The following is a 56,313-nucleotide window of genomic DNA, read 5'->3' on the forward strand; positions in this document are numbered from 1 at the left end:
GTGGCTTCGTCCAGGATCAACAGGCGCGGGTTGGTCATCAGCGCACGGCCGATGGACAGCATCTGCTGCTCGCCGCCGGACAGCTGCTGCCCGCCGTGCGAGAGCCGCTCCGACAACCGAGGGAAGGTGGCCATCACGCGGTCGAAGGTCCAGGCGCGGGAGCCGTCCAGGCCCGCGCGCTGGCTCATGACCAGGTTCTCGCGCACCGACAGGTTGGGGAAGATGCCGCGCCCCTCGGGCACGTAGCCAATGCCCAGGCGCGCCATCTTTTCGGGGGGCCAGCCGGTGACGGTGCGGCCGTCCATCTGCACCTGGCCTTCGGGCGGGCGCAGGTAGCCCATCAGGGAGCGGATGAGCGTGGTCTTGCCCATGCCGTTGCGCCCCAGCAGGCCCACCGACGTGGCGGCGGGCACCTGCGCATCCACGCCGCGCAGCACATGGCTGTCGCCATAGCGGGCGTGCAGCCCGACCACATTCAGCATGGTGCGTTCCTTGTCATGGGGGTGGTCATCACATCAATGCCCTTCTCCGAGGTAGGCGGTGCGCACCTCGGGGTTGTTGCGGATCTCTGCCGGGCTGCCGCTGGCGATGACCGTGCCGTTGACCATGACGGTGATGCGGTCGGCGATGCGGAACACGGCGTCCATGTCGTGCTCGACCAGCAGGATCGCGTGGTGCGGTTTCAGGTCGGCCAGCAGCGCCAGCATGCGCTCGGTCTCCTCCGCACCCATGCCGGCCAGCGGCTCGTCCAGCAGCAGCACGCGCGGCCGGGTGGCGATGCACATGGCCACCTCGAGCTGGCGCTTGGCGCCGTGGCTCAGCGCACCGGCGGTGCGCCGTGCGTCTGCCGCAAGCCCGGCCGCCTGCAGCGCCGCCGCGGCGGTGGCATTGCTGTCGGCACAGTGGCGCGCCGCCTGCCACAAGGCCCAGGGCCGGGGCGTGGCGGCCTGCGCGGCCAGGCGGCAGTTCTCGTGCACGGTGAACTCCGGGAAGATCGTGGTGCGCTGGTAGCTGCGCCCGACGCCCGCCAGCGCGCGGCGCGCCTGCGACTGGTGGGTGATGTCCTGCCCGCCCAGGGTGATGCGCCCCTCGGACGCTTCGATCTCGCCCGACAGCATGTTGATCAGGGTGGACTTGCCCGCGCCATTGGTGCCGATCACCGCGTGGACCTCGCCCTGGCGCAGGTCGAGCGTGACGGCATTCACCGCCACCAGCCCGCCGAACCGGCGCGTGAGGCCTTGCACGGACAGCAGGGGTGGTGCGCTCATGGCTTGCCCCCTTTTCCGATGGGTGGCCCCAAACGCTGCGCCAGGCCCACCAGCCCCTGCGGCAGCACCGCGACGAACACGATGATGGTCAGGCCCAGGGTGAGCTGCCAGTGGTCTGCCAACGGCCCCATGAGGGCGTGGGTGGACAGCAGCTCCTTGAGCAGCGTGAACACCACCGCCCCGATCACCGCGCCGCGCAGATGCCCCATGCCCCCGAGAATGACCGTGAGCAGCACGTCGCCCGAGGTGTGCCAGGACAGCAGCTCCGGGTTCACCACGCCATCGCGCACGGCCAGCAGGGAGCCCGCGAGCCCCGCCAGCGCCCCTGCCATCACGAAGGCCGCCAGCTTGTAGCCATAGGTGGCGAACCCCGCGGCGCGCATGCGCTGCTCGTTCACCCGGATGCCCGCCAGCGCCGCGCCAAAGCGCGATCTGCGCACCAGCGCCAGCAGGCCGTAGGTGCCCGCCAATGCCGCCAGCACCAGGTAAAAAAGAGCGTGGCGCGACTCCAGGCTGAGGCCGCCAAGCGTGGGCCGCACGTCCAGGTAGATGCCGTCGCTGCCGCCGCCCACCTTGGTGTCGTGGAACACGAAGAACGCCATCTGCGCAAAGGCCAGGGTGACCATGATGAAGTACACCCCGCGGGTGCGCAGGCTCAGGGCGCCCACGCACAGCGCGTACAGCGCAGCCGCCCCCATGGCGCCCAGCATCAGCACGATGAGGTTGCCGCCCTCCGCCCCCGAGCCCAGCACGGTGGCATAGGCGCCGATGCCGTAGAAGGCCGCATGCCCCAGGCTCACCAGCCCCGTCATGCCCACCAGCAGTTCCAGGCTGAGCGCGAAGATCGACAGGATCATGACCTTGACCAGCAGGTCGGCCCAGTAGGGGCCCAGCAGCGGCCCGGCGATGGCGGCGGCCATGGCCACGGCGGCGGGCAGCAGTGCGCGCATGCGCCAGCCGCCGCGCGGCGCAGTGGCGGTGTCCGCAGGCGCGGCGGCGGTGGTGGGGTGCACGGCGCTCATGCCTTGCGCCCCATCAGGCCTTCCGGCCGCCAGATCAGGATGCCGGCCATCAGCAGGTACACGCCGATGCCGCTGATTTCCGCGAAGAACACCTTGCCGAAGGTATCGACAAACCCCACCAGCAGCGACGCCACCAGCGCCCCGGTGATGGAGCCGATGCCCCCGATGACCACCACCACGAAGCAGATGATGAGCACGCTGGCACCCATGTTGGGGTACACCGAGGACATGGGCGCGGCGATCATCCCGGCCAGCGCCGCCAGCGCCACGCCCGCCGCGAAGACGATGCGGTACAGCCGCCGGATGTCGATGCCCAGGCCGCGCACCATGTCGCGGTTGCTGGCGCCAGCGCGCACCATCATGCCCAGGCGGGTGCGGTTGACCACCCAGTACAGCCCCACGGCCAGCACGATGCAGGCCGCCGACGCGAAAAGGCGGTACCACGGGTAGCTCATGAGTTCGCCCAGCGCGAAGCTGCCATCGAGCCACGCAGGCGCCTTGACGCCGTGCACGTCGTTGCCCACCAGCAGCGAGCGCAGTTCCTCGAACACGAGGATGAGCCCGTAGGTCATCAGCACCTGCTGCAGGTGGTCGCGCTGGTACAGGTAGCTGAAGAACGCCCACTCCAGCAGGTAGCCCAGCACCGCCGCCAGCGCGATGCCCGCGAGCAGCATGACGAGGAACTGGTCGCCGAACAGCGGCGACAGCGCGAACGCCATGTAGGCGCCGATCATGTAGAAGCTGCCGTGCGCGAGATTGATCACGCCCATGATGCCGAAGATCAGCGTCAGCCCGGATGCCACCAGAAACAGCAGCAGCCCGTACTGGACCGAGTTCAGGCACTGGACCAGGAAGGTGCCGATGTCCATGGAAGGTGTGTCCTGTGTTGACGGAGACGGTCAGCCAGCCGTTTACAGCTTGCAGCCGCGCGCGGGGTCGGCCAGCGCCTTGGCGGCCACGCCGACGACCTTGTTCTCCTTGCCGTCCACCTTGCGCAGGTAGATGTCCTGCACGGGGTTGTGGGCGCGGCTCATGGTGAAGGGGCCGCGCGGGCTGTCGATGGTGGCTTTCTGCACGGCGGCGGCGAAATCGGCCTTCTTCGCGATGTCGCCCTTCACGGCCTTCAGGCCCGTGGCCAGGATCTGGGCGGCGTCGTAGCCCTGCACCGCGTACACGTCGGGCTGCAGCTTGAAGGACTTTGCGTAGGCGGTGCGGAACGCGTTGTCGCGCGGGGTATTCAGGCCGTCGGCGTAGTGCAGGGTGGTGAGCAGGCCCTGCGCGGCATCGCCCTGCGCCTCCAGCGTGCCGTCGGTCAGAAAGCCCGAGCCGTACAGCGGCGTGACCTTGTTCAGCCCGGCGGCCGCGTAGTCCTTGACGAACTTGACCGCGCCGCCGCCCGCGAAGAATGCGAACACCACGTCGGGCTTGGTGGCCGCGATCTCGGTGAGCAGCGCCTGGAACTCCACGTTCGGGAACGGCACGGTGAGCTGCTTGACGACCTTGCCGCCTTCCTTTTCAAAGCCTTCCTTGAAGGCCTCGGTCATCTCGTCGCCGGCGGCGTACTTCCAGGTGATGGTGACGGCGGTCTTTTTCTTCTCCTGCTTCGCGGCCACGGTGCCCATGCCGTAGGACGACTGCCAGTTGGAGAACGACGAACGGAAGATGTTCTGCGCGCACAGCGCGCCCGTGACCGCGTCCGCACCCGCGTTGGGCACGATGAGCAGGGTGCCGCTTTGCTTGGCGGCTCGCGCCATCGCCGTGGCGACGCCCGAATGCACGGTGCCGACGATCACGTCCACGCCGTCGCGCTTGATGAGCTTGTTGACGTTGTCGGTGGCCTTGGCAGGGTCCGATTCATCATCGACCTTGAAGAACTCGATCTCGCGGCCCGCGAGCTTGCCGCCCTGCTCGGCCACGTGCAGCCGAAAGCCGTTCTCGATGGCAACGCCCAGCGCGCTGAAGGTGCCGCTGAACGGCAGCATGAGACCCACCTTGAGCTTGTCGGTGGTCTGGGCCGTGCCTGCGGTGGCGCCGCAGGCCAGTGCCAGCGCTGCGAATGCCGTGCGTGCGTAGCGAGATGTCATGGTTGCCTCCTGGATGTTGTCGTGATGAACGCCACCGTCTCGGCGATCACGTCGCCGGGCCGGTCACGGTGGGGGGAATGCGCGCAGGCGGGCAGCTCCAGCAGGCGGGTGCCCGGCACGCGCTCGGCAATGCCGCGGATCTGCGCCAGCGTTCCGTATTCGTCGTCAAGGCCCTGCACGGCCAGCACGGGGGCGCGCACGGCGGTGATGTCCGCTTCGATGTTCCACGCGCGAAATGCGGGGTCGAGCCAGATGCGGTTCCAGCCCCAGAAGGCCGAGTCCACGTCGTCGTGGTAGCGGCCAAGCTTGCTTCGAAGGTCGGTGGTTTCATAGGCCGTGCGCGCCAGCTCGATGTTGGCGATGGTCACGTCCTCGACGAAGATGTGCGGCGCCAGCATCACCAGGCCCGCCACGCGCTCCGGAAAGCGCGCGGCGTACAGCAGCGCGATGGAGGCGCCGTCGCTGTGGCCGAACAGCCAGGGCGCTTCGCTCACGCCCAGCGCCTGCAGCAGCGCGGGCAACACCTCCTCGGCCTGCCGGTGCATGAAGTCCACGCCCCAGCGTTCATCGGCCGCGCGCGGCGTGGAACGGCCGTAGCCGGGGCGGGAGAACACCAGGCCCCGAAAGCCGCCGTCCGCGCACAGCCGCTGCGGGAAGTCCTTCCACATCGCCAGCGAGCCCAGCCCTTCGTGCAGAAAGACCACGAGCGGCGCCTGCGTGCGCTCGGGCGCTATCCACTGGTACTCGACCTGCACGGCCTGCCCCCGCCAGGAGATACTGGCCAGAGACGCCGCGTCGCCGGAGCTGGCCGTGGCGCTCATGCCCGGGCCTCCTGCTCGCGCAGGCGAAAGCGCTGGATCTTGCCGGTGGCGGTCTTGGGCAGCTCGGGCACGAACTCGATGAAGCGCGGGTACTTGTAGGGCGCCAGGCGGTCCTTGACGAAGGCCTTGAGCTCCTCTTCCGTCGCGCCCTGGCCGTCCTTGAGCACGACGAAGGCCTTGGTCTTGGTCAGGCCGTCGCCATCCTGCTTGCCGATCACGGCCACCTCCAGCACGGCGGCGTGCTGCATCAGCGTGGCCTCGACCTCGAAGGGCGACACGTAGATGCCGCTGACCTTGAGCATGTCGTCGCTGCGCCCGGCGTAGGTGTAGTAGCCGTCCGCATCGCGCACGTACTTGTCGCCGCTCTTGGTCCAGCCGCCCTGGAAGGTGTCGCGCGTCTTGTCGTGGTTGTTCCAGTACATCAGCGCGGCGCTGGGGCCCTGGATGTAGAGGTCGCCCACCTCGCCGTCCGCCACGGGGCGGCCGTCCTCGCCGCGCAGCTCGACCTCGTAGCCCGGCACGGGCTTGCCCGTGGTGCCGTAGCGGATGTCGCCCGGGCGGTTGGACAAGAAGATGTGCAGCATCTCGGTGGAGCCGATGCCGTCGATGATGTCGCAGCCGAAATGCGCCTTGAAGCGCTGGGCGATCTCGGCGGGCAGCGCCTCGCCGGCGGACGAGCACATGCGCAGCGCCACCTGGGCGCGCGCCGGCAGCCGGGGCGATGCGAGCATGCCCGCAAAGCCGGTGGGCGCACCGAAGAACACGGTGGGCCGGTGGTCCACCCAGCGCTGAAAGGTGGCATCGGGCGTGGGCCGCTCGGCCATCAGCACCACCGTGGCGCCCACCGACAGCGGGAACGTCAGCGCATTGCCCAGCCCGTAGGCGAAGTAGAGCTTGGCCGCCGAGAAACACACATCGTCGCGCGTGAGGCCCAGCACGGGCTTGCCGTACAGCTCGGCCGTCCACCAGAGGTTGCCGTGGGTATGCACCGTGCCCTTGGGCTTGCCGGTGGAGCCCGACGAATACAGCCAGAAGCCCGGGTCGTCGGGCCCGGTGGCTGCGGGCGCTGGCAGGCGCTGGGCGCTGGCAATGGCCTCGTCCAGGCCCACGGCGCCGGCTGGGAGTGCCTGCGTGGGCTGCGACACCCACAGCGCCGACACCTCATGGCCACCGCGCGCCATCGCGTCTTGCAGGACGGGCAGCAGCGCGCCCGAGACCAGCACGGCCTGCGCGCGGCTGTGGCCCAGCATGTAGGCGTAGTCGTCCGCCGTGAGCAGCGTGTTCACCGCCACGGGCACCACGCCGGCGTACAGGCAGCCCAGAAAGCACACGGGCCAGTCGCTGGTGTCGTGCATGAGCATCAGCACCCGCTCTTCGCGCCGCAGGCCGGCATCCACCAGCACACCGGCCAGGCGCCGGGCGCGGTCCTGCAGGTCGCCGTAGCTCAGCATGCCGCGGTCGTCGATGTAGGCCGTGCGCTGCGCGTGGTCGCGGTTCAGGTCGAACAGGTGCTGTGCAAAGTTGAAACGCTCTGGCAGGGTGGTCATGGCGATGTCTCCGTGGTTCGCTGGCGTTTTTCTGGTGGTGCGTGCTTGCTGGCGGCTGCTGTGGTCTGCGCCTGGGCGGTCAGAGGCCGAGCGCGGCCAGCACACCGGGGCTGGCCTGCACGGCGCTGCGCTGGTGGTAGAAGCCCAGCGCCCGCAGGCCTCCCAGCTCCGCCCCGCCGCCCGCACGCCCCGGGCCGCCGTGCAGCGACATGGGCATCACGTTGCCGTGGCCGGTGTGGGCCTGGGCGACGTCGGGCGTCACCACGTGCACGCGGCCATGGCTGGCTGCGAGCTGCACGGCGGCATGCCCCAGCGCGGCCTCGTCGGCCCCGTACAGCGATGCCACCAGCGACCCCTGGCCGCGCTGCGCGAGCGCCACAGCGTGGTCCACATCGCGGTAGGGCACCAGCGTGGCCACGGGGCCGAACACCTCGACCTCGTGCACCACGGCCGCCGCATCGGCGTCGTGCACACCCAGCAGCACCGGGCCGATGCAGGCGGCCACGGCGGGGTCGGCATCCACCAGCGGCTGGTGGCGGCCGTCGTGCAGGATGTCGGCGTGGGCGCACAGCTGCGCAAGCCCTTCGCGCACGGCGTGCAGCTGGGCGGTGCTGACGAGCGAGCCCATGCGCACGCCGTCGTTGCGGGGGTTGCCCACCGTCACGCCCGCGAGCTTGGCGCCGATGGCCTCGGCCGCAGCGCCGTACACGCCTGCCGGCACCAGGATGCGGCGGATGGCGGTGCATTTCTGGCCCGACTTGACGGTCATCTCGCGCACCACTTCGCGCACCAGCAGGTTGAAGGCGTCGCTGCCGGGCGCCGCATCGGGCAGCAGCAAGGCGCTGTTGAGGCTGTCGGCCTCGATGTTGGCGCGCACCGAGCGCCCGGCCACCGCAGGGTGCGCGCGGATGATGCCGGCCGTGTCCGCCGAGCCGGTGAACGAGACCACATCGAACGGCCCGAGCTGGTCCATGAGCCCGGCCGAGCTGCCTGCGATGACCGACAGCGCGCCCGCCGGCAGCACGCCCGCATCGACCACATCGCGCACCATGCGCTGCGTGAGCCAGGCCGTGGACGTGGCGGGCTTGACGATCACCGGCACGCCGGAGAGCAGCGCGGGCGCCGCCTTCTCCCACAGGCCCCAGCCCGGGAAGTTGAAGGCATTGATGAACAACGCCACGCCGCGCGTGGGCACCTGCAGGTGCTGCGACAGGAACACGGGCTCCTTGCCGAGCCTGGCGGCATCGCCATCGCGCAGCACGCGCACGTCGCCCAGCGCGTCGCCCCATTTGGCGTACTGGCCCAGCGTGAAGATGCCGCCGTCGATGTCCACGGCGGAGTCGTTCTTCACCGTGCCGGCGTTGGCCGTGGCGATCTCGTAGTAGGCGTCGCGGTGGGTTTGCAGAACCTTGACCACGGCGCCCAGGAGAGCGGCACGCTGCCGGTAGGTCAACGCACGCAAGGCCGAGCCGCCCTGCTCGCGGGCGAACCGGAAGGCCTCGGGCAGGTCGAGCCCGGTGGCATCCACGCGCACCAGGTCATGGCCCAGCACCGGGTCCTTGAGCACGGCGCCCGGGCCGTGGCCGGTCTGCCAGCGTCCGGCGGCGTAGTTGGGGAGCAGTTCGGTCATACAGATAGAGAGATAGGCAGAAAAAAAAGCGGGTTATCGGTCATCAGCGCGCGGCGCACGAAATGGGCATGGTCCCGGCCAGCGTCGCCGTGCAAGGGCCGCCATGCCGCGCAGGCAGCGCTCCGCTTGCGTGCACCGGGGGCGTCCCCCTCCCAGATTGCGGAGCAATATGAGAGAGGCGGAAGGCGCGAAGCGACTCAGGGGGTGTTTCACTTGCTGAACTGGATTTGCCCTTCGGGCAGCAGGTAGAGCACCAGCGAGCGGCCCTGCGCCACGGTGGGGCGGTGGGCACTGCCGGGCGGGTACACGCACCAGCCGGCGGGATGCCCGTCGAAGGTGGCGTCGCCCTCCAGCGGCATGATCAGGTCGATCTCGCCCAGCGGATGGGTGTGGTGCGGGCCGGCGATGTCCTGCATGTCCACCACATCCACCGAGAAGCGGTGCAGCGCGTCGTCTGCCTTGAAGACGCGGCCGTAGCGGATGCCGCCGCCCTCGCGCTCGCAGAGCCAGCCCTGCGCCACGCCGGCCAGGCACCCCGCCTTGAGCTGCTGGTAGGCCGCGCTGGCGGGCCCGTGGGTCTGGTTGAGCCAGGCCTGCAGGTCGCCGTCCAGGGCACGGCCCGCGATCTGGCCCGTCAATGCGGACAGGGCTTCATGAAATGCTGCTTTATCGGACATGGCGACTCGTGGGTGGCTGGGACAATGGAGTGCAGCGTGCACAAGGCTTGATATGTGTTCTTGTGGGACGGAGCAATGTGCAGTATCTTGCCTGCACACGAACAATAGTTAATGCTTGATGCAGTGTCAAGCACTATAGTGCATGTATGGTGTTTTCCCCTAGCGGCGGCCGAACGCCTTCAAAAGCGTTTGAAGCCCGGGGCACGCACCGCAAAATGCCACGCCGCAGCCGACGTGAACGAGGATGGACATGAACGAACAAGAAGACACAGTCACCCTGCCACCTTTCGCTGGCGGCGGCACGGCTGCGCCCACCGAAGAGGCCCGCAACCCCCTGCTCGCCGCCCTCGGCGAACGCGTTCGCAACCTGCGGGCGCAGCGCGGGCTCACGCGCAAGGCGGTGGCCATGGCGGCCGATGTGTCGGAGCGGCACCTTGCCAACCTGGAGTACGGCACGGGCAACGCGTCCATCCTGGTGCTGCAGCAGGTGGCGGGCGCGCTGCATTGCTCGCTGGCCGAGCTGGTGGGCGACTTCACCACCCGTTCCCCCGAATGGCTGCTGATCCGCGAACTGCTGGAGCACCGCAGCGAACCCGAGCTGCGCCGCGCGCGGCTGGCGCTGCATGAGCTGCTGAGCAGCGGCGCGAGCGACACGGCGCGCCACCGGCGCATCGCGCTCGTGGGGCTGCGGGGCGCGGGCAAGTCCACGCTGGGGCCTTTGCTGGCACGCGACCTGGACGTGCCGTTCATCGAGCTGAGCCGCGAGATCGAAACCCTGGCGGGCTGCAGCGTGCGCGAGATCCACGACCTGTACGGCACCACCGCCTACCGCCGCTACGAGCGCCGCGCGCTCGAAGAGATCGTGCAGATCCACAGCGAGGTGGTGATCGCCACCCCCGGCGGCATCGTCTCGGACCCCGCCACCTTCAACGAACTGCTCGCGCACTGCACCACCGTGTGGCTGCGCGCCGCCCCCGAGGAGCACATGGGCCGCGTGCTGGCCCAGGGCGACATGCGCCCCATGGCCGCGAGCAAGGAAGCCATGGACGACCTGCGCCGCATCCTGGAAGGCCGGGCCGCCTTCTATTCCAAGGCGGACCTGACCATCGACACCTCGGGGCAGAACCTCGAGGAAAGCCTGCGGCAGCTGCGCGCCGGGGTGCGCAAGCTGATGGCCCACCCGCCGCACTGACACCCCGGCGCCCCCGCGCGCCATAAATCCAGCAAAAAACCGCGGCATGCATTGACTCGCTCGCAAACATGCATCATGATGCACATCAGTCGATTGATTTATGCATTATTATTCCTGTTCGCAGTTTTTGACGGAGACGCCCCATGACCGCCCAGACCACCGCACCCTCCCGCGTTGACTACCGCACCGATCCCACGCAGTACCGCCACTGGAAACTGGCGGTCGAGGGTCCGTTGGCCCGCCTGTCGCTCGACATCGCCGAAGACGGCGGCATCCGCCCCGGCTACAAGCTCAAGCTCAACAGCTACGACCTGGGCGTGGACATCGAGCTCAACGACGCGCTCAACCGCGTGCGCTTCGAGCACCCGGGCGTGCGCACCGTCATCGTCACCAGCGGCAAGGACCGCATCTTCTGCTCCGGCGCCAACATCTTCATGCTGGGCGTCTCCAGCCACGCCTGGAAGGTGAACTTCTGCAAGTTCACCAACGAGACGCGCAACGGCATCGAGGATTCGTCGAAGCACTCCGGCCTGAAGTTCCTCGCCGCGGTCAACGGTGCCTGCGCGGGCGGCGGCTACGAACTGGCCCTGGCGTGCGACGAGATCCTGCTGGTGGACGACCGCTCTTCCTCGGTGTCGCTGCCCGAAGTGCCGTTGCTGGGCGTCCTGCCCGGCACCGGGGGCCTGACCCGCGTGACCGACAAGCGCCATGTGCGCCACGACCTGGCAGACATCTTCTGCACCAGCGTCGAAGGCGTGCGCGGCCAGCGCGCGGTGGACTGGCGCCTGGTGGATGCGGTGGCCAAACCTGCCCAGTTCGCCGCCGCCGTGCAGGCGCGCGCCACCGAGCTGGCCGTCGGCAGCGACCGCCCGGTCGGCGCCCAGGGCGTGGCCCTGACCCGCCTGGAGCGCGAGGACGGCGCGGACAGCCTGCGCTATTCGCATGTCGAGGTGCAGATCGACCGCGCCAGGCGCACGGCCACCCTCACGCTGAAGGCGCCCACCGGCGCACAGCCCGCCGACATCGCGGCCATCGAGGCCACTGGGGCCGCCTGGTGGCCGCTGGCCCTGGCGCGCGAGCTCGACGACGCCATCCTCAACCTGCGCACCAACGAGCTCGACATCGGCACCTGGCTGCTCAAGACCGAGGGCGACGCGCAGGCCGTGCTCGCATCGGACGCCCTGATGCTCGCCCACAAGGACCACTGGCTGGTGCGCGAGACCATCGGCGCGCTACGCCGCACGCTGGCGCGGCTGGACGTGTCGTCGCGCAGCCTGTTTGCGCTGGTCGAGGCGGGCTCCTGCTTTGCCGGCACCTTGGCCGAGCTGGCCTTTGCCGCCGACCGCAGCTACATGCTCGCGCTGCCCGACGATGCCGCGCGCGCACCGAAGCTCGTGCTCAACGAATTCAACTTCGGCTTCTTCCCCATGGTGAACGACCAGAGCCGCCTGCAGCGCCGCTTCTACGAAGAGGCCGCGCCGCTGGACGCCGCCCGCGCCGCCGCCGGCCAGCCGCTCGATGCCGACGAGGCACTGAAGCTCGGCCTCGTCACCGCCGCGCCCGACGACATCGACTGGGACGACGAGATCCGCATCGCCGTCGAGGAGCGCGCCGCCATGTCGCCCGATGCGCTGACCGGGCTGGAGGCCAACCTGCGCTTTGCCAGCAAGGAGAACATGGCCACGCGCATCTTCGGCCGGCTCACGGCCTGGCAGAACTGGATCTTCAACCGCCCCAACGCCGTCGGCGAGAAGGGCGCGCTCAAGGTCTACGGCACCGGCGAGAAAGCCGGCTTCGACTTGAACCGCGTTTGAACTGGCAGCCTGAACAACCCAAGGAACAACGATGAGCACGATCAACTACAGCGAGAAGATCCCCAACAACGTCAACCTCGGCGAAGACCGCACGCTGCAGCGCGCGCTCGAAGGCTGGCAGCCCAACTTCATCAACTGGTGGGACGACGTGGGCCCCGAAGGCTCGACCAACCACGAGGTCTACCTGCGCACGGCCGTGAGCGTCGACCCGCAGGGCTGGGCCCAGTTCGGCCACGTGAAGATGCGCGACTACCGCTGGGGCATCTTCCTGAACCCCGGCGACGCCAACCGCGAAATCCACTTCGGCGACCACAAGGGCGAGAAGGCCTGGCAGGACGTGCCCGGCGAGCACCGCGCCAACCTGCGCCGCATCATCGTGACGCAGGGCGACACCGAGCCCGCCTCGGTCGAGCAGCAGCGTCACCTGGGCCTCACGGCGCCGAGCATGTACGACCTGCGCAACCTGTTCCAGATCAACGTGGAAGAGGGCCGCCACCTGTGGGCCATGGTCTACCTGCTGCACAAGCACTTCGGCCGCGACGGCCGCGAGGAGGCCGAGGCGCTCTTGCAGCGCACCTCGGGCGACCAGGACAACCCGCGCATCCTGGGCGCCTTCAACGAGAAGACGCCCGACTGGCTGGCGTTCTTCATGTTCACCTACTTCACCGACCGCGACGGCAAGTTCCAGCTGGCCGCGCTGGCCGAGAGCGCCTTCGATCCGCTCGCGCGCACCACCAAGTTCATGCTGACCGAGGAAGCGCACCACATGTTCGTGGGCGAGAGCGGCGTGTCGCGCGTGCTCGCGCGCACCGCGCAGGTCATGAACGAGCTCAAGACGGACGACCCGCAGAAGGTGCGCGCGGCCGGCGCCATCGACCTGGGCACGATCCAGCGCTACCTGAACTTCCACTACAGCGTGACCATCGACCTGTTCGGCGCCGACCAGTCGAGCAACGCCGCCATCTTCTACAGCTCGGGCCTGAAGGGCCGCTATGAGGAAGGCAAGCGGGGCGACGACCACGTGCTCAAGGGCCAGACCTACAAGGTGCTGGAAGTGAAGGACGGCCAGCTCGTCGAGAAGGACGTGCCGATGCTCAACGCGCTCAACGAAGTGCTGCGCGACGACTTCATCAAGGACTCGGTGGCCGGCGTCGGCCGCTGGAACAAGGTGCTCGAGAAGGCCGGCATTCCGACCCGCCTGACTGTGCCGCACAAGGCCTTCAACCGCCAGATCGGCGCGCTCGCCGGCATCAAGATGTCGCCCGAGGGCCGCGTGGTGAACGACATGGAATGGGCCGCCAAGCGAGATGAATGGCTGCCGAGCGCCGAAGACTTCGCTTTCGTGGCATCGTTGATGGGCCGCGTGGTCGAGCCGGGCAAGTTCGCGGGCTGGATCTCGCCGCCGGTGATGGGCATCAACCGCCAGCCGGTGGATTTCGAGTACGTGCGTTTCGGTTGATGGGTATTGGTATTGCTCCTTCCCCTTCCGGGGGAAGGCTGGGATGGGGGCAGCAGCGCGACCACGACAAGCGCCGCGGGCCCCCACCCAACCCTCCCCCGAAAGGGGAGGGCTTTCAGGAGAGAACAACATGGACATGGCCGTTGAAGCCGGAGTCATCAAGCAGCACCTGATCGACCCCGAGATCTGCATCCGCTGCAACACCTGCGAGGCCACCTGCCCCGTCAACGCGATCACGCACGACGACAACAACTACGTCGTGCGGGCCGACGTCTGCAATGGCTGCATGGCCTGCATCTCGCCGTGCCCCACGGGTTCGATCGACAACTGGCGCACCATGCCGGTGGCGCGCGCGTACACGATCGAAGAACAGCTCACCTGGGAGGCGCTGCCGCCAGAACTGGCGCCCGATGTGCTGGCCGCCGAAGGCGCAGCGCCCTCGGCCATGGACACCGCACTGGCGCCTGCACCGGCCGCGCCCGTGGAGCCCGGCACGCAGGCCTTCCGTTCCGCCCAGTACGGCGCCACCGTGCCGCCCTGGTCGGCCGCGCACCCCTACACCAACCTGTTCCCGCCCAAGAGCCCCACCACGGCAACGGTGGTGGGCAACTTCAACTGCACCGAAGCAGGCTTTGAAAGCGAGACGCACCACGTCGTGCTCGACTTCGGCAGCATGCCGTTCCCGGTGCTGGAGGGGCAGTCCATCGGCATCGTCCCGCCGGGCACCGACGTGCTGGGCAAGGCGCACCATGCGCGCCAATACTCCATCGCCAGCCCGCGCAACGGCGAGCGGCCCGGCTACAACAACCTGGCGCTCACCGTGAAGCGCGTGACCACCGACCACGACGGCAACGCCGTGCGCGGCGTGGCCTCCAACTACGTGTGCGACCTGAAGGTGGGCGACACGGTGCAGGTGGTGGGGCCGTTCGGCAGCTCGTTCCTGATGCCCAACCACCCCCATTCGCACATCGTGATGATCTGCACCGGCACGGGCAGCGCGCCCATGCGCGCGATGACCGAATGGCGCCGCCGCCTGCGCAGCAGCGGCAAGTTCGAGGGCGGCAAGCTGCTGCTGTTCTTCGGCGCGCGCACCCAGCAGGAGCTGCCCTACTTCGGCCCTCTGCAAAGCCTGCCCAAGGACTTCATCGACATCAACCTCGCGTTCTCGCGCACGGCCGGGCAGCCCCGGCGCTACGTACAGGACCTGATGCGCGAGCGCGCCGCCGACCTGGCCGCGCTGCTGCGCGACGGGAACACCCACTTCTACGTCTGCGGCCTCAAGAGCATGGAAGAAGGCGTGGTGATGGCGCTGCGCGACATCGCCCGCGACAGCGGCCTGGAGTGGGAACAGGTGGGCGCAGTGCTCCAGCGCGAAGGGCGGCTGCACCTGGAAACCTATTGACGGCAGGCCTGGCGCAGTCCCCTGCGGAGCGGGGGCCGCCGCCGAGTTTTCATTGAAAACGGGCTTCAGCGCTTGATAAACAAGCGCCATAAGCTATATATTTAATAGCAATCCATCTATTGTCGGCGCTCCGCACGCCCCTAGGCCCGCTGGCCGCACTCGCCCCCTGCGGCCGTGCAGCGGCCGCTCGGCCCCGCGCCAGCCGCGTCCCCGCCACCCGCTCGCCTGCGCGCTGCCAGATGCGCGGGGCCTGACGCCGCCGCATGGAAAAAAACCGACCCGCCTATAGGACGGAACCTACAGAAATCGCTGCCGCAGATTTTCAAAATGAATTCACACACGGCCTTCGTGTGCATTTTTTTTGATCATCAGGAGATATTCCATGCCCAACAACAACCCCCAAGGCCACAACCAATACACCGACGACAGCGACTCCCAGCGCAAGAGTTCGGGCAACCGCCAGGCGGAGCAGAGCACCGGCGCTTCCGGCAGCCGCCAGCAGGGGCAGAACGAGCGCCCGGGCTCCGGCGGCAACCAGGGAAGCCGCGAGCAGCAAGGCGATTCTTCCCGCCGCTCTTCCCAGAACCAGCGCTGAGCCGGCCTTGTAGGCACCGGCAGGCATTTCCTCGCAACCCTGGCTGACCAGCCAGCAACCATGAACGGACCAACACACCAGGAGAATTGAAAATGGGTTATCGAGACAGTGATGACAGCGGCTTTTCCCGCCATGGCATGGGTCGGGACCACGACGAAGGGCGGTATGCCGAACGCGCCCACCGCGGCAGCATGGACCGCGATGACCAGCGCCCGGGCTACGCCCCCGAGCTGGATGACCGGTACGGCCAGTACGGCATGGTGCGCAACGACTACCGTGGCAACGCTGGCCTGGGCCTGCCGCCGCGCGAGGGCCGTGACCGTTTTTCCTCGCCGGACCGGTTCCAGGGAGGCGGCGGCTACCGCAACGATGGCCGGGAGATGTACCACCCGCCGAACAGCCGCTTCGACAGCGACTACCGGGACTACCAGGACCAGGACCGCGCGGGCTATGCCCGAGGGGGTGGGCGCTGGGGCAGCGACGATGAGCTGCGCGGGCCCTCCCAGGGCCGCCAGGGTCACCACGACCCCGACTACCAGCAATGGCGGCAGGAACAGCTGCGCCTGCTGGACGAGGACTACCAGTCGTGGCGCAAGGAGCGCTACGAGAAGTTTTCCGACGACTTCAATACCTGGCGCACTTCGCGCAACCAGCAGTCCCCCTCCAAGAGCCAGGCCGGTGCCACGGGCAGCAGCAGCACCAGCAATCCCGGCGCCACATCCGGCAAATCCAAGGACGCAGGCTGACGGCGGCGCCGCTCCTTGAGGAAGGCCGGCGGGCGCACGTTCGCCGGTGACCCGGCCCGTGGCGCGGCGCCCCTGCCTCTCCCTGGCCGCCCCTCCCCCGCGCGGGAGTGGGCGGCTTATTCCTGCCCGCGTGGAACGGGTCGGGCTTCCCCTGGCGTTCCCGGCTGGCGCGCTCCGCGCCACAGTTGCTCATTCGTCCTACAACAGGCCCGGCGGTCCAAAAATACGATGGCGGCATCCCCCTGGCGATGGCGCCGCCGGCCCCTCTCGCCGTTTCCGAGAGCAAAGGAATCCGCATGACCGCCTTGTCCGCATACGGTGACGCTCTCCGCCCCTCGCCCTCCAGATCATCCGCCCAGACAGAAATCGTCATGCCGTTCACGCAGGGCATCAAGGGGCACTCGAGCGTGCACGAACACGTGACGCGCGAGCAGATCGCCCGCCATGTCGCCGCGCTCAAGGGCTGCCCCTTCATGGAAGAGGTGCCCCAGCCCTTGTGGACCCGCCGCACCTACCTCGTGCCCAGCGACACCCTCGTGGCGTCCACGGCGCAGCGCCTGGGCCTGTTGGGAGAAGACGACCTGTTCGGCGGCGTGGTGCCCCATGCCTTCGTCGCCACCAAGGCCATCACCCATCCCCTGGTGTCGGCCACGGCCGCGGCCCCGCAAGGCTGGAGCGAGGCGTTTTCCCGCCGGGTCGGTGCCGCCGTGCTGCCGGGCTACACCGCGTTCTCCAGCCGGGATGCGCAGGAGGCCGGTGAACAACTGCTGGCGCTGGGTCCCGTGCGGGTCAAGCCCGTGGGCGAGACCGGAGGGCGTGGCCAGACGGTGGTGCCCGACGCCCGCGCGCTCTCCGCCTGCCTGGCGGCATTGGGCAAGGCGGCCCTGGTCGAGCAGGGCATCGTGCTGGAGCACAACCTCTCCCAGGTGGACACGCTGAGCGTGGGCCAGGTGCGCGTGGCGGGCATCCTGGCCTCGTACCACGGCAGGCAGCGCCTCACGCAGAACAACACCGGCGCGATGGCCTACGGCGGCTCCGACCTGACCGTGGTGCGGGGCGATTTCCACGCGCTCCTGTCCACGCTCCCGCCCGGCCCCGTCCGCAAGGCGGTCGATCAGGCCCTGGCATACGACGCCGCGGTGCGGGAGTGCTTTCCGGGGTTTTTCGCCTCGCGCATCAATTACGACGTCGCGCAGGGCATCGCGGCCGACGGCCGGTGGTGCTCGGGGGTGCTGGAGCAATCCTGGAGGATCGGCGGCGCCACCGGCGCCGAAGTGGCCGCGCTCGAAGCCTTTCACGCCGACCGCTCCCTGCGCTCGGTGCAGGCCAGCTGCGTGGAGACGTATGGCCGCTTCGAGCCCCTTCCGGCAGCGGCGACGGAATACTTCCGGGGAGAGGATCCCGAAGTGGGCCTGCTGACCAAATACGCCCTGGTGCATCGCGATGGCCACGCGGCATAGGGCGATCCAGATTCCCTCGGGGGACCGCACGATCGCAGGCACGCTGGTCGCGCCCGACACCGTGGTGCCGGGCGTCATGCTGGTGCACGGCTGGGACGGCAGCCAGGAGCAGTATCTTGCGCGCGCCCATGCCATCGCCGCCCTGGGGTGCATCTGCCTGACCTTCGACCTGCGGGGCCATGCCAGCGACAAGGCCCACCGCGACACGGTCACCCGGGAAGACAACCTCAACGACATGCTCGCCGCCTACGACCTTCTCACGGGCCACCCCGCGGTGGACGCCAACTCCGTGGCGGTGGTGGGCAGCAGCTACGGCGGCTACCTGGCCACCGTTCTCAGCGCGCTGCGGCCCCTGCGGTGGATGGCGCTGCGCGCTCCCGCGCTCTACAAGGACGAGGACTGGCTGGTGTCCAAGCAGAACCTCGACCGTCAGGAGATATCCCGCTACCGCGCCATGAAACTCGCCTCCGACAGCAACCGCGCCCTGGCGGCCAGCGCGGTCTTCGAAGGGGATGTGCTGCTGGTCGAATCCGAACTCGACCACATCGTCCCGCACCCGGTCATCGAGAACTACCGCGCCGCGTTCCTGCGCACCCACTCCATGACCTACCGGGTGATCAAGCAGGCAGACCACAGCCTGTCCAAACCCGAATGGAGCGAGGCCTACACCGCGATGCTGGTGACCTGGATGTCGGAAATGCTGGGGCTGGCCAAGAACGGACAGCCCTCCGGCAAGAAGTGACGTAGGCCGGCGGGCGCCGGAGGCGCCACGCCACCCGCCGGGCCTTCGCCGCATCCATCCGATGGGCACAGTCAAAACTGTCCGACACGGCCGCCGCGCGCGCGGAGGGCTAATGGAGCTTCTTCCCTGCCGCCCTGGAGAACACCATGTCCAAGACACACCGCTCCGGTTCCGATCCCCACCTCAAGCCCCGCGAACTCAAGCGCATGCGCCAGTGGGAAGCCATGGCCCGGCCCCGCCAGGTGCCGCTGCGGTTTCCCGAGCCCGAGCCCCCGCTATGGAAGCCGCTGGGCTGACCGCGATTGCACACCACGCGCCGGCCCGACGCCGCCCGTTTCCCATCCACCGCATGTGAAGAAGCCTTGCCATGACGCCATCATCCAAGACAGCCCCGTCCACCCCGGCCGCACGGGCCACGGCCACGGCCGCGAAGCAAAAGAAGATCCAGGCAGCGCAGGACCGCCGCGACGAGCGCGCCCGCCCGGCCAAGGCAGCGCCCGCTTCGGCCCGGGGCAAGGCCCCCGCGCCCGGCCCCGGGCGCTCGGAACCCGCCCCCCCGCTGCCGGCCCAGCACCTTGCCAAACCCGGCAGCGAGGCCGAGATGCAGCTCAAGCCGAGGTTCGAGGCACCCCACTACCGGGGCAGCGGCAAGCTCACGGGGTTCTCCACCCTCATTACCGGGGGCGACTCCGGGATAGGCCGTGCGGTGGCGGTGCTGTTTGCCCGCGAGGGCGCGGATGTCGCCATCGCCTACCTGGCCGAACACGAGGATGCCCAGCGGACGCGCGAGCTGGTGGAGGCCGAGGGCGGCCGGTGCATCCTGATACCCGGCGACGTCAAGGACGCGGCATTCTGCGCCGGCGCCGTGCGGCAGGTGGTCAAGGCGTTTGGCAAACTCAACGTGCTGGTCAACAACGCCGCGTTCCAGGAGCACGCGGACTCCCTCGAAGCGCTGACGGCGGAGCGTTTCGACGAGACGTTCCAGACCAACATCTATGGCTACTTCTACATGGCCAAGGCAGCCCTGCCCCACTTGCACCGGGGCGATTCGATCATCAACACCGGCTCGGTCACCGGCCTGCGCGGCAGCAAGGAACTGCTGGACTATTCCGCCACCAAAGGCGCCATCCATGCCTTCACCAAGGCCCTGGCCCACAACCTGGCCGAGCGGGGCATCCGCGTGAACGCGGTGGCCCCGGGGCCCGTGTGGACGCCCCTCAACCCCGCGGACAAGGCGCCCAGGGACATTGCCAGGTTTGGCGAAAAGACGCACATGGGCCGCCCTGCACAGCCCGAGGAGATTTCTCCCGCCTATGTGTTCCTGGCGGCCCCCTGCTGCTCCAGCTACATCACCGGCACCGTGCTGCCCATCACGGGCAACGCGGGAGACGGCGCGTGAAGAAAGCGGCGTGCGGCATCACGCCAGATCCTGGCTGACCCGTGGTTCGATCTCGGCCCACTCCCCGTCGGTGAACAGGCGCGAGCGGGTGTGGAACGCCTTGCCCGTGCTGCCTTCCAGCGAAAACGTGCCGCCGTGCCCGTCGATCACATCCAGGATGAGCTGCGTGTGTTTCCAGTACTCGTACTGGGATTTGCCGATGTAGAACGGCGCGCCGCCCACATCGCCCAGCAGCACATCGCTGGCTCCAATCGTGAGATCGGTGGGCAGATAGCAGTTGGCCGCACTGTTGTCGCAGCAGCCACCCGACTGGTGGAACAACACGCTGCCATGCTGCGCCTGCAGCTGCGCGATCAGCGCCAGGGCTGCCTCGGTGGCAATGACTCTCTCGACCATGGTGATCTCCTGATGTGCCGACAAAAAACGCTGCTGTGCTGAAAGTAATTTCGCAGCAGCGTCACGGTGGTTCACAGAGCGTCGATGGCCAGGCGCGTCGTCGCAGGCAGCGGCAGCGCCAGGGCAAGACGGCGCAACGACGCCAGCGGCGCCCTGTGGGCCACAACCCACCAAATCAGAAGAAGCCGAGTTTGTTTTCTGAGTAGCTCACCAGCAGGTTCTTGGTCTGCTGGTAGTGGTCGAGCATCATCTTGTGCGTCTCGCGCCCAATGCCCGATTCCTTGTAGCCGCCAAACGCCGCGTGCGCCGGGTACGCGTGGTAGCAGTTGGTCCACACGCGCCCGGCCTTGATCGCGCGGCCCATGCGGTAGGCCACGTTGCCGTTGCGGCTCCACACGCCGGCGCCCAGGCCGTACAGCGTGTCGTTGGCAATCGCCAGGGCCTCGGCCTCGTCCTTGAAGGTGGTCACGGCCAGCACGGGGCCGAAGATTTCTTCCTGGAAGATGCGCATCTTGTTGTGGCCCTTGAACAGCGTGGGCTGCACGTAGTAGCCGCCTTCCAGGTCGCCGCCCAGGTGGGCCTGGCCGCCGCCGGCCAGCACTTCGGCGCCTTCCTGCTTGCCCAGGTCCAGGTACGACAGGATCTTGGTGAGCTGCTCCTTGCTGGCCTGCGCGCCCATCATGCTGTCGGTATCGAGCGGGTTGGCGTGCTGGATGGCGGCCACGCGCTTCAAGACGCGTTCCATGAACTTGTCGTAGATCGACTCCTGGATCAGCGCGCGGCTGGGGCAGGTGCAGACCTCGCCCTGGTTGAACGCGAACAGCACCAGGCCCTCGATGGCCTTGTCCAGGAAGGCATCGTCCTTGTCCATCACGTCCGCGAAGAAGATGTTGGGGCTCTTGCCGCCCAGCTCCAGCGTGGCGGGGATCAGGTTGTTGGCGGCGGCCTGCGCGATCACGCGGCCCGTGCTGGTGGAGCCGGTGAAGGCGATTTTTGCGATGCGCTTGCTCGTGGCCAGCGGCATGCCCGCCTCGCGGCCATAGCCGTTCACGATGTTGAGCACGCCGGGCGGCAGCAGGTCGGCGATCAGTTCGGCCAGGATCAGGATGGAGATGGGCGTGGACTCGGCGGGCTTGAGCACCACGCAGTTGCCCGCACCAATCGCAGGCGCCAGCTTCCAGGCGGCCATCAGGATCGGGAAGTTCCACGGAATGATCTGGCCCACCACACCGAGCGGCTCCTGGATGTGGTACGCCACGGTGTTCTCGTCGATGTTGGACAGCGCGCCTTCCTGCGCCCGCACGCAGCCCGCGAAGTAGCGGAAATGGTCCACGGTGAGCGGGATGTCGGCGTTCAGCGTTTCGCGGATGGCCTTGCCGTTGTCCACGGTTTCGGCATAGGCCAGCAACTCCAGGTTCTGCTCGATGCGGTCGGCAATTTTCAGCAGGATGTTGCCGCGCGTGGCGGCGTCGGTCTTGCCCCAGGCGTCGGCGGCGGCGTGGGCGGCGTCCAGCGCCAGTTCAATGTCTTCGGCAGTGGAGCGGGCGGCCTGGGTGTAGACCTTGCCGTTCACGGGCGAGATGACATCGAAATACTGGCCCTTGACCGGGGCCACAAATTTGCCGCCGATGAAGTTGTTGTACTGGGCTTGGTAGGCGATCTTGGCGCCAGCGGCGCCGGGGGCTGCGTAAACGGTCATGTTGTCTGTCTCCGGTGGATTTGTGGACATCTGCTCGGCACAGCGCGCCGCCAGATAGAGGACATGACTCAAAACCCGTGCCAACCCAGCCAATCTTCCAAGTGGTTGATTTTTATGGCTTTGTTTGCGCGTTCGCAAGAAAGCACAACCCATAGGCCGTTAAGGTGTCCGCTCCAGAACGCGACACCTGTCACGAAATGGAACAGTTGAAGCAGCCCCGCGGCCATCGCTATTGCCCTGGCCTCTGGCCACCGCCATACTGGCTTTCAAACAGGGCGCGTTCATGACGCCCGGGCAGGAGACAAACACCATGCGATCCACTTCCACATCTGTGGCACTGCGGCAGGCCCGCCAGCACCTGCTGGAATCAGGCCAATGCCCCAGCGGGCTTGTGGACGAGCGCCTGGCGCGGTCGTGGCAGCGCAGCATGGACAGCGGCCTGCGGCCGACCGGGCGGCTGGGCAGCCCCGACAACCTGGAACAGCAAGCCCTGCGGCAGCTGCGCGGCCACCACCAGGAGTTGCTGGCGCATTCGCGCCCCGTCATGGAGTACCTGTTCGAGCAGGTGCGCGACAGCCAGAGCGTGGTGGTGCTGGCCAGCCCCTGCGGAACGCTGGTGGACACCTGTGGCGACGCCTACTTCCTGGGCAAGGCCGAACGGGTGGCGCTCACCAGCGGCGCCTCGTGGCACGAAAAGCAGCGCGGCACCAACGCCATCGGCACCGCGCTGGCCGAAATGGCGCCCGTGGAAGTGCATGGCGCGGAGCATTTCCTGGAGCGCAACGGTTTCCTGACCTGCGCGGCGGCCCCCATCCTGTCCGCCACGGGGCAGCTGCTGGGCATTCTGGACATCTCCAGCGAGCACAGCCGGGGCAACCCGCACACGCTGGGGCTGGTGAGCACCGCCGCCCACATGATCGAAAACCGGCTGCTCGTGTCCGCAAGCCAGCGCCACATCCGCCTGCACCTGCACCCCCACCCGGAGGGCATTGGCACCGTGGCCGAAGGCATCGCGCTGGTGTCGGAAGATGGCTGGGTGGTCGGCGGCAACCGCAGCGCGCTGGCGCTGCTGCGCCTTTCCATCGCGCAGCTGGGCTGCGTCTCGCTGGACCAGATCCTCCATCCAGGCCTAGAGGATCTGTTGTCCCGCCACCAGCGCCGCCCCGACGCGCCGCTTTCCCTGCGCAGGCACGATGGCTCCCAGCTCTTCGGGCAATTGGTGCCCGACAAGCGCACCGTGCGCCCCCTCGCCCCCGCCGCGCCCTCCAGCGCTCCCCCGGATGCCCTGGCGCGCCTGGACACCGGCGATGCGCGCTGGCGCATGGCTGCAGCCAAGACACGGCGCATCCTCGACAAGCCCATCCCCCTGCTGCTGCAGGGCGAATCGGGCGTGGGCAAGGAATGGTTCGCGCGGGGCGCGCACCAGAGCGGACCGCGCCGCGACGGCCCCTTCATCGCCATCAACTGCGCGGCCATGCCGGAGGCGCTGATCGAGTCGGAGCTGTTCGGCTACGCACCCGGCACGTTCACCGGCGGGCGCCGCGAAGGACGCCTGGGCCTGCTGCGCGAGGCCCAGGGCGGCACGCTGTTCCTCGACGAGATCGGCGACATGCCGGCGGCCCTGCAGACGCGGTTGCTCCGGGTGCTGCAGGAGCGGCAGGTGGTCCCCCTGGGCAGCGGCCACCCGGTGGCCGTGGACTTCGCCCTCATCTGCGCCTCCAACCGCAAGCTGCGCGAGGAGGCGGAGCAGGGGCGCTTTCGCGCCGACCTGTACTACCGGATCAATGGCCTCGCGGTCGAGCTTCCACCCTTGCGTGAACGCACCGATTTCGACGCGCTGAGCGCGAGGATGCTGGAGGACATCGAGCCCTCCCGCGCCCTGCGGCTGGCGCCGTCGCTGATGGCGATGCTGGAACAGTACCCCTGGCCCGGCAATCTGCGGCAATGCGCCAGCGTGCTGCGGACCACCTGCGCGATGCTGGAGCCGCACGAGGAGGTGCTCGAATGGCACCACCTGCCGGACGACTTCCAGGACGAACTCCGGCGGGCCGACCGGTTCTGCGCGCCAAAGGAAGCCCCGCACCCGCCGCAGAACCTGGACGAACTGTCTCAATCCGCCATTCAGCAGGCCCTGGAGAGCTGCCGTGGCAACGTGAGCCACGCGGCACGCACCCTGGGCATCAGCCGCCAGACGCTCTACCGCAAGCTGGCAACGCGCAGGGAGAGGCTCGCCCACCCGCCCGGATGACCAGGCCCCTGCCGCGCCACGGCGCTGGCGCTGCCGCCGCCCGCTCGGGGATCGCGGGGCCTTACGGTTGCCGGTCTCCCTTGGCGTATTCCTTGAGCGCATCGATGGCCTCTTCGCGCGTGGCCCAGGAGGCATCGCGGACCGGCACATTGTGTCCGTCTATCAGAAGGCTCTGCACCGTGTAGCGCCCCTGCGGCGTCCTGCAGAGCACCGCGGAGTAGGAGCTTGCATCCGCCGTGCCAAAAACGTTCTCTTCCTCGATTTCACCGGGCATGGAAACCTCCTCATCCGTTCGCCACGTTGGACCTTTGATTGTCGGCAGCGGAGTCCGCCAACGGTGTAGGCCAATGGCCCCTTGCGCCTTCTTCGGAGGCCGCGGCGCGCCGCTTTCCTACAGACATCGAAGGGCCGCCGCGAAACGATCGAATCCAACGGCCCCGCGGCGCATCCCGCGCTGCGCGATGCCCCGTTAGAAAGTGCGTACATGGCTACCAGCAACCGGGTGCTCTGGAAGGGCGCCATCTCCTTCGGCCTTGTCCATATTCCCGTGGGCCTGCACACCGCCACCACGGAGCAAGGCATTGACTTCGATTGGCTGGACAAGCGGTCGATGGACCCCGTGGGCTACAAGCGGATCAACAAGCGCACCGGCAAGGAAATCGACAAGGCCCACATCGTCAAGGGCGTCGAGTACGAGAACGGGCAGTACGTTGTTCTTTCCCCGGAGGAAATCGAAGGCGCCTTCCCGCGCACCACCCAGACCATCGAGATCGAGCGCTTTGTGAACGCCCAGGAAATCCCGTTCGTCTACCTGGAGCGCCCGTACTACGTGAGCCCCATCAACAAGGGGCACAAGGTGTATGCCCTGCTGCGCGAAGCCCTCGCCAGGACCGGGAAGATCGCGCTGGCAAAGGTCGTGATCCAGACCAAGCAGCACCTGGCGCTGCTGGCGCCCTCGGGACCCGCGCTCGTCCTCAACCTGCTCAGATGGGGCGACGAGGTCAAGGGTTTCGAGGGACTGGATCTTCCCGCCCTGGGCGCCACCGCCATCAAGCCCAGCGAGATGAAGATGGCGACGCAGCTCATCGCCGAAATGACCGGCCACTGGAAGCCGGAAGATTTCAAGGACGAATTCCGCCAGCAGGTCATGGACCTGGTGGCCGCCAAGGTCCAGCAGGGCGATACCCGCACGGTCACGCAGCCCGCGCAGGCCGCCACGGGCAGCGCGGAAATCATCGACCTCACGGAGCTGCTGCAGCGCAGCCTCAAGCCCGGAAACCGCCGCCCTGCCGCCAGGCCGGCGGCCAAGGAGGGCGGCACGGCGCCGCGCAAAACCGCGCGCAAGCGTGCCGCGGCCAAGGCGCCTTCCGCGCAGCGCAAGAAGGCGGCCTGATGAAGCGCGCGGACGCGGCACACGCACCACAGGCCCCGGCGACGCGATCGCCCCGCGCCAGGAAACGCGCCAGATCGCCACAGCCCGGACCGCGCATCTCCCACGGCGAGCGCGTGATCGATCCGTCCACGGGGTTCACCAAGATGGACATGGTGCGGTACTACGCCAAGGTCGGCCCCTTGATGCTGCAGCACCTGAAAGCACGGCCCGTGGCCCTGGTGAGGGCTCCCGGGGGCGTGCCGGGAGAACTCTTCTTTCAGAAGCACCAGGAGGCCGAGGCGCTGCCCGGCATGCGGAGCCTGGACCCGGCGCTGGACGAGGGGCATGCGCCCTTGCTGGAAGTGGTCTCCCCACAGGGCTTGCGCAGCGGGTCGCAGATGAACGTCATTGAATACCACACCTGGAACGCGCTGAAAGACAGGATGGAGCGCCCCGACCGGCTGACCTTCGACCTGGACCCGGGCGAAGGCGTGGCATGGGCGGATGTGCGTGAAGGCACGCGGCTGCTGCGCGTGCTGCTGCAGGGACTGGGGCTTCCCGCCTTTTTGAAAACCAGTGGGGGCAAGGGCCTTCACGTGGTGGTTCCGCTCAAGCGCCTGCGCGACTGGGACACGGTCAAGGATTTTTCCAGGGCCATCGTGCTGCACCTGGCCGAGACGATCCCGCAGCGCTTCGTGGCCAAGAGCGGTCCGCGCAACCGGGTGGGCAGGATCTTTGTGGACTACCTGCGCAACGGCCGCGGTGCGACGACCGTGAGCGCATGGTCGGCACGCGCACGGCCGGGAATGGGCGTTTCCGTGCCCGTCGGTTGGGAAGAACTGGATGCGCTGACCAGCGCCGCCCACTGGAACGTCCGGAACATCGACGCGAGGCTTGGCGTGGGCAATGGCCCCTGGCAGGCCTACGAAGAGGCCGCGGTGAGTTTGACACCCGCGATGAAAGCGCTCGGATTCCGGCCCGGCTGACGTTTGCCCGCGCTCCCGGCGCCGGCACGGGGCGCGCACAGGATCAATCGGGCACGGCGGCCGGGCTCAGGCCAGCATCAAGGCCGGGCCGTGCTGGCCCGAGGCTTCCAGCTGCAGCGCGGAACTGGACAACTTGAACGTCGCGACCGTTTCGACCAGCCTTCGGGACTGGATGCTCAGGCTGGAGGCGGCCGCGGACATTTCCTCCACGAGCGCCGCATTTTGCTGGGTGGCCTGGTCCATCTGATTGACGGCCACGTTGACCTGGCTCACGCCCTGGCTCTGCTCGGTTCCGGCCGCGCTGATCTGCGCCACCGTCTCGGTCACCCGCTCGATGGACGAAACCACTTCCTTCATCGTCTGCCCCGCGGCGCCCACCAGCACGGTCCCGGCCTCCACGCGCTCCACGCTGGTGGCGATGAGGGCCTTGATCTCCTTGGCCGCCGCCGCGGAGCGTGCTGCCAGGCTGCGCACTTCCGAGGCCACGACCGCGAATCCACGCCCCTGCTCGCCAGCCCGGGCGGCCTCCACGGCGGCATTGAGGGCGAGGATATTGGTCTGGAAGGCGATGCCGTCGATGACGCCGATGATTTCGGAGATCTTCTTGGAGCTTTCATTGATGCCGCTCATGGTGTCCACCACCCTGGACACGACGTCGCCCCCCTGCTTCGCGACCGTGGAGGCGCTTTGCGCGAGCACGTTCGCCTGCAGCGCATTCTGCGCATTCGTCTGCACGGTGGAATTGAGTTCCTCCATGGCCGCCGCCGTCTCCTCCAGGGCGCTCGCCTGGTGCTCCGTCCTGGTGGACAGGTCGCCATTGCCCGTGGATATCTGCGCACTGGCCGCCGCCACGGTCTCCGAGCCGCTGCGGACCTGGCTGACGATCCGGGTCAGCGAGTCCTGCATCACGGCCAGCGCCGCGAGCAGGGGACTGAATTCATCACGCGAGCCGTCCGTGACCGGGGTGGTCAGGTCGCCGTCCCTCACGCGATTGGCCACGGCCTGCGACGCGGCCACCCTGCGCCGCAAGGTGGCGCCGATGTGCCAGGAGAACAGCAGCAGCCCGATCGCCACCGCCGCCACGGCACTGACCAGCGCGCGAAGGGTCAGCTTCACGTCCCGTTCGATTTCGGCGAGGCTGGCTTTCAGCAGCCCGGCCTGGTGCTCCTTTTCCTTGGCGAGGACGGCAAGCACCGCATTGCGCGTGGGGATCGTGGAGGCCACCAGATAGTCAAACGCCGGCTCCTTCTTTCCCTCCTGGATCAACTGAAGGTTCTGCTCGGCCACGTTCCAGAACGCCTGCAGCCCTTTGGACAGCTCGGCGTTCAGAGTCCTCTCGGCGGCGGTGTCCGCGGCCTGCACGAAGCTGGCGAGGTCCGTGTCGATCAAGCGCTTCTTGTCGGCGATGTCCGCCAGCGTGGCCGCCAGCTCTTGCGGCGTGCGCACCAGCATCGCATGGCGCATCTGGAGCGAAGACCGCGTGACGTTCAGCTCCATCGCGCTGGCCTGGAGCTGGCGCGGCACCTCTTTGCCGGCCACGAGTTCTGTCTGGCGCGTGACCTCCCCCAGGTAGAGCCAGGCCAGGAGCACGATCCCCGCGAGCCCCGCGATCAGGAGGAAGGAAATGGCATGAAGGCGTCTGGCGATGCTCATGGTCTCACCTCTTTGGACGGCGGCGCTGCAAGCGCGGGCGGATCTGCAAGCAATTGCAGCAATGGCGACAATTTGCAACCTAGCCGCGGTACGGCGGATTGAACGCGCTTATGGGACGGGGGTCAAGAGGATCCACCCGCTGCCGCCGGCGACGGACCGGGAGGGGTTGTCGGGCTATGCTGGAGACATGAACCAGCGCAAGACCTTGGTGATCGTCTATCACTCCATGACGGATGGCACGCGCCAGATGGCCGAGGCTGCGCGCGAGGGCGCAGCCTCCGATGCGGCGGTCGCGGTGCGGCTGCTGCACGCCGCGCAGGCGGGGCCCGCGGACGTGCTGGCCGCGGACGGGCTGATTTTCGCCACGCCCGAGAACCTGGCAGCCATCAGCGGACAGCTCAAGGATTTCTTCGACCGCAGCTATTACGCCGTGCTCGACCACGTCAACGGCCGGCCCTATGCCAGCCTGGTCTGCGCGGGCAGCGACGGACACAACGCGGCAAGGCAAATAGAGCGCATCGCCACCGGCTGGCGCCTGCGGCCCATCGGGGATCCCCTCATCGTTTGCACCCATGCCCAGACCCCCGAGGCCATCCTCGCCGTCAAGCACATCGGCGATGAAGATCTGCTGCGCTGCCGCACCCTGGGCGAAGCGATGGCTACGGGGCTGGCGCTGGGTGTGTTCTAGAAGAACGAACGGAGCCCACCTTCCCGGAACAATCGGGTTTAATGACGCTTTGCACGAGACCGCAAATGACCCCCCTCCTGATCGTGGCTGTGTTGGCATCCTCGGCGGCCGCGGCCGAGGCGCCCTCATGGCTCACCGTGGTGGGAGACCCCGCCAATGCCTTCGTGGACACGCTGGAGGTGGATGCCACCAGCGCCATCGCATTTGAATCCATGCGCCTCGTCAAGCTCAGGGTGAACCGCGCCAGGCCACGCACGGGCTTTGATGATCAGCCCTACCACTCCTACTACTCCACGGCCGTGGTGGACTGTACCGGGCTGAAGGCGTGGCACCGCTCCATCGCCCTGTTCAGCAAGCCGCTGTGGCACGGAAAGATGCGCCTGGTGGAGTATGCCGAGAGCGACGGCCGCAACCTGGCCTTCGCGGAGATGGAGCCCAACCCCAGGGACCGACTGATCAAGGCCGCCTGCGCCATCGCGCTGCAGAGCCCCTGAAACCCTGGAGTTTTCTGCCGCGCCGACCCCGATCGCCGCAATGCCGCCGACCGGCATCAAAGGCACGTCCCACCGGGTTGGCCCCCTGGGAAACCCGCCGGTTGTAGGCGGACCGTGATGGCGGCCACCCCTGCATTCGGCAAGGCCGAAATCCAGGCGGCCGCGTTGAAGCCGAGCGCCACCGCCCTGGTGCTTGTCGATTTCATCAATCCGATGCGGTTTCCCGGCGCGAACGCCTTGCTGCGCGGCGCCCTGGAGGCGGCGCATGCCACCGCGCGGCTCAAGCGCCGGCTCTCGGCCCAGGGGGCGGTGGCCATCTATGCCAACGACAACTACGGGATCTGGAGGTCTGACTTCAAGGATCTGGTGAAGGCATGCCAGGCCTTGCCTGGTGCGCGGGGCGAGATCGCCACCCTTCTGGCGCCGGGCGATGGCGACCTGACGGTCCTGAAACCCCTGCATTCCGCTTTTCACTCGACGCCGCTGGACCATCTGCTCAGGCAGATGCAAACGCAGCAATTGATCGTTGTCGGCCTGGCGGCGGACATGTGCGTGCACCTGACGGCGATGGATGCCTACATGCGGGGGTTCAAGGTATGGGTGCCCGCCAATTGCACGGCGGCCGAGCACGAACCGCACAAGCAGGCCGCGCTGCACCAGATGTCGCGGGTTCTCAAATGCTCCATCCGCAAGGCATGACGTTCTTCGCGGCCGTGCTCGCCCTGAGCGGCTACGAGGGCCACCAGAACACCACCTGTAGGACACGCCCAGCCGGCAAGCCGGCATTCCTCTGACGCCCGCTTCGCGGGGCGCTCGGATAGTCTAGCGATCAACCGCGCCCCGGAAGGATGTCGATGCCGGTCGGTTTCACGGGTGCAGATCGAGACGGGTAAGCCTATGGACGTTTTTCAGCTGGGCGGTGCGTGGTGGGAGATGCCATTGCGGGCCGCCATCATCTATGCGGTGCTTCTCCTGCTGGTACGGATTTCAGGCAAGCGGACGGTGGGCCAGTTCACCCCCTTCGATCTTCTGGTGGTGATGCTGCTGAGCGAGTCGGTGTCCGCAGGTCTGAACGGTGACGAGAAGTCCGTCACGGCAGGACTGCTTTCCGCAACGACGCTGATTGCGCTGAATGTCGCCGTCGCGGTCATCACCTCCCGCAGCGAACGGGTTCAGCAGTGGGTGGAAGGCCGTCCGGTCCTGATCGGCAGCAACGGGGAAATCTTCACGGATGTGCTGCGCAAGCACCATGTACGCTGCGCGACGCGCAGCGTGCGCTGCGTGAAGCGGACTGCGACCCGAAAGACATGCAATTTGCGTTTCTTGAAGCAGACGGGCACATCAGCATCCTGCAGAAATCCGGGAAGAATGCGTGAGGCAACCGCACCGGCGGGAGCTACCCACGCACCTTGCATGCCGCAGAGATCATTCCCTTGTAAGGCTCTCCCGGCACATCCTTGAACAGCACGGGGGCCTTGCCTTCGGCGTACTCCTCGCGGCCCACGGCGTCGCCCTTCCAGGCCGGCAGCCCATAGTAGGTGAGCCACACATACCACGCCGTTCGGGAAGGGCAATGGACCACCACCCTGGCATAGTACGAGCGGTACTTCTGCCCCTTGAAGGAAGTCCGGGTCCTGTCTCTTGAAACGCGCAGATCGAGTACCACGCGGTGGTCCAGGCCCACGGGCTCGGGGCGCACCTCGATCAGGTTCTTTTCACCCTCCTGGCGGTCGCCATGCAACGTGAACCAGACGTCCTCGGCCTGCGCCGGAGACGACATGGCGGCTATGCACAGGAAAGTGGCGCAGATCATTGGGAGAACCCCGCTCTGGGACAAGGCCGTGTGGGAGGGTGGCAGGCAAGAGGCCCCCGCGCGCCCTCAATGGCGCCAATGCGGACTCGGCAGCAGTTTATCGGTGCTTGCCGCCACGTGGAGACCACCCACAAAAAAAGGCCCCGATGGGGCCCGTTGTACTGCCTTGCGCTGCGGTGAAAACACTTCCCATGGCAGCGGCACCCGCGAAGTGCCGCCACCATGGAAAGGCCCGCAACTGCGTCAATTCAATTACATGGCGCTGAATTCGCCGTGAGGGATCTGGCCGGTGCGCACGGCTTCGGCTGCCTGGGCGCGCACGGCGCTGCGGTCGGCCGTGGATTGGTAGGTCACCACGCGGGAGCCTGCTGGCTCCATGTTGTGGGTGCGAGCTTCGACAACGGCTTCCGCCTTCACTTCGGCACGGGTGCGGTTCGTATCGAACTGCAGGGCGAACTGCGAGGAGTCGGCTTCGTCGGCGTGGGCGCCAAAAGAGGCGAAAGCGGCAACAGCGGCGATGGAGAGAAAACGGGCGGTGGTGTTCATGATAGAAATCCTTAAAGAAAAGCGTCTCAAAAAAAGCCGGAACAAAGCGCGAAGAGCCATGCTCACGACTGCTTCAAACCGGGTTCGGTGAGTCGCCTTGCGGGTTCGGCTCATCGATGGGTTGAACTGTACGCCGGTGGCGCGCACAGAAAAACCATCTGGTCGCGAACTAACCGTTCCAGTATCGGAAACAATCTCCGGGAACCAAATCCAAGGCCGGGTTTCCGGCCGCACCGGTGAAGGCTACCCAGCCTCGGCGTCCTTCGGACGGCCCTCCTTCGCCGCGTGCGCCACCAGATCAAGCGGCCCGCAGCTGGCTCTTGCGCTCGATGATCCGCGACACGAGTCCGTACTCGACCGCTTCCTCGGCCGACAGCCACCGGTCCCGCTCGATGTCCGCCAGCACCACGTCCAGCGGCTTGCCGGTTTCCCGCGCGATCGTGCGCGCGATGCGCTCCCGGGCCTTGACGATCTCGCGGGCCTGGATGGCGATGTCGCTGGCCGGCCCGCCGGAGCCGCCGCTGGGCTGGTGGATCAGAAAGCGTGTGTTGGGCAGGCAGTAGCGCCGCTCGCGTGGGGCCGCCAGGTACAGATGGGTGGCCGCGCTGCCGACCCAGCCAGTGCCGATCATGTTCACCGGTGCTGCGATGAAGCGCACCATGTCGTGGATGGCGTCGCCCGATTCCAGGTGTCCGCCGGGCGAGCTCACCAGCACGTCGATGGGTTCGGCGCTGTCGGCGTCCAATGCGATAAGCCGGCGCGCCACGTCGGCGGCCACCAGGTCGGTGACGGTGCCGAAGATCAGCAGGGTGCGCGACTTGAACGCCTTTTCCTCCAGATAGGAAGTGCGCGGCTCGGTGGCGCTGGGCGTCGTGGCGGTGTCTGGGGTGTTCATGGGCGGGATTCCTCGGGGTGGTGGAACTGCCTTGACGAACGAAGCGCGGATTTCGTGACACGCGGGCCCCGGCAAGGCTGTGGCAAGATTTGCAGATGCATGACGAACGCCAGCCGGCCCTGATCGACGCTGACCGCCGCCGCCTGGTGCGCGCGGCCTCCCGCCTGCTGGGCCCCTCGGATGCCGAGGACGCCGTGCAGGACGCCTATGTCCGCGCGCTGGAGGCCGACGCGCTGGAACTCAACGCGGCCCAGGCCTGGCTGCTCACCGTGGTGCGCAATCTGGCCATCGACCGACTGCGCCGGCGCCACTGGATGCAGCAATGGCTGGCGCAAGCTGTCGCCAGCCACCCCGTGCATGCGTCACCATCGGCCGAGATGGATGCGGCGCTGGCGGAGGATGCCTCCCGCGCGCTGCGCCTGCTCGCCGCCCACCTGGCGCCAGCGGACGGGGCCGTGGTGCTGCTGCACGAAGTGTTCGAGCTCGGCCATGCCGAGATCGCCCAGGCCAGTGGCCGGTCCGAAGCCGCCAGCCGGCAACAGCTGCGGCGGGCACTGTTGCGGCTGCGGCGCGCGGGCAGCGGGTTGGAGCCTCGGCCATCGCCCGAACGCGAATCGAGCGAAGAGGTGGTTTTCCGCATGTTCCTGCAATCGCTCCGGCTGCGTGATCCGCAAATACTGTGGGCGATGCTCGGCCAGCCGCCAGTCAGTGCGTCTGCGCGGGCATGCGTGGCCGCCGCCGAAGCCATCTCCGCGCCGGCCGCGACCTCCTGTGGCGTGGTGCAGATGGGCGGGCAGCTTGGCCTGGTGCTCACGCTGGACGGCGTCAGGCTGTGTGTGCTGCCGCTGGGCGTGCAGACTGAGCACGAGCCGGAAACCGTGGCGCTCTAGCGGCCGCCGCCAGGGCCCGCCCCCTCCAGGCCCGCGCGCACGATGGCCAGGTTCAGGGCCACAGGCGGCACCTGGCCCGGGTAGCCCGGGACATCCGCGCTATCTGGCAAGAAGCATGGGGCCTTTGGCCGCCAAAGGGGTGCACCTTGCGTACACTGGGCCCATGACCGCCACCTTCCCTCGAACCGCCGCCGCCCTGACCGCACCGCTTCGCGCGGCGGCAAGGAAGGCGCACCGTCAGCCAGCGCCAGCACATTCCTGAGCCCGGCGGCACCTTTTCCCCCTTTCAGCGCAGACATCCACCGCCGGGCACCCGCCTTGCGCGGTAGCGGCCGCCTTTTGCCCACAGGGCAACGGCCGGACTCGATGGAGTGCTTTTCATGCATACAGTGGATCACGGCGGGCGCACGCTCACCGAACCTGATTTCCCTCGCCGGTCGCAGCTGAGAGTCCCGCAGCTTCCCGCATTCCTTGCGGACCTGCCCCACACCGCAGAGATCGTCCGCTCCCGCGCCCTGCATGCCGAGGTGGCCGCCACACATGGCGAAACGCGCGCAGCCACGGCCGCGAGCGTCCGCCACCCGCCCGAGGCCTGGGGCGACTACGCCAGGTAGCCCCGCGGCAAGCAGCCACCGCGGCCCGCGGTGCGCCAGATGCACGTCCCCTCGCCGATCTCCATGCCCGCCCCGGTCTCGCCGCGCATTGGCGCCGCCGGCCGGCGCCGCTCTTTCAGAAAGCAGTTTTCCCCATGATCCCTCGCTCCATCCTTGCCGTCACCGATTTCTCCCAGCAGGGAGGCCACGCACTGGCCCGGGCTGCGCTGTGCTGCGCCGAGCACGGTGCGACGCTGAAAATCTCCTACCTTGCCGACCCCGGCGAGGAGCCGCCTTCGGACACGGACGTGCGGCTGGCACATCACGCGGTGCAGCTGGGGCAGCGCCACGACATCGCGGTGCAGGCGGCAACGCAGGCCGCAGGCGATGCCGAACAGGTCGCACGCTGGGCGGCTGGCGCCGATCTGGTCGTGTGGGGCACGGCACCCGTGCGAGGCCTGCGCGCCTGGTTCACCACCCATCCGGCCCTCAGGATGCTGCGCGCTTGCCCACGCCCCATCATCGTCGTGCGCAATCCGGCCCACCAGCCGTACCAGGGTCTGATGGTGGCCGTGGACTTCTCGCGGATGTCTCACGGCCTGGTCGACCTGGGCCTTGCGCTCCAACCCTCGGCACGGGTCGAGCTCTTTCACGCCATCAGCACCGCCGACGAAGGAAAGCTGCGGTATGCCGAAGTGTCGGAGCGCGCCATCCAGCTCTACCGCGAACAGTGCCGGCGCTCCGCGCAGGACAGGATGGTCACATTGACGGATTCGCATGATGCACGGCGCAATCGGCTGTCGTCCTCCATCGGGCGGGGAGACCCCGTTCGCCAGATTCTGGTGCAGCAGCAGCACAGCGCGGCGGACCTTGTCGTCGTCGGCAAACACCCGGCTTCGATGGTGTCCGACCTCCTGTTCGAGAGCGTTGCACAACGCCTGCTCCGGGAGGCACGCGTGGACGTGCTGGTGGTGCCACACGGCTTTCGACCCGCGTCCCGCACCTCTGCCGTGGAGCGGCTCGCGCCCGACCTTCCCGTGCGCCGCGTCAGGGCGGGCGCCCCACTGCGGCCGCACGCACCCGGCGCGTCGCCTCGACGCCAGAGCCCCTGACACGCCCGCCCAGAGGCGGGTCTCCACCAGGCAAGGAATGCTGTGGCCGGTCACCTGAGACGGCGGGGACGCAAGGGGCGCCCCCCGCCCCCAACGATGCACGGTGGATGAACACCCACAGTTCGCTCCAGGGCGAACCGTGCTCTCGCGCCAGCGGGCAGCATCGGTGGTCCTGCGGTCTTCACCGCGCCCGCCACTCTTGTCCGCATGCCTTCCACCCGCCGCCCCGTCTTCTATGGCGACACCGTAGTCCGCGCAGCCTTCGTCATTGCACTGCTGGGATGGGGCGCGGGCTTCTACGGCCCGCCAGTCTTCCTGCACGCGGTCATGGCGCGCACCGGCTGGTCCCTGTCCCTGGTGTCTGCTGCGGTCACCTTTCACTTCCTGGTGGGTGCAGGGGTCGTGATCTGCCTGCCAGGATGGCATCGCCGTTTCGGCATTCCCGCGACGACACAGGGGGGCGCCGTCGTGCTCGCGCTCGGAGTCGCTGGATGGGCCGCCGCGGCACAGCCCTGGCAGCTTTTTGTCGCGGCGGCATTGACCGGCGGTGGGTGGGTTCCCCTGGGGGCAGCAGGCATCAACGCGATCATCTCGCCCTGGTTCGTGGCGCGGCGGCCGCTCGCGCTGGGCAAGGCATACAACGGCGCGAGCGTGGGGGGCATGGTGTTCTCCCCCCTGTGGGCGGCCATGATCGAACGCTACGGATTCCCCGTGGCAGCGCTTTGCGTGGGCACCGTGCTGGTGGGGATGGTCGCGATCATCGCGCACACGGTGCTGCCCAAGTCACCCTCCACACAATCGCCGTTGGCGGATGGAACCGATGGCAGCGATACGGAAGCAGGCGCGCCCCCTCCAGCACGGGACGGCACTCTTCGATGGTCGGACCGGGGCTTCCTGACCTTGGCGGCGGCCATGTCGCTGGGATTGTTTGCCCAAATCGGACTGATTGCCCAGCTCTTCTCGCTCATGGTGCCGGGGTTGGGAAGGCAGCAGGCCGGCGCCATCATGGCGTTGGCCACGGGGTGCGGAATGGGCGGGCGCCTGGTGATGGCCCGCGTGGTGGGGCCACGGGCCAACCGCAGGCTTGCCGCGGCATGCAGCTACGGCGTGCAGGCCGTGGGGACTGCGCTGATGCTGCTTGCGGGCGCGCACCATGCAGGCATCCTGGTTCTGGGCATCATTCTGTTCGGCCTGGGCATCGGGAATGCGACCTCGATGCCACCGCTCATCGCGCAATCAGAATTCGCCCCCCCGGAGGTACCACGGGTCGTTGCGCGCTGCGTGGCGGTGGCCCAGGCCCTCTACGCGTTCGCCCCCATGGTTTTTGCGGCGGTGCTCAGCCACGGGGCAGCGGGTGCCCCGCTGCTGGGCACCAACACCGGGCCTTTTTTTGCCATGGTGCTCTTGCTCCAGGTTCTTGCCGCCGCCTGTGTCCTGGCGGGTGGGACGGCCCCGGCGCGCCGCAGGTGAAAGCGTGGCGTCGGACTCCGGTTCATTGCGGCTTGCGGCATACCGGCCCTGGCGCGGCGGCCATCATGCAAGCTTGCCCATCCGGTTTTCCGTGCGCAGGCGGAAGGACTCGGAAAACTCGTAGGAGGACACAGGGCGGCTGAACAGGTAGCCCTGCCCTTCCTGGCAGCCGCAATCCTTCAGGTAGTCGCGCTGCATTTCGGTCTCCACGCCTTCCGCCACGGTTTCAAGATCGAAGCTCCGGGCCATGTCCAGAATGGCGCGGACCACCGCGGTATCCCGCTCTGACTCGGGCGTGCTCTGGACGAAGGAACGGTCGATTTTCAAACGCGTCACCGGGTACTTCTTGAGGAGGCTGAGCGACGCATAACCGGTGCCAAAGTCGTCAAAGGCGATACCGACGCCCATGCCCTTGATTTTCTCCAGCACGCCCAGCACCAGATCGTCGTCATCGAGAACGATGTTCTCGGTCACTTCCAGCTCCAGGGCATGCGGGGGCAAGCCATGCCTCTGCAAGGTGGCAGCCACCTCCGCCGCCATGTCGTTCACCCGGAACTGGGCGCCAAACAGGTTTACGCCGATGCGGAAATCGGTGGCGCCGCAGCGGCGCCAATGCGCTGCCTGCGCACAGGCTTCGTCGAGCACCCAGAAGCCCACCACCGATGCCAGGGGCCCGTTTTCCAGCGCGGGCAGGAATGCAGCGGGCGAGAGCAACCCGCGTTGTGGGTGCTGCCAGCGAATCAGGGCCTCCGCACCGCGCAGGGAGCCATCGCTCAGCCTGATCTGGGGCTGATAGAACAGCACGAACTCGCCCTCGCTGACGGCGCGGTGCAGTTCGATGCTGTACAGCCTCCGGGCCGTCGCCTCCATGCGCAGAGTCGCGGCATACGCGAAGACCTGCCCTCGCCCATAGCTCTTGGCCTTGAACAGGGCGAGGTCCGCGTTGCTGAAAAGCTCCAGTGCTTCCTGCGCATCGCCCGGCGCCGCGGCCAGTCCGCAGCTCGCGGTGATGCGGATTTCGTGCACGTTCACGCTGATGGGCTCGGCAAGGCTGTCGACGATGCTCCGGGCCGCCGCCATCGATTCCCGATGGCTGGTGCAGCCGGGGATGAGAACCGCGAATTCATCGCCGCCGGTGCGCGCCACGGTGGCCAGCGAAGGCACGCACTCGACCAGGCGCTGGGCCGCTTCGCGCAAGACACCGTCGCCCACGCCATGTCCCAGGGTGTCGTTCACGTCCTTGAAGCCGTCGATGTCGACAAGCAGCAGGCATGCCCCGGCGGATCCCGCCAGTGCTTCTTCCATGCGCCGGTACAAGCTCGCGCGATTGGCCAATCCCGTGAGGAGGTCGGTCGTGGACAGCCGCCGGAGCTCCGCGGACTGCCCTGGGTGGCTCGACAGGTCCTGCAGATGGGCGTGGAAGGTCAGCTTGCCTTTGTCGCGCCAGCAAAAAAGCGCCACGCCCAGCGGGAATTCCAAGCCGTCCTTGCGCACCCCGGCCAGGCCGTCGGGAACCACCAGCCCGTCCGCCGTGCCGGCGGCGGCGGCCTGCGCAATGAGGCCTCCCACCGCGGCGCGGTGGCGCTCCGCCAGGAAATCCACGACCAGGCGGCCCGGACCGTCCGCCGGAACATGGCCGAAGATGGACGCGGCGGCCTTGTTCCATGCCATGACACGCAAGCTCTCATCGAACCAGACCACCGCCGTGGGCGAGGTTCGCGCATCGTCCTCGAAGGGCCGCCGGGCGCGTTCGGTGGAGTGTTCCAGCCTGCGCAATTCCAGACGGTCGCAGGCCATCTGCGCGAGATCCGCGAGCCGCGCACGGTCGTCGTCCGAGAAGTCGAAATCGGGAACACTGTCGATCACGCACAGCGCGCCCAGCGCCAGCCCGCCAGGGGAGTACAGCGGCACTCCCGCATAGAACCGCACGCCGGCGAATCCGGTGACCAGCGGGTTGTCATAGAAACGCGCATCCCGGCTCGCGTCCGGCACCACCATGACCTCATTCCTGGCGATGGCGTGCGCACAGAACGATACGTCCCGCCGCATGTCCACGCGCTGGCCTTCGAACCCTGTGCTGGCCGCGAAGAACACATGGTCGTCGCCAATGAGGTTCACGGCCGCAACGGGCATGCCGAAGATCCTGGCCGCGATCTGGACGACCGAATCAAGGCTTGGCAAAGGGCGATCACCATCAAGTCCGTAGTCGGAAAGCGCCTGAAGGCGGGCTGCTTCCGACTCGAGAATGGGGGGACACTTCAATGCAACATCCTCCAAAAAGACGCCGCCCGCCGCTACGCGCAACGGTGCTTGCCAGTGGCTTGCCGGCGGGAACGGCACCTCAATATCGTCAAATCTCCACCTGGCCGCAAGTTTTTTTGGCACCCCGGGTCCTGCGGGCCAAGGGTTGCGAGCACCGCGCAGGGATGGGGCTTTCGCCGCGGCCTGCGGGCGGGCCTAGGACACGAACCGCTTGAGCGCCTCTTCAAACGCGGGCACGTCCGCCCCCACATGCGTGGTGTTGTACTCGGCCTTGTGCATCACCAGGCCCGGCAGGCTCTGCGAGGCCATCTGATTGAAGAGGGGGATGCTGACCAGCGGGTGATTGCCGCCGCTCGCACCCGCCAGGAACAGCGTTGTGGGCAGGGGTTTGCCGTCGATCTGCTTTTCAAACGCCAGCACGCCGGCGGGGCTGGTGTGCTCGCCCACGCTGCATTCGGTCGAAAGGTAGTGTGAAAAGCTGGGCGCCACGCCTGCGCGGGCCTCCAGTATGAGTGCCGCCACCACAAAGTAGCCCCCATGGGACAAGCCTGAGAGGGCCCTGCGCCTGGGGTCGGCGCGGTACTGGCGCTCCACGGCGGGCACCAGTTCCTTCACGATGAAGTCGAGGTACTTGGCCGCACCGGGCATGAGGAAGTCGATGCCCCGCCATGCAGTGCCCCCAATGCCCACCAGGATGGCCTGCGTACCCAGCCGCTGCATCACCGCCTTGAACGTGTCAAAGCGCGAGATATTGGGCCCTCCGTACTGCGCATCGCCCTCGGTCGCATAGATGACGGGCAGCGTGGTTGTGCCCGTGGCATAGGCCTGCGGCAAAAAGACCTGGATGGGGTACGTGCTGCCATTGAAAGCCGACTTCATGGTCGAGTTGATCACCTGTCCCACCTCTGGCGGCGCCTCGCCGTCGCCCGAGCCTCCACCGCATGCCGCCAACGTGGCCGCGACCGCAATGAGCGCCGCGCGGCGCGTCTGCTGGAATTCTGTGTGCACGTTCTGTCTCCTCCTGTCGGGGCATTGTGACATCCGGGTTCGCGGCGCGCAGGGGCTCTACCGGAGGCGGAATGATTGTTCTCAATACTGGAACAGTTAGTTCGCGACCAGGTGGTTTTTCTTTGGATACCCCAGGCGTACAGTTCAACCCATCGATGAGCCGAACCCGCAAGGCGACTCACCGAACCCGGTTCAGAAATGGTTTTTGTCCCGGCTTTTTTGAGACGCTTTTTTAACTTCAAGGATTTTCATCATGAACACGACCGCACGTTTCCTCTCCATCGCCGCTGTGGCTGCTTTCGCTTCTTTCGGTGCCCAGGCCGATGAAGCCGATGCTTCGCAGTTCGCCACCAAGTTCGAGACGAACCGCACGCGCGCCGAAGTGGCCGCCGAAGCCGCCACCGTGGCACAGACCCGCTCCATCGAGCCCGCCGGTTCGCGTGTGGTGACCTACAAGTCCACTGCCGACCGCGCCGCCGTGCGTGCCCAGGCTGCTGAAGCCGTGCGCACCGGCCAGATCCCTTCGGGCGAATTCAGCGCCATGTAATGGGCAGACCAACTGCTTGAGTTGGATTGAAGCAGTTGCGGGACTTCCCATGGTGGCGGCACTTTGCATTTGCGGGTGCTGCTGCCATGGGGAGTGTTAACTGAACCGCAGGGGCGGGCAGGCAGATCGGGCTCCCTTTGGGAGCCCTTTTTGTTGGCACCAGGAGAAAGCGCGAGATGACGAAGGCCACGCGTTTTTCCCGGCATGGGGGAGACCCTGGAGATCCAGCGCTGGGGCGGCGGCCTTGCAAGCCACCACCGCCGGCTTAAACTGCCTGCCTCGCACAGCCGCCATCCGTTGCCGTCAATCCCATGCAGCAAACGCCCGACCTTCCCCAGCGCCTGCGAATTTCCTCTCGCGACTACACGGGGCGCGACAAGGCCGAGGCGCTGCGCGAGCTGTTTGGCCGCGCGCTGATGCGCGTGGACCTGTGGCCCTGCGAAGGTGCCGCCCCGCTGGACTTCACCGTCACCCTGATGCCCCTCGGGGCAGGGGCCGCCTATGCGCACAGCGCGCACACGCCTGCGCATTTCGAACACAAGCCCGCGCACCTGGGGGCCGGGGCGGACGACCTCTTGCTCACCACCACCCAGGACGGCTGCGCCATCCGCACCACAGGCGGCGACCTGGAGATACCGGCGGGTGGCTTCGTCCTGCACTCGAAGGCCCGCGCGCACGAGTTCATCCATCTCTGGGGCGGGCAGACCGCCAGCCTCCAGCTGCCCCGGGCCGCCCTGGCGCAGCAGGTGGCGCGGCTCGAAGAAGCACCGCTGCGGCTGCTGCGTTCCGACATGCCCGAGCCCGCCCTGGCCATGGGTTATGCGCAACTGCTGGCCGGCAGCCCCGCGCTCTCCGAACCGCTGCTGCAATCGGCCCGCTCGCACTTGCAGGAGCTGATGGCCAGCATGCTCACGCCTGCAGGGCAAGGCACGCAGCCTCCCGGGAGCGACGCGTTGGACGTGCCGCGCCTGGCGCTCATCCAGCGCGACATCCTGGCGCGCATCGCCCAGCCCGAACTGAGCCTGGCGCAGATCGCCCGCCTGCACCACCTCACGCCACGCCAGGTGCAGCGCCTGTTCGCGCGCGAGGGCACCTGCTTTTCGGACTTCGTGCGCGGCGCCCGGCTGGAGCGCGTGCGCGCCGCGCTGGCCGACCCCGGCCAGCGCCACCGCCGCGTGCTGCAGATCGTGCTGGACAACGGCTTCGACGACTTCTCCGCCTTCAGCCGGGCCTTCCGGCGGCGCTTCGGCATGACGCCCACCGACGTGCGCGCAACGGCCTGACACGGCGTGCGCCACGGGCGCGCACATGTCGTTTTGAACAAGGCGATTGTCGTTGCCGGCAACGACGCGGCGCGGCGCATTCCCAAGAATCGCCGGCATGACCGCTTTCATACCTGCCCGGCTCCTCGCCACCCTCGCCCTGCTCGCCGCCACCAGCGCGCAGGCCGCCATTCCTCCATCGCAGCGCCAGTACCTGATGGACTTCTACTTCGCCACCAATGGCCCCAATTGGCTCAACAACAGTGGCTGGGGCGGTGTGCCGGGCACCGAGTGCAACTGGGCGGGCATCGCCTGCGACGCGGGCGAGACCACGGTCACCGGCATGACATTCGTCTCCAACGCCATGTCCAGCACCCCACCCGGCACGCCGCTGCCTGACTGGGCGGCGCTGCCGGACCTCACGTCCATCAGCCTCACCGGCGGCGGCCTGACCGGCCCCGTGCCGCCCATCGCGGGGCTGACCCAGCTGGCGTTCTTCAACGTGGGAAACAACCAGTTCACGGGCCCGCTGCCCGACCCCTCGGGCCTGCAGCACCTCACGCGCTACATCACCGCGATGAATGCCTTCACCGGCCCGCTGCCACCGCTCACCGGCCTGCCCGCCCTGGAATGGGTTCTCGTGCGCGACAACCAGCTCACCGGCGCCATCCCGCCGCTCGCCGGCATGCCTGCGCTGCAAATCCTGTCGGTGCAGAAGAACCAGCTCACCGGGCCCATCCCCGCACTGCCTCCCGGCCTGCAGGTCCTGGTGGTGGACCAGAACCAGCTCACCGGCCCCCTGCCCACGGCGCCCAGCTCGCTGCTCACGGGCCAGTCCATCCTGTGCCCCAATCCACTCCCCCCGTCGGCCAGCACCGACTGGGACGCCGCCACCGGAGAGACACCCTGGCACGCGCAGTGCAACGGCGCGCCCCCGGGGCCGGCCACCCCCGTGCCCACGCTGGGCCAATGGGCGCTGGCGCTGCTGTCGCTGGCCGCCGCCACGCTGGGCCTGCGGGCATTGCGGCGCAGGCAGGTTTGAGGCTTTTTGGCCTCCAGCACTTTCCACACAAGCGCAAGCAGCTATAAAAATTGAAGCACCACCGCTGGCGCCGCGGGCCATCACACCCGCCCGCCATCCAGCCCGAGGAACCTCCATGCGCCATCTCCGCAACCACCGCAGCAGGCTCGCCACCGCCTTCCTGGCCTGCGCCATCGGCCTCCCGGGCGCCGCCCAGGCCGCGCCCTTCGCCACGACCTACACCGGGACCATCTCGACCACCGACTTCCCCGAGATCATCAGCGGCCAGAGCTACAGCGTCACCTTCGTGTTCGACAACGGGGGCAACTCCGCCTCCAACCAGGCATGGACCGGGGCGCACCTGAGGTGCACCTTCTGGCGCATGAACGACGCGCGCAACGTGGGCTTCGTGCAGGACCTTGCCATCTCCGCGCCCACGCTGGCCTTGGGCAGCGCCACCACCGATGGCGCCGGCGTGCTGACCGGCATGTTCACCGAGATCAATGGCGACCCGGCGGGCGCATCGTTCAGCAGCACGGGCATCACACACACCGTGCCGGCGCACTGGTTCGCCAACGGCATCAACAACGTGTTCTCCGATGCCGCCCAGAACCGCAGCGTGCACGACGCTTCGGGGGGCGTGCAGACGCAGCAGCTTTCACGCTGGAGCCCGCCACAGCCCTTCAACAGCCCCTGTACGCCGGCCCTTCTGGCGCCCAGCGCCACGCCGGTGCCCGCGCTGGGCAGCACGGGGTGGGTGCTGCTGTCCGCGTTGCTGGCGGGCCTGGGAGTGCTGCGCCGCCGCAGGGCATGAGGCGCGGCAGAAGGCACCGCATGCCGGGTCTTAGTGGGGAGAGCCCCCGAAGCACCCTGGCGACAGGCGCCCGGGCCCTCACCGGGCCAGGTAGAAATCCATGGGGATGAGCTCGATGGCCCATCCGCCCTCTTCGCCCAGCGTGGCCGCCGGGTGCATGGAGGCGATGCGCAGCGCCTCCTCACGGCTGTCCGCCTCGATGATGAAGAGGCCGCCGACCACTTCCTTCGACTCCGTGTACGGCCCGTCACTGACGTGCGTCTTGCCGCCGAGCGGGCGAAGCGTTGCCCAGTTGTCCAGGTCGCCAAGCGACGCGGACACCAGGACCTTGCCGGTAGCGCGCATCTTCTCGTCCAGCGGGGGGCACTGGCGCACCAGCGCCTGGACGTCGTCCGGCGCCATCGCGGCGAATTTTTCGGGGGTGAAGTAGGCGAGGCCGAGGTATTTCATACGGAGGTGCTTTGAGGGTGGTGATGCACTGACGACGAAGCTGACGGTCGCAAATCGACCATGTGCAGAAAAAAAGTGCGGGATCCCATAATGCCCCCTTCCCGACTTGCATTCCCCCTCACCCCATGAATTCGCGGCCATCCTCCCCAGCCCTCACGGCCGCATCCCGGCAGCGGTTGTGGCAGGAGCTGGACATGCTCTGCGGCCTGGGCCTCGGCCTCGCGCCCGTGGCCCCCGAGGTGTGCGCCGTGCTGCGCATGCTGGTGGGTGCCGATGCGGCGGCCCTGTTCTGGATGGACGGGCAGGGCCTGCCGGAAGGCTTCCACCACGAGGATTCCCCTGCATCGGCGCAAGACCTGTTCCTCAACGAGTTCCAGCAACTGTTCGTGGGCCCCCACGAAACCAATGTGCTCGCCCTCGCCCGGCCCGATGGTCCGCGCGTCGGCAGGCTGATGGCGCCGGATGCCCGCTATTTCCGCTCCAACTCCTACAACCTCCTCGTGCGCGCCAGCGGCCACCACCACACGCTGGACCTGCGGGTGGAAGCGCAAGGCCGCACCCGTGCCATTGCCGCGCTGTTCCGCGCCCCAGGCAAGGGCTTCGGCGACGCAGAGGCCGCGCTGCTGGAGCGCGCATCGGCCAGCCTCGCGCGGGCCTTCCCGCACACGCCCCCTGCCCGCCCCTGGGACACCGGCCTGAACAGCCCGGTGGGCCATGTGCTGTTCGACGCGGCCAACCAGCAGCCGCAGCTCGCCGACACCACCGCCATCCAGTTGCTGCGGCAAGCCAATCTTCTCGGGCTGGGCGTGCACGGCACGGCGGCAACGGCGGTACTGCACGATCTCCCCCGGCGCCTGGGCAAGCCCCCGCAGGGCGCCGAGCGCATTCCCATGCCGGGTGGCTGGCTGGCGGCCGACGCCCATACCCTGCACCCCATGGCGGGCGGGGCACAACAACTCTTGGTCACCCTGCAGCTGCTGCGCCCGCGCGGCATCGGCGTGGTGCGCCGCGTGTTCGAACTGCCGCTGAGCCCGCTGCAGCGCGAAATTGCCCTGCTGGCCGGCCTGGGCCATGCACGCACGGACTGCACCGAGCGCACGGGCGTGGGCAGCGCCGCGCTGAAGAAGCACTTGCGCACCATTTTTGCAGCCACCGGCACCAGCGGCTGGGACGACCTGGGCCACACCCTGCGCACCTGACTCCACGCCCCCCGGGGCGGCACATGTCCCGCTTCGCCGTTCAGGGCGCTGTGGTCCGCGCCCCCGCTGCCACCGCCCCATCGGCGGCCTGCCCCGGCGCCAGCAGCATGAGCCGCGCCCCCAGCGCCACCAGGTCCTGCTGGCGCTGGGTGCGGGTCTTGAGCAGAAGGGTGCTCATCTGCGTGCGCACGGTGCGGATGCGCACGCCGCGCGCGTCGGCAAAGTCTTGCGGGGTCTGGCCGCGCATCAGCGCCAGCAGCAGGGCGCCCTCGGCCGGGCTCAGCCGGTAGGCCTGGCACACCAGGGCAGCGGCGGCCGCCGCGTCCAGCGTGCGCTCCATCAGCACCCAGGCCACGCCGGGGGCCGCGTGGTTCAGGCCCAGCGCCGCCAGATCGCCCACGGCCAGCGAGACCAGCAGCAGCCCGCCCGGCAACTCGGCGCAGCCGCTTTCACCATGCAGTGACTGCGTGAACAGCGCGCCCAGCGCAGCGTCCGCCTGCCGCACATTGGCAATGCCCGTGAGCAGCTTGCGCAGGCTGCCGTGCCCGGGGCTCGCGGCAAGGTGCCGCGCGCGGGCGTTGGCGTGCAGCAGGCGCCCGCCCGTGCCGAAGAACAGCATGCCCATGGGCAGGCGCTCCATCAGTGCCTCCAGCCCCTGCGTGCGCGTGCGCAGGGACAACATCTCGCGGTGCAGGAAGGCGGCGTGCTGCAAGGCGCCGAACTCCGCATGGAAGCGCCGCGCCTGCTCTGCCGTGAAGCCCTCGTCGTCGCGCAGGCGATAGACCGACGCGAACAGGTGGCCCCCCGGGTGCCGCGCATTCCACCCGCCGCCGAACATGCGCGTGCCGATGTCGTGCGGGCGCAGGAAGTCGTTGTAGAACGCCGTCTGCCGAAAGCGCCGTGCCGCAGGGGCGGGCGCATCCGTCACCACCGAGATGCCGCCCGGACCGGCCTGGGCGTAGCCCGCCATGGCGGCATCCCACAGCGGGTCCTGCTCGCGGTACAGCGCGGCGTAGCGCAGCGTGGCCTCGGCCGTCACGCCCCGGCCCACCAGCGCGGGCGCGCCCTCGGCCGAGGGGGTGTGCAGCCAGTAGCCCGGGTCCGGGTGTTCAGCAAAGCGCGGACCCCATTGCGCCAGTTGCTCCGGCCCGCTGGCCAGCACGAACCAGCCTATCTGGTCCGCGCCCAGGCTGGTGGCATAGCCGTGCAGCGCCTCGCCCCAGCGCGCCTCGTCGGCCACGGTGCCCAGCAGTTCGGTCAATGCGTGATGCAAGCGTGTTTCCTTTTTTCTCATCGCCGGGCCGCCCCAGGCTCAAAAGCCGCTCACTGGGGGCTGCGCCCCACGCGCGGCGGGAAAGCGTGGGGCCACGCCTATCCCGGCGGCGCCGATTGTGCGGGGCCGCCGCGGCGCGCGCCATTCCCCCTCGGGATACCCCACGCCACTTGCGCGACGATTTGCCAACAAATGCACGCGCATCGGTCAGGTGACCGATAGGCAGAAAGCACGGGCGTTCCAAGAATCGCGGGCTTCTGCTTGCTCTCAGGAGACCCCCCAATGACCACCCCCGCATGGGCCGACACGGCCCGTCGCGTTCTGCACGCCACCGCGCTGTGCCTGGGCGTTGCCAGCACCGCGCATGCCGCGGGCTGGCAGGCTGCCGGCAGCTTCACCGGCGCGCGCTACCAGCACACCGCCACACAATTGGCCGATGGCCGCGTGCTCCTCGCCGGGGGGCGCGGCGGCGGCGTGCTGGCCAGCACGCAGCTTTACGACACCGCCACGGGCCGCTGGACCAGCGGCCCCGCCCTGCCCGGCCCGCGCGCGGGCCACACGGCCACGCCGCTCCTGGACGGCACGGTGCTGATCGCGGGCGGAGAGGGCGGCACCGGCGCATCGGTGCGCGAGGCCGCCACCTTCGACCCGCAGGCCGGCGCCGTCAGCGCCACCGCCGGCACCATGGCGCTGCGCCGTCGCCAGCACACCGCCACGCTGCTGCCCGACGGCCGCGTGCTCGTGGCCGGTGGCCGGGGCACCGCCGGGCAAGACGGCCTGCAGTCCGCCGAAATCTACGACCCCGCCACCCGCACCTGGGACAGCACCGGCTCCATGCCCGGCATGGGCGCGCGCCAGCACACGGCCACGCTGCTCGCCGACGGCCGCGTGCTCGTGGCGGGCGGCATCGACAACGGCGACAGCGTCACCAACACCGCCGCACTCTGGAGCCCCGCCACCGGCACCTGGACCGCCGCCGCGCCGCTGCCGGCGCGCCGCGTGAACCACACGGCCACCCTGCTGCCCGACGGCCGCGTGTTCGTGGCCGGCGGCAACGACGGCGGCGGTGCGCTGGGCGACACCCTGCTGTACGACCCCTCCGCCAACACCTGGACGGCCAGCGGCGCCCTGCAGGTTGCGCGCACCCAGCACAGCGCCGCGCTGCTGCCCGACGGGCGCGTGCTGCTGGCGGGCGGCGCGGACGACGCCGGTGGCACGCCCATGGCGGCGGTGGAAATCTTCAGCCCCGCTGCGGGCCTGAGCAGCGTCTATGCCCCCATGGCGCAGGCACGCGGCCAGCACAGCGCGCTGCTGCTGCACACCGGCGAGGTTCTGGTGGCGGGCGGCGAGGGCGCGGGGGGCGGCGCGTTGGCGAACGTCGAACTATTGCAGCTCAACACCCTGGCCGCGCGCCACACCGCAAGCTTGGCCGCGGCGCGCCAGCTCCACACCGCCTCACGGGTGTCGAGCAATGGCGAGGTGCTGATCGCAGGCGGCACCGTGGGCAACAGCAGCACGGTCAGCAATACCGCGCTGCGCTACAGCCCCAGCACCGCGCAGTGGAGCAGTACCACGGCCATGCACGATGCCCGTGTCGAACACACGCAAACCCTGCTGCCCAATGACCGCTTTGTGCTCGTGGCGGGCGGCTACAACGGCTCCGTCGCCCTGGACAGCGCCGAAATTTACGACGCCAACACGGCGAGCTGGACGCGCACCTCGCCCCTGCTGCGCCCCCGCGCCGCCCACGCCGCCACCGTACTACCCAGTGGCGACGTGCTCATCGCGGGCGGCACGGGCTACGGCGCCGCCAGCAGCGCAGAGGTCTATCGCGCTGCCACCCTCCAATGGCAGGCCACGGGAGACATGATCCAGCCCCGCGACCGGCATCACGCCGCTACACGGCTGCCCGATGGCCGCGTCCTGGTGACCGGGGGCCGCAACGCAGGTAGCATCCATAGCAGCGCCGAGTTGTACACCCCCGCCACCGGCACCTGGGCGCCCGCCTCCGCGATGACTCACATGCGCGCCGGGCACGCCGCCACGCTGCTGCCGGATGGGCGTGTGCTGGTGGCTGGCGGCAGTGGCAGTACCGCGGCCTCGGGCACCAGCGCTGAAATCTTCGATCCCGCCACCAACACCTGGCAGGCCACGGGCAACCTGCTGACGGGCCGTGTCTATCACCGCGCCGCTGCACTGCCCAATGGCCGCGTGCTCGTCACCGGCGGCTCGAGCACCACGGCCCCCTTCGGCCCCGTCGCCAGCGCCGAGCTGTACGACCCTGCCACCGGCACTTGGCAGGCCGTGGACGCCATGCCGCAGGCGCGCACCGACCACACCGCCACCTTGCTGGCCAACGGCGAAGTGCTCATCACCGGTGGCATCAACGCCGGCGGCCCCATCGCCACCGCCTTGCTTTACGGCAACCCCAGCGCCGTGGCGGATGCCCGTCGCCCCCGCATCACGTCCTACCCGGGCCGGATGTCCCGCAGTGACACGCCAGAGTTGTCGGGTCTGCGCATGGTAGGCGCCGTCGAAGCCAGCAGCGGCGGCACCGGCCAATCGGCCACGCAAGTGCCGCTGGTGCGCCTGCAAGGCGAAGACGGCGGCGCCGTGGTGTGGCTGCCCATCGCACGCATCCGCCCCAATGGCGGCAGCGAAACCGTCGTCGTCACCGGCCTTCTGCCAGCGAGCATGGCGCCCGGCCTGTACCGCGCCACGGTGTTCGTCAACGGTCTGGCGTCCGATTCGGTGCCCATCGAAGTGATGCCGGCAGGCGCGCCCAACGCCCCCACCGACGTCACCGCCACGCCCGGCAACGCGCAGGTCACCGTGCGCTGGCAGGCGCCCGTGGGCGGCACCGCGCCCACGTCGTACACCGTCACCGCCCAGCCCGGCGGCGCCAGTTGCACCGTGCAGCACCCCGCCACCACCTGCACCGTGACGGGCCTCACCAACGGCGTCACCTACACCTTCACCGTCACGGCCAACAACACGGGCGGCAGCGCATCGGCCCCGCCCACGGGCGGCGTGGCGCCCGCGCCCGGGCCGGTGGTCGATCCGGGCGGCGCGCAGGCCATTCCCACCTTGAGCGAATGGGGCGTGCTGCTGCTCGCCGCGCTGATGCTGCTGGCCGGCCTGCGCGCACGCCGATTTGTTGTTGTTTAACTATCAAAAAGAGAGCTGCCAGCGCTTTCCAGAAAAGCGCTGGCGGCCAGGAACACCATGAAAAACCTTACCTCCCACCCCTGGATCCCACGCGCCCTGGCCGCCTCGCTGCTGCTGGCCGGCACCCAGGCCTTCGCGCTGGAATGCGCCCCCGGCCAATGGCTGGCGGAGTACTTTCCCAACACCAAGCTGGCGGGCGCTGCCGTGCTGGAGCGCTGCGAGAGCGGCCCCATCGACTACTACTGGATGACCGACAGCCCGGCCCCCAGGCTGCCGGTGGACAGCTTCTCCGCGCGCTGGACCGCAAGCCTGCCGTTCGCCGCGGGCGCCGCCAGGTTCACGACATACACCGACGACGGCGTGCGCGTGTTCGTGGATGGCAAGCGCATCATCAACAACTGGACCGTGCACGGCATCACGATGGACACGGCGTCCGTGCGCCTGTCCGAGGGGCGCCACACCGTGCGCATGGAGTACTTCGAGGCGGGCGGCGAAGGACTCGCGCAGCTCTTCATCGACGGCACGGCGCCGAACACGCCACCGCCCCAGCCTCCACGCATCCAGGCTTTCACGGCCCAGCCCGACGTGATCGAGGCGGGCAACAGCAGCATCCTCTCGTGGAGCACGGAGAACGCCACGGCCTGTACCGCCACGGGGGGCTGGAGCGGAGAACAGGCAGGCACCGGCGGCACCAGCGTGCGGCCCACCGTCACCACCACCTACGGACTGAGCTGCCGCAACGCGGCTGGCGCCACCACGGCCGCATCGGCCACGGTGACCGTGCGCAAAGCACAGCAGCCCCCCACCATCGGCAGTTTCACTGCCACGCCCGCACGCATCATGGCGGGCCAGAGCACCCAGCTGGCCTGGCAGGCCCACAACGCGACCACCTGCACGGCTTCGGGCGGCTGGAGCGGGCCGCGCGCGGCCGAGGGCAACGAACTGGTGCGCCCCGCAGCGAACGCTGCGTACACGCTGACCTGCACCAACACCGCGGGCCAAAGCGTGGCCGCCACCACCCAGGTGGCCGTGGAGGCCACCAATCCGCTGCCACCCGTGGGCGGCGTGACGGCCGCCAGGACCAGCCGCGGGGTGAACGTGGGATGGAACCCCACCGCCCAGAGCGGCAAATGGGTCAACGGCTACTACGCGGGCTGGTTCTGGGAAACCTACCCGCCCGAAGCCGTGGACATGGGCACCATGACGCACTTCGTCTTCGGCCGCTATGCGCCCGCGCTCGGTTCACTGCCCGGCGGCCGGGCGGGCGACCTGCTGGAGGGCGCCGGCTCGGGCCACCTGGCCAACGTGGAGGACGCGCTGATCGCCAAGGCCCACGCCGCGGGCGCCAAGGCGGTGATGATGGTGGGCGGAGACAGCGACGGGCCCGGTTTTGTTGCCGCCACCGCCAATGCCACGGTGCGCGCGCGCTTCATCAAGAACATCCTCGACAAGGCGGTGCAGAAAAACTACGACGGCGTGGACATCGACTGGGAAGAGAACCTCGACACGGTGGCTACCCGCGCCCAGGCCCTGGCGCTGCTGCGCGAGCTGCGCGCCGCCTCGGCGCTGCGTGCCCGCTACCAGGCGCCGAACGCGCCGCTGGAGCTGAGCTGGCCCGGCTTCTGGGTCAACAAGAACGACCCCGACATCACGCCCTGGCACGCGGAGGTGGCCGCCGCAGTCGATCGTTTCAATCTGATGACCTACAGCATGGCCGGCGACTGGGGCTGGCAGTCGTGGCACCACTCGCCGCTGTCCGGTGCGGGCGATCTGTACCCGACCTCGATTGAATCGACGGTGCAGGCCTATCTGGACATGGGCATCGCGCGCTCCAGGCTGGGCATCGGCATCGGCCTGTACGGTGCGTACTACAACCATCCCGTCACCGGTCCGCGCCAGAGCATGGACGGCATGCAAGGCTGGATGAACAACGGCGACTGGGAGAACAACTACCAGCGCCTGGTGAACGACAACGCCTTCAACCGCGCGGGCGCCACGTACCACTGGGACGACGTGGCCAAGCAAGGCTACATGACCTACTCGCCACCCTGGAACCGCGGCACGAACACGCCGGTCACCTACCTGAGCTTCGAAGACGAGCGCTCCATCGCCGAGAAGGGCAAATGGGTGCGCGAGCAGGGCCTGGGCGGAACACTGGTGTGGACCATCAACTATGGCTACCTGCCGCAATCGAACAGCAATCCGCAGATGCAGGCCGTCAAGCAGGCCTTCATCGCGGACAGCGCCACGCGCTACCGCGTCTACCGCGACGGCGTGGCGATTGCCACGGTGACCGGCTCGGGCTACACCGACGTCGCGCCGCCGCTCGGCAGCCACTACTACCAGGTCAGCGTGCTGGATGCCGCGGGCAACGAGGGGCCACTGTCCGCACCCGTGACGGTGCAGCTCCCCTGACGGCCGACAGCGAAGCGGGCGCACTCAGCGAGGGCAAGGGCGCCTGAGCGGCGCAAGGGGCCAGGGCTCGCCGTCCACGAAGCCAGCCCCGCCTTGGCCGGCGAAAGTGCGCTGGCGCACGCCGCACGCCGCACGCCGCACGCCGCATGCAAGATATGGGGATCGGGGCTGCGGCCCAGCCTCCGAACCTCAGGCTGCGTACGCCCGCAGCCTGAGGGCGCCCGCCATGGCCAGTGCGGCAGCAAGGAACATCACCATCCATTCGGACAAGGTTGGCACAGGGGCGGGAACACTGGCCGCCATCACGGTGAGCGTTCCCGATGCGGCGGCGCCAGGCGGGGCATTGCTGGACGTGACTGGCGACGTCGTGTTGACGTGCGCGCCGATGACTGTCCCCCGAACACTGACGGTAATCGTGCAGGACTGGCCTCCGGCAAGCACGTTCGATCTGCTGGAAAAGGTCTCCGCGCCGGGGTTGATGGAGAACATGCCTCCCCCCGTCGCGAGCGTGCTGCATGTGCCGCCCGTTTGGGTGATGAGATCGATCCCCGCCGGCATGGTGTCACTGAATTGAACGTTGTTGAGCGCCACGGCAACGTTTGGATTCGTCACCGTGATCGTCGCGATGGAATTGCCGTTGGGCGCGACCACTGACGGGTTGAAGCTCTTGGCGATGACCGGTGCGACTTGCGCCGATGCGGTTGCTGCAAAGAGCGCACTGAAAAGCAAAGCCGTGACGGCAAGACGCGGCGACTGGTGGTTCATTGCACTCTTTCTGGGTTGTGTGGGTGATTATTGACCGCCGCGGCGCAGCAGCGCGCCGACACACGCGGTGGGAGCAGCTCCATGCGACCCGCGCCTGGCCCGGACACCGTCATGCTGCGCCGCCCTTGTTCACCTCCCACCCACAACAAGGCCCCCAGGCCGTGCCCAAAAGCAATATTCATATCGGTGATGTGAAACATCACGCGTGTTCCATTGACTGATATAGCTTGGCGGCGAATGATCCGTCCCCAGGCGCTGTAATGCAGCCCGCATCGGAACCACCGACCAGCACAACAAAGGAGACGCCCATGCATGAATGCCCCGTCACCGTCTTTCCCCGGCAGATCCGCTGGGAGACGGACGGTACCAGCCGCATCCCGTTCCAGGCCTACACCGACGAAGACCTGTACCGCAAAGAACTCGACCGGCTGTTCTACAACGGCCACTGGTGCTACGTGGGCCTGGAAGCCGAGATCCCCAACGCGGGCGATTTCAAGCGCACCGTCATCGGCGAACGCTCCGTGCTGCTGGTGCGTGACAAGGATGCTTCGATCCATGTGGTGGAAAACGTCTGCGCGCACCGCGGCATGGCGTTCTGCCGCGAGCGGCACGGCAACCGCGACAGCCTGACCTGCCCCTACCACCAGTGGAACTACACCTTGTCGGGCGACCTGCAGGGCGTGCCGTTCCGGCGCGGCGTCAAGCAGGATGGCAAGGTCAATGGCGGCATGCCGGCGGACTTCAATCCTGCCGAGCATGGCCTGACCAAGCTCAAGGTCGCCACGCGCGGTGGCGTCGTGTTCGCGTCATTCGACCATGGCGTGGAGCCGCTGGAGGACTTCCTGGGGCCCGCGATCCTGGGCTACTTCGACCGTCTGTTCGACGGCCGCAAGCTCACGATCCTGGGCTACAACCGCCAGCGGATTCCAGGCAACTGGAAGCTGATGCAGGAGAACATCAAGGACCCCTACCACCCAGGCCTGCTGCACACCTGGTTCGTCACCTTCGGTCTCTGGCGCGCCGACAACAAGTCCCAGCTGCTGATGGACGCGCAGCATCGCCATGCGGCCATGGTGTCCACCCGCGGCGCGGCCGGCAAGGCGGCCGACGTGACCCAGGTGTCCAGCTTCAAGGCGGGCATGGAACTGAACGACCCGCGCTTTCTCGACATCGTGCACGAAGACTGGTGGGGTGCACCGACGGCCGTGATGATGACCGTGTTTCCGAGCGTCATCTTCCAGCAGCAGGTCAACAGCGTGTCCACACGCCACATCCAGCCGGACGGCAAGGGCGCCTTCGATTTCGTCTGGACGCATTTCGGCTTCGAAGACGACAGCGAAGAGATGACGCAGCGTCGCCTGCGCCAGGCCAACCTCTTCGGCCCGGCGGGCTTCGTGTCGGCCGACGATGGCGAAGTCATCGAGTGGTCGCAGGAAGGCTTCGAGACCAAGCCCGCGCACCGCACGCTGGCCGAACTCGGTGGCCGGGAGGTCGGCGACACGGACCACATGGTCACGGAGACGCTGATCCGCGGCATGTACGAATACTGGCGCAAGGTGATGGAGGCGTGACCATGGAGTTCCAGACCTACTACGAACTGACGCAACTCTATGCCCGTTACGCAAGTGCACTCGACGCCGCCGATTGGGATGCCTGGCCGGAGTTCTTCATCGACGACTGCAGCTACAAGCTGCAGCCGCGCGAGAACCACGAACGCGGTTTTCCACTCGCCACGCTGGCTTTCGACAGCAAGGGCATGCTGAAGGACCGCGTCTATGGCATCCGCGAGACGCTGTTCCACGACCCCTACTACCAGCGCCACGTGGTGAGTGCGCCGCTCGTCCACCAGGTCGGTGCCGATGGCCGCATCCACAGCGAGGCCAACTACGCGGTGCTGCGCACGCGCCTGTCCAAGGAGTCCACCGTTTTCAACGTGGGCCGTACGCTCGATGAGGTGGTGCGCACGCCCGAGGGCCTGAAGTTCGCTTCGCGCCTGGTCATCTACGACAGCGAGATGATCCCCAATTCGCTGATCTACCCCATCTGAGGAACTGCCATGACCACGAACTGGATTGACGCCGCCGCGCGGGACGACGTGCCGCAGGATGACGTGATGGGCCTGGCCGTTGCAGGACGGGACATCGCGCTGTATGGCGTGGACGGCGAAGTCTTCGCCACCGACAACGTCTGCACCCACGGCCATGCACGGCTGTGCGACGGCTTCCTGGACGGGCACGAGATCGAATGCCCGCTGCACCAGGGCAAGTTCGATGTGCGCTCCGGCCAGCCCACTTGCGCGCCGGTGACCGAGCCCCTGCGCAGCTACCCCGTCAAGATCGAGGGCGGCCGCGTCTGGCTGGCCTTCGACTGAGCGCCACCGCCCTCACAAGGAAAGCCCATGACTGCCAAGCGACCAGAGGTTGCGGCCGCCGCATTGCCGGATGAAGGCGCGGCCGCCCGCCCGATCCATACCATCGTGATCGTCGGCACCGGCCAGGCCGGTGGCTGGGCCGCGCAGACGCTGCGCAGCGAAGGCTTCACAGGCCGCATCGTGCTGATCGGTGACGAGGTCCACCCGCCGCACGAGCGGCCACCGCTGTCCAAGGCGGTGTTGTCTGGCGCCGCACAGCCCGAGACGACGCGCCTGATGAAGCCCGAGGCCTTCGACGCCCTGGGTGCGCAATGGCGGCCCGGGGTGCAGGCGCGCCGCATTGACCGCGCCGCCAGGCAGGTGCTGCTGTCCGATGGCGAAGCGGTGCCCTACGACAAGCTCATCCTGTGCACCGGAGGGCGGGCCCGCCGACTCGCGGTGCCCGGGGCCGACCAGGTGCCGCTGCACACGCTGCGCACCATCGAAGATGCGATGGCGCTGGCGCCCGCGCTTATGCCCGGCCGTCGCGTGGTGGTGGTGGGCGGCGGCTGGATCGGTCTGGAGGTGGCGGCCACGGCACGCCAGCGGGGCGCTGACGTCGTGGTCGTCGAGACGCAGGGCCGCCTGTGCGAACGCACCGTACCGGCCGCGATATCGGAGTACCTGCTGGCGCTGCATCACTCTCAGGGAACCCGCGTTGTGCTGGGCGCTGGAGTCCTAGGCTTTGCGCGCGCGGCGGATGGCCGCTCGGAAGTGCTGCTCGCTGATGGCAGCGTGCTCGCGGCCGACACCATCGTGCTGGGCATCGGCCTGGTGCCCAACGACGAACTGGCGCGCGAGGCGGGCCTGGCCTGCGAAGGCGGCGTGCTGGTCGATGCCCGGTGCCGCACGTCCGACCCCGACATCCTGGCCGCTGGCGACGTGGCCGTGGCTCTCAACCCCTGGGCCGGGCGCAGGCTGCGGCTCGAGTCGTGGCAGAACGCGCAGGACCAGGGCATCGCTGCCGCGCGCTCGGCCCTGGGCCACGCGGTGGACTACCAGCCGC

53 protein-coding genes (2 of these 53 only partly in view) are annotated in these 56,313 nt (G+C 68.3%); 32 read left to right on the top strand and 21 right to left on the bottom strand.

Going from position 1 to position 56,313, the window contains the following annotated elements:
• The 9 genes from KW843_RS15935 to KW843_RS15975 form a co-directional block, all read right to left on the bottom strand.
• Positions 1-482, bottom strand: the 5' portion of a protein-coding gene (locus KW843_RS15935; RefSeq protein ID WP_218296125.1) for an ABC transporter ATP-binding protein. 220 nt of this gene lie to the left of the window's left edge; only the first 482 of its 702 coding nucleotides appear in the window; it begins with the start codon at positions 480-482; its stop codon lies off the left edge, out of view.
• A 33-nt stretch (positions 483-515) separates the two neighbouring features.
• A complete protein-coding gene (locus tag KW843_RS15940; protein ID WP_218296126.1) occupies positions 516-1,268 on the bottom strand; it encodes an ABC transporter ATP-binding protein in 753 nt (250 codons plus the stop codon).
• On the bottom strand, positions 1,265-2,218 hold the full coding sequence (locus tag KW843_RS15945; RefSeq protein ID WP_218296318.1) for a branched-chain amino acid ABC transporter permease: 954 nt from the start codon (positions 2,216-2,218) through the stop codon (positions 1,265-1,267). Before KW843_RS15945 ends, KW843_RS15940 begins: the two co-directional genes overlap by 4 nt.
• A 68-nt stretch (positions 2,219-2,286) precedes the next feature.
• Entirely contained in the window at positions 2,287-3,159 is an 873-nt protein-coding gene (locus KW843_RS15950) for a branched-chain amino acid ABC transporter permease (protein WP_218296127.1), read from the bottom strand.
• Between the two features lie 42 nt (positions 3,160-3,201).
• Positions 3,202-4,374 (bottom strand): ABC transporter substrate-binding protein, encoded by a 1,173-nt coding sequence (locus tag KW843_RS15955; RefSeq protein ID WP_218296128.1) that lies wholly within the window; start codon positions 4,372-4,374, stop codon positions 3,202-3,204.
• Positions 4,371-5,195 carry an alpha/beta fold hydrolase gene (locus KW843_RS15960; protein WP_218296129.1) on the bottom strand — a complete coding sequence of 275 codons (825 nt, stop codon included), beginning with the start codon at positions 5,193-5,195 and terminating at the stop codon, positions 4,371-4,373. Before KW843_RS15960 ends, KW843_RS15955 begins: the two co-directional genes overlap by 4 nt.
• Complete coding sequence (locus KW843_RS15965; protein WP_218296130.1) at positions 5,192-6,742, bottom strand: benzoate-CoA ligase family protein; 1,551 nt, start codon at positions 6,740-6,742, stop codon at positions 5,192-5,194. The genes KW843_RS15960 and KW843_RS15965 overlap by 4 nt, the downstream gene beginning before the upstream one ends.
• 79 nt (positions 6,743-6,821) lie before the next feature.
• Positions 6,822-8,372 (bottom strand): 3,4-dehydroadipyl-CoA semialdehyde dehydrogenase, encoded by a 1,551-nt coding sequence (locus KW843_RS15970; protein ID WP_218296131.1) that lies wholly within the window; start codon positions 8,370-8,372, stop codon positions 6,822-6,824.
• Positions 8,373-8,581: 209 nt separating this feature from the next.
• Positions 8,582-9,049, bottom strand: a complete 468-nt coding sequence (locus KW843_RS15975; RefSeq protein WP_218296132.1) for a DUF4863 family protein — start codon at positions 9,047-9,049, stop codon at positions 8,582-8,584.
• A gap of 250 nt (positions 9,050-9,299) precedes the next feature.
• On the opposite strand from KW843_RS15975, the gene KW843_RS15980 reads away from it, so the two are divergent.
• From KW843_RS15980 to KW843_RS16025, 10 genes are all read left to right on the top strand, one after another.
• Positions 9,300-10,241 carry a helix-turn-helix transcriptional regulator gene (locus KW843_RS15980; RefSeq protein ID WP_218296133.1) on the top strand — a complete coding sequence of 314 codons (942 nt, stop codon included), beginning with the start codon at positions 9,300-9,302 and terminating at the stop codon, positions 10,239-10,241.
• A gap of 143 nt (positions 10,242-10,384) precedes the next feature.
• Positions 10,385-12,055, top strand: coding sequence for a 2,3-epoxybenzoyl-CoA dihydrolase (gene boxC, locus KW843_RS15985; protein WP_218296134.1), 1,671 nt, complete (start codon positions 10,385-10,387; stop codon positions 12,053-12,055).
• Between the two features lie 31 nt (positions 12,056-12,086).
• A complete protein-coding gene (boxB, locus tag KW843_RS15990) occupies positions 12,087-13,514 on the top strand; it encodes a benzoyl-CoA 2,3-epoxidase subunit BoxB (protein ID WP_218296135.1) in 1,428 nt (475 codons plus the stop codon).
• 130 nt (positions 13,515-13,644) lie between these two features.
• Positions 13,645-14,916: a benzoyl-CoA 2,3-epoxidase subunit BoxA gene (gene boxA, locus KW843_RS15995; RefSeq protein WP_218296136.1), complete on the top strand. Its 1,272-nt coding sequence runs from the start codon at positions 13,645-13,647 to the stop codon at positions 14,914-14,916.
• A gap of 382 nt (positions 14,917-15,298) precedes the next feature.
• A complete protein-coding gene (locus tag KW843_RS16000; protein ID WP_218296137.1) occupies positions 15,299-15,511 on the top strand; it encodes a hypothetical protein in 213 nt (70 codons plus the stop codon).
• A gap of 92 nt (positions 15,512-15,603) precedes the next feature.
• Positions 15,604-16,257 (top strand): hypothetical protein, encoded by a 654-nt coding sequence (locus KW843_RS16005; protein WP_218296138.1) that lies wholly within the window; start codon positions 15,604-15,606, stop codon positions 16,255-16,257.
• Between the two features lie 371 nt (positions 16,258-16,628).
• Positions 16,629-17,717, top strand: a complete 1,089-nt coding sequence (locus tag KW843_RS16010; protein ID WP_255591042.1) for a DUF3182 family protein — start codon at positions 16,629-16,631, stop codon at positions 17,715-17,717.
• Positions 17,701-18,459, top strand: coding sequence for a S9 family peptidase (locus tag KW843_RS16015; protein WP_218296140.1), 759 nt, complete (start codon positions 17,701-17,703; stop codon positions 18,457-18,459). The genes KW843_RS16010 and KW843_RS16015 overlap by 17 nt, the downstream gene beginning before the upstream one ends.
• 146 nt (positions 18,460-18,605) lie before the next feature.
• The gene (locus tag KW843_RS16020; RefSeq protein WP_218296141.1) at positions 18,606-18,755 is read left to right on the top strand and encodes a hypothetical protein; all 150 of its coding nucleotides are present in this window, start codon (positions 18,606-18,608) and stop codon (positions 18,753-18,755) included.
• Between the two features lie 71 nt (positions 18,756-18,826).
• Positions 18,827-19,858, top strand: coding sequence for an SDR family oxidoreductase (locus KW843_RS16025; protein WP_218296142.1), 1,032 nt, complete (start codon positions 18,827-18,829; stop codon positions 19,856-19,858).
• Between the two features lie 18 nt (positions 19,859-19,876).
• Here the strand turns inward: KW843_RS16025 and KW843_RS16030 are convergent, their stop codons facing one another.
• Positions 19,877-20,254, bottom strand: coding sequence for a DUF779 domain-containing protein (locus KW843_RS16030; protein ID WP_218296143.1), 378 nt, complete (start codon positions 20,252-20,254; stop codon positions 19,877-19,879).
• A gap of 175 nt (positions 20,255-20,429) precedes the next feature.
• Entirely contained in the window at positions 20,430-21,953 is a 1,524-nt protein-coding gene (locus tag KW843_RS16035) for an aldehyde dehydrogenase family protein (RefSeq protein ID WP_218296144.1), read from the bottom strand.
• 310 nt (positions 21,954-22,263) lie between these two features.
• On the opposite strand from KW843_RS16035, the gene KW843_RS16040 reads away from it, so the two are divergent.
• Entirely contained in the window at positions 22,264-24,201 is a 1,938-nt protein-coding gene (locus tag KW843_RS16040; protein ID WP_218296145.1) for a sigma-54-dependent Fis family transcriptional regulator, read from the top strand.
• Between the two features lie 61 nt (positions 24,202-24,262).
• Here KW843_RS16040 and KW843_RS16045 read toward each other — a convergent pair whose 3' ends face one another.
• Positions 24,263-24,475 carry a hypothetical protein gene (locus KW843_RS16045; protein WP_218296146.1) on the bottom strand — a complete coding sequence of 71 codons (213 nt, stop codon included), beginning with the start codon at positions 24,473-24,475 and terminating at the stop codon, positions 24,263-24,265.
• Between the two features lie 210 nt (positions 24,476-24,685).
• Here KW843_RS16045 and KW843_RS26800 point away from each other — a divergent pair, with 210 nt between their 5' ends.
• A complete protein-coding gene (locus KW843_RS26800; RefSeq protein WP_255594770.1) occupies positions 24,686-25,594 on the top strand; it encodes a Ku protein in 909 nt (302 codons plus the stop codon).
• Between the two features lie 113 nt (positions 25,595-25,707).
• Positions 25,708-26,559, top strand: coding sequence for a non-homologous end-joining DNA ligase (gene ligD / locus KW843_RS26805; protein ID WP_370628506.1), 852 nt, complete (start codon positions 25,708-25,710; stop codon positions 26,557-26,559).
• Positions 26,560-26,625: 66 nt separating this feature from the next.
• On the opposite strand, the gene KW843_RS16055 is transcribed toward ligD, so the two are convergent.
• Positions 26,626-28,212, bottom strand: coding sequence for a methyl-accepting chemotaxis protein (locus tag KW843_RS16055; RefSeq protein WP_218296148.1), 1,587 nt, complete (start codon positions 28,210-28,212; stop codon positions 26,626-26,628).
• A 187-nt stretch (positions 28,213-28,399) separates the two neighbouring features.
• On the opposite strand from KW843_RS16055, the gene KW843_RS16060 reads away from it, so the two are divergent.
• The 4 genes from KW843_RS16060 to KW843_RS16075 all read left to right on the top strand — a co-directional run bounded on the left by KW843_RS16060 (position 28,400) and on the right by KW843_RS16075 (position 30,855).
• A complete protein-coding gene (locus KW843_RS16060) occupies positions 28,400-28,900 on the top strand; it encodes a flavodoxin family protein (protein ID WP_218296149.1) in 501 nt (166 codons plus the stop codon).
• Between the two features lie 65 nt (positions 28,901-28,965).
• Positions 28,966-29,394: a surface-adhesin E family protein gene (locus KW843_RS16065; protein WP_218296150.1), complete on the top strand. Its 429-nt coding sequence runs from the start codon at positions 28,966-28,968 to the stop codon at positions 29,392-29,394.
• 117 nt (positions 29,395-29,511) lie between these two features.
• Entirely contained in the window at positions 29,512-30,093 is a 582-nt protein-coding gene (locus KW843_RS16070) for a cysteine hydrolase family protein (protein WP_218296151.1), read from the top strand.
• Positions 30,094-30,291: 198 nt separating this feature from the next.
• Positions 30,292-30,855: a DUF421 domain-containing protein gene (locus tag KW843_RS16075; RefSeq protein ID WP_370628507.1), complete on the top strand. Its 564-nt coding sequence runs from the start codon at positions 30,292-30,294 to the stop codon at positions 30,853-30,855.
• On the opposite strand, the gene KW843_RS16080 is transcribed toward KW843_RS16075, so the two are convergent.
• The 3 genes from KW843_RS16080 to KW843_RS16090 form a co-directional block, all read right to left on the bottom strand.
• Positions 30,791-31,174, bottom strand: a complete 384-nt coding sequence (locus tag KW843_RS16080) for a surface-adhesin E family protein (protein WP_255591045.1) — start codon at positions 31,172-31,174, stop codon at positions 30,791-30,793. The genes KW843_RS16075 and KW843_RS16080 overlap by 65 nt on opposite strands.
• 285 nt (positions 31,175-31,459) lie before the next feature.
• Entirely contained in the window at positions 31,460-31,753 is a 294-nt protein-coding gene (locus tag KW843_RS16085; RefSeq protein WP_218296153.1) for a DUF4148 domain-containing protein, read from the bottom strand.
• A gap of 298 nt (positions 31,754-32,051) precedes the next feature.
• Positions 32,052-32,648 (bottom strand): ATP-dependent Clp protease proteolytic subunit, encoded by a 597-nt coding sequence (locus tag KW843_RS16090; protein ID WP_218296154.1) that lies wholly within the window; start codon positions 32,646-32,648, stop codon positions 32,052-32,054.
• Between the two features lie 95 nt (positions 32,649-32,743).
• Here KW843_RS16090 and KW843_RS16095 point away from each other — a divergent pair, with 95 nt between their 5' ends.
• From KW843_RS16095 to KW843_RS16110, 4 genes are all read left to right on the top strand, one after another.
• A complete protein-coding gene (locus tag KW843_RS16095; protein ID WP_218296155.1) occupies positions 32,744-33,538 on the top strand; it encodes a sigma-70 family RNA polymerase sigma factor in 795 nt (264 codons plus the stop codon).
• Positions 33,539-33,918: 380 nt separating this feature from the next.
• Positions 33,919-34,152, top strand: coding sequence for a hypothetical protein (locus KW843_RS16100; protein ID WP_218296156.1), 234 nt, complete (start codon positions 33,919-33,921; stop codon positions 34,150-34,152).
• A 134-nt stretch (positions 34,153-34,286) separates the two neighbouring features.
• Positions 34,287-35,243 carry a universal stress protein gene (locus KW843_RS16105; RefSeq protein WP_218296157.1) on the top strand — a complete coding sequence of 319 codons (957 nt, stop codon included), beginning with the start codon at positions 34,287-34,289 and terminating at the stop codon, positions 35,241-35,243.
• 207 nt (positions 35,244-35,450) lie between these two features.
• A complete protein-coding gene (locus tag KW843_RS16110; RefSeq protein ID WP_218296158.1) occupies positions 35,451-36,713 on the top strand; it encodes an MFS transporter in 1,263 nt (420 codons plus the stop codon).
• 63 nt (positions 36,714-36,776) lie between these two features.
• Here the strand turns inward: KW843_RS16110 and KW843_RS16115 are convergent, their stop codons facing one another.
• Together KW843_RS16115 and KW843_RS16120 are read right to left on the bottom strand one after the other, a co-directional pair.
• On the bottom strand, positions 36,777-38,894 hold the full coding sequence (locus KW843_RS16115) for a bifunctional diguanylate cyclase/phosphodiesterase (RefSeq protein WP_255594771.1): 2,118 nt from the start codon (positions 38,892-38,894) through the stop codon (positions 36,777-36,779).
• A 276-nt stretch (positions 38,895-39,170) separates the two neighbouring features.
• Entirely contained in the window at positions 39,171-39,983 is an 813-nt protein-coding gene (locus tag KW843_RS16120; RefSeq protein ID WP_218296160.1) for an alpha/beta hydrolase-fold protein, read from the bottom strand.
• Positions 39,984-40,236: 253 nt separating this feature from the next.
• Here KW843_RS16120 and KW843_RS16125 point away from each other — a divergent pair, with 253 nt between their 5' ends.
• The 4 genes from KW843_RS16125 (at position 40,237) to KW843_RS16140 (ending at position 43,627) form a co-directional block, all read left to right on the top strand.
• Complete coding sequence (locus KW843_RS16125) at positions 40,237-40,530, top strand: DUF4148 domain-containing protein (RefSeq protein WP_218296161.1); 294 nt, start codon at positions 40,237-40,239, stop codon at positions 40,528-40,530.
• Between the two features lie 311 nt (positions 40,531-40,841).
• Positions 40,842-41,813 (top strand): AraC family transcriptional regulator, encoded by a 972-nt coding sequence (locus tag KW843_RS16130; protein ID WP_218296162.1) that lies wholly within the window; start codon positions 40,842-40,844, stop codon positions 41,811-41,813.
• Between the two features lie 97 nt (positions 41,814-41,910).
• Complete coding sequence (locus KW843_RS16135) at positions 41,911-42,834, top strand: leucine-rich repeat domain-containing protein (RefSeq protein WP_218296163.1); 924 nt, start codon at positions 41,911-41,913, stop codon at positions 42,832-42,834.
• Between the two features lie 115 nt (positions 42,835-42,949).
• Positions 42,950-43,627: a hypothetical protein gene (locus tag KW843_RS16140; RefSeq protein ID WP_218296164.1), complete on the top strand. Its 678-nt coding sequence runs from the start codon at positions 42,950-42,952 to the stop codon at positions 43,625-43,627.
• Between the two features lie 78 nt (positions 43,628-43,705).
• Here the strand turns inward: KW843_RS16140 and KW843_RS16145 are convergent, their stop codons facing one another.
• Positions 43,706-44,077, bottom strand: a complete 372-nt coding sequence (locus KW843_RS16145; RefSeq protein ID WP_218296165.1) for a YciI family protein — start codon at positions 44,075-44,077, stop codon at positions 43,706-43,708.
• Positions 44,078-44,202: 125 nt separating this feature from the next.
• On the opposite strand from KW843_RS16145, the gene KW843_RS16150 reads away from it, so the two are divergent.
• Positions 44,203-45,276 (top strand): hypothetical protein, encoded by a 1,074-nt coding sequence (locus KW843_RS16150; protein WP_218296166.1) that lies wholly within the window; start codon positions 44,203-44,205, stop codon positions 45,274-45,276.
• 40 nt (positions 45,277-45,316) lie between these two features.
• On the opposite strand, the gene KW843_RS16155 is transcribed toward KW843_RS16150, so the two are convergent.
• On the bottom strand, positions 45,317-46,549 hold the full coding sequence (locus KW843_RS16155; RefSeq protein ID WP_255594772.1) for a helix-turn-helix transcriptional regulator: 1,233 nt from the start codon (positions 46,547-46,549) through the stop codon (positions 45,317-45,319).
• A gap of 282 nt (positions 46,550-46,831) precedes the next feature.
• Here KW843_RS16155 and KW843_RS16160 point away from each other — a divergent pair, with 282 nt between their 5' ends.
• Both KW843_RS16160 and KW843_RS16165 read left to right on the top strand, forming a co-directional pair.
• The gene (locus KW843_RS16160; RefSeq protein WP_218296167.1) at positions 46,832-49,717 is read left to right on the top strand and encodes an IPTL-CTERM sorting domain-containing protein; all 2,886 of its coding nucleotides are present in this window, start codon (positions 46,832-46,834) and stop codon (positions 49,715-49,717) included.
• A gap of 57 nt (positions 49,718-49,774) precedes the next feature.
• Complete coding sequence (locus tag KW843_RS16165; protein WP_218296168.1) at positions 49,775-52,132, top strand: glycosyl hydrolase family 18 protein; 2,358 nt, start codon at positions 49,775-49,777, stop codon at positions 52,130-52,132.
• Between the two features lie 189 nt (positions 52,133-52,321).
• Here the strand turns inward: KW843_RS16165 and KW843_RS16170 are convergent, their stop codons facing one another.
• Positions 52,322-52,897 carry an IPTL-CTERM sorting domain-containing protein gene (locus tag KW843_RS16170; protein ID WP_218296169.1) on the bottom strand — a complete coding sequence of 192 codons (576 nt, stop codon included), beginning with the start codon at positions 52,895-52,897 and terminating at the stop codon, positions 52,322-52,324.
• A 308-nt stretch (positions 52,898-53,205) separates the two neighbouring features.
• Here KW843_RS16170 and KW843_RS16175 point away from each other — a divergent pair, with 308 nt between their 5' ends.
• The 4 genes in view from KW843_RS16175 to KW843_RS16190 are tightly spaced (at most 27 nt apart) and all read left to right on the top strand, a layout consistent with a single transcriptional unit that may run on beyond the window.
• Positions 53,206-54,468 carry an aromatic ring-hydroxylating dioxygenase subunit alpha gene (locus KW843_RS16175; protein ID WP_218296170.1) on the top strand — a complete coding sequence of 421 codons (1,263 nt, stop codon included), beginning with the start codon at positions 53,206-53,208 and terminating at the stop codon, positions 54,466-54,468.
• A gap of 2 nt (positions 54,469-54,470) precedes the next feature.
• Entirely contained in the window at positions 54,471-54,944 is a 474-nt protein-coding gene (locus tag KW843_RS16180; protein WP_218296171.1) for an aromatic-ring-hydroxylating dioxygenase subunit beta, read from the top strand.
• 9 nt (positions 54,945-54,953) lie between these two features.
• Complete coding sequence (locus KW843_RS16185) at positions 54,954-55,268, top strand: non-heme iron oxygenase ferredoxin subunit (protein WP_218296172.1); 315 nt, start codon at positions 54,954-54,956, stop codon at positions 55,266-55,268.
• Between the two features lie 27 nt (positions 55,269-55,295).
• Positions 55,296-56,313 carry the 5' portion of an NAD(P)/FAD-dependent oxidoreductase gene (locus tag KW843_RS16190; protein WP_218296173.1) on the top strand. The gene runs 260 nt beyond the window's last position, so 1,018 of the gene's 1,278 nt are visible here — the first part of the coding sequence; the start codon lies at positions 55,296-55,298; its stop codon lies beyond the right edge, outside the window.

It is taken from the genome of Acidovorax sp. sif1233, assembly GCF_019218755.1.
Taxonomy (GTDB): Bacteria; Pseudomonadota; Gammaproteobacteria; order Burkholderiales; family Burkholderiaceae_C; genus Acidovorax.

Bases quoted from the DNA above. Each gene is read 5' to 3' on its own strand.
- KW843_RS15940 (WP_218296126.1), bottom strand. From the start codon at position 1,268: ATGAGCGCACCACCCCTGCTGTCCGTGCAAGGCCTCACGCGCCGGTTC.
- KW843_RS15945 (WP_218296318.1), bottom strand. From the start codon at position 2,218: ATGCGCGCACTGCTGCCCGCCGCCGTGGCCATGGCCGCCGCCATCGCC.
- KW843_RS15950 (WP_218296127.1), bottom strand. From the start codon at position 3,159: ATGGACATCGGCACCTTCCTGGTCCAGTGCCTGAACTCGGTCCAGTAC.
- KW843_RS15955 (WP_218296128.1), bottom strand. From the start codon at position 4,374: ATGACATCTCGCTACGCACGCACGGCATTCGCAGCGCTGGCACTGGCC.
- KW843_RS15960 (WP_218296129.1), bottom strand. From the start codon at position 5,195: ATGAGCGCCACGGCCAGCTCCGGCGACGCGGCGTCTCTGGCCAGTATC.
- KW843_RS15965 (WP_218296130.1), bottom strand. From the start codon at position 6,742: ATGACCACCCTGCCAGAGCGTTTCAACTTTGCACAGCACCTGTTCGAC.
- KW843_RS15970 (WP_218296131.1), bottom strand. From the start codon at position 8,372: ATGACCGAACTGCTCCCCAACTACGCCGCCGGACGCTGGCAGACCGGC.
- KW843_RS15975 (WP_218296132.1), bottom strand. From the start codon at position 9,049: ATGTCCGATAAAGCAGCATTTCATGAAGCCCTGTCCGCATTGACGGGC.
- KW843_RS15980 (WP_218296133.1), top strand. From the start codon at position 9,300: ATGAACGAACAAGAAGACACAGTCACCCTGCCACCTTTCGCTGGCGGC.
- boxC (WP_218296134.1), top strand. From the start codon at position 10,385: ATGACCGCCCAGACCACCGCACCCTCCCGCGTTGACTACCGCACCGAT.
- boxB (WP_218296135.1), top strand. From the start codon at position 12,087: ATGAGCACGATCAACTACAGCGAGAAGATCCCCAACAACGTCAACCTC.
- boxA (WP_218296136.1), top strand. From the start codon at position 13,645: ATGGACATGGCCGTTGAAGCCGGAGTCATCAAGCAGCACCTGATCGAC.
- KW843_RS16000 (WP_218296137.1), top strand. From the start codon at position 15,299: ATGCCCAACAACAACCCCCAAGGCCACAACCAATACACCGACGACAGC.
- KW843_RS16005 (WP_218296138.1), top strand. From the start codon at position 15,604: ATGGGTTATCGAGACAGTGATGACAGCGGCTTTTCCCGCCATGGCATG.
- KW843_RS16010 (WP_255591042.1), top strand. From the start codon at position 16,629: ATGCCGTTCACGCAGGGCATCAAGGGGCACTCGAGCGTGCACGAACAC.
- KW843_RS16015 (WP_218296140.1), top strand. From the start codon at position 17,701: ATGGCCACGCGGCATAGGGCGATCCAGATTCCCTCGGGGGACCGCACG.
- KW843_RS16020 (WP_218296141.1), top strand. From the start codon at position 18,606: ATGTCCAAGACACACCGCTCCGGTTCCGATCCCCACCTCAAGCCCCGC.
- KW843_RS16025 (WP_218296142.1), top strand. From the start codon at position 18,827: ATGACGCCATCATCCAAGACAGCCCCGTCCACCCCGGCCGCACGGGCC.
- KW843_RS16030 (WP_218296143.1), bottom strand. From the start codon at position 20,254: ATGGTCGAGAGAGTCATTGCCACCGAGGCAGCCCTGGCGCTGATCGCG.
- KW843_RS16035 (WP_218296144.1), bottom strand. From the start codon at position 21,953: ATGACCGTTTACGCAGCCCCCGGCGCCGCTGGCGCCAAGATCGCCTAC.
- KW843_RS16040 (WP_218296145.1), top strand. From the start codon at position 22,264: ATGCGATCCACTTCCACATCTGTGGCACTGCGGCAGGCCCGCCAGCAC.
- KW843_RS16045 (WP_218296146.1), bottom strand. From the start codon at position 24,475: ATGCCCGGTGAAATCGAGGAAGAGAACGTTTTTGGCACGGCGGATGCA.
- KW843_RS26800 (WP_255594770.1), top strand. From the start codon at position 24,686: ATGGCTACCAGCAACCGGGTGCTCTGGAAGGGCGCCATCTCCTTCGGC.
- KW843_RS16055 (WP_218296148.1), bottom strand. From the start codon at position 28,212: ATGAGCATCGCCAGACGCCTTCATGCCATTTCCTTCCTCCTGATCGCG.
- KW843_RS16060 (WP_218296149.1), top strand. From the start codon at position 28,400: ATGAACCAGCGCAAGACCTTGGTGATCGTCTATCACTCCATGACGGAT.
- KW843_RS16065 (WP_218296150.1), top strand. From the start codon at position 28,966: ATGACCCCCCTCCTGATCGTGGCTGTGTTGGCATCCTCGGCGGCCGCG.
- KW843_RS16070 (WP_218296151.1), top strand. From the start codon at position 29,512: ATGGCGGCCACCCCTGCATTCGGCAAGGCCGAAATCCAGGCGGCCGCG.
- KW843_RS16075 (WP_370628507.1), top strand. From the start codon at position 30,292: ATGGACGTTTTTCAGCTGGGCGGTGCGTGGTGGGAGATGCCATTGCGG.
- KW843_RS16080 (WP_255591045.1), bottom strand. From the start codon at position 31,174: ATGTCGTCTCCGGCGCAGGCCGAGGACGTCTGGTTCACGTTGCATGGC.
- KW843_RS16085 (WP_218296153.1), bottom strand. From the start codon at position 31,753: ATGAACACCACCGCCCGTTTTCTCTCCATCGCCGCTGTTGCCGCTTTC.
- KW843_RS16090 (WP_218296154.1), bottom strand. From the start codon at position 32,648: ATGAACACCCCAGACACCGCCACGACGCCCAGCGCCACCGAGCCGCGC.
- KW843_RS16095 (WP_218296155.1), top strand. From the start codon at position 32,744: ATGCATGACGAACGCCAGCCGGCCCTGATCGACGCTGACCGCCGCCGC.
- KW843_RS16100 (WP_218296156.1), top strand. From the start codon at position 33,919: ATGCATACAGTGGATCACGGCGGGCGCACGCTCACCGAACCTGATTTC.
- KW843_RS16105 (WP_218296157.1), top strand. From the start codon at position 34,287: ATGATCCCTCGCTCCATCCTTGCCGTCACCGATTTCTCCCAGCAGGGA.
- KW843_RS16110 (WP_218296158.1), top strand. From the start codon at position 35,451: ATGCCTTCCACCCGCCGCCCCGTCTTCTATGGCGACACCGTAGTCCGC.
- KW843_RS16125 (WP_218296161.1), top strand. From the start codon at position 40,237: ATGAACACGACCGCACGTTTCCTCTCCATCGCCGCTGTGGCTGCTTTC.
- KW843_RS16130 (WP_218296162.1), top strand. From the start codon at position 40,842: ATGCAGCAAACGCCCGACCTTCCCCAGCGCCTGCGAATTTCCTCTCGC.
- KW843_RS16135 (WP_218296163.1), top strand. From the start codon at position 41,911: ATGACCGCTTTCATACCTGCCCGGCTCCTCGCCACCCTCGCCCTGCTC.
- KW843_RS16140 (WP_218296164.1), top strand. From the start codon at position 42,950: ATGCGCCATCTCCGCAACCACCGCAGCAGGCTCGCCACCGCCTTCCTG.
- KW843_RS16145 (WP_218296165.1), bottom strand. From the start codon at position 44,077: ATGAAATACCTCGGCCTCGCCTACTTCACCCCCGAAAAATTCGCCGCG.
- KW843_RS16150 (WP_218296166.1), top strand. From the start codon at position 44,203: ATGAATTCGCGGCCATCCTCCCCAGCCCTCACGGCCGCATCCCGGCAG.
- KW843_RS16160 (WP_218296167.1), top strand. From the start codon at position 46,832: ATGACCACCCCCGCATGGGCCGACACGGCCCGTCGCGTTCTGCACGCC.
- KW843_RS16165 (WP_218296168.1), top strand. From the start codon at position 49,775: ATGAAAAACCTTACCTCCCACCCCTGGATCCCACGCGCCCTGGCCGCC.
- KW843_RS16170 (WP_218296169.1), bottom strand. From the start codon at position 52,897: ATGAACCACCAGTCGCCGCGTCTTGCCGTCACGGCTTTGCTTTTCAGT.
- KW843_RS16175 (WP_218296170.1), top strand. From the start codon at position 53,206: ATGCATGAATGCCCCGTCACCGTCTTTCCCCGGCAGATCCGCTGGGAG.
- KW843_RS16180 (WP_218296171.1), top strand. From the start codon at position 54,471: ATGGAGTTCCAGACCTACTACGAACTGACGCAACTCTATGCCCGTTAC.
- KW843_RS16185 (WP_218296172.1), top strand. From the start codon at position 54,954: ATGACCACGAACTGGATTGACGCCGCCGCGCGGGACGACGTGCCGCAG.